At 67.2% G+C, this 57402-nt stretch carries 48 protein-coding genes (2 of these 48 running past the window's edge); 34 read left to right on the top strand and 14 right to left on the bottom strand.

The features are described 5' to 3' along the window. Nucleotides 1–1422: the 3' portion of an ATP-dependent Clp protease ATP-binding subunit ClpA gene (gene clpA / locus ACQG3P_RS01455; RefSeq protein WP_093536703.1), read on the top strand. Its footprint begins 861 nt before the window's first position; only the last 1422 of its 2283 coding nucleotides appear in the window; the start codon falls outside the window, past its left edge; its stop codon occupies nucleotides 1420–1422. Nucleotides 1423–1499: 77 nt separating this feature from the next. Here the strand turns inward: clpA and ACQG3P_RS01450 are convergent, their stop codons facing one another. From ACQG3P_RS01450 to ACQG3P_RS01435, 4 genes are all read right to left on the bottom strand, one after another. Next, a complete protein-coding gene (locus ACQG3P_RS01450) occupies nucleotides 1500–1874 on the bottom strand; it encodes a hypothetical protein (RefSeq protein WP_068851791.1) in 375 nt (124 codons plus the stop codon). Nucleotides 1875–2091: 217 nt separating this feature from the next. Next, nucleotides 2092–2310 (bottom strand): translation initiation factor IF-1, encoded by a 219-nt coding sequence (gene infA / locus ACQG3P_RS01445; RefSeq protein ID WP_005409596.1) that lies wholly within the window; start codon nucleotides 2308–2310, stop codon nucleotides 2092–2094. Between the two features lie 99 nt (nucleotides 2311–2409). Continuing rightward, the gene (gene aat, locus ACQG3P_RS01440; protein WP_426803998.1) at nucleotides 2410–3144 is read right to left on the bottom strand and encodes a leucyl/phenylalanyl-tRNA--protein transferase; all 735 of its coding nucleotides are present in this window, start codon (nucleotides 3142–3144) and stop codon (nucleotides 2410–2412) included. Next, a complete protein-coding gene (locus tag ACQG3P_RS01435) occupies nucleotides 3141–4271 on the bottom strand; it encodes a GNAT family N-acetyltransferase (RefSeq protein WP_426803997.1) in 1131 nt (376 codons plus the stop codon). The genes aat and ACQG3P_RS01435 overlap by 4 nt, the downstream gene beginning before the upstream one ends. Nucleotides 4272–4468: 197 nt before the next feature. Here ACQG3P_RS01435 and ACQG3P_RS01430 point away from each other — a divergent pair, with 197 nt between their 5' ends. Then, nucleotides 4469–6010 (top strand): N-acetylmuramoyl-L-alanine amidase, encoded by a 1542-nt coding sequence (locus tag ACQG3P_RS01430; protein ID WP_426803996.1) that lies wholly within the window; start codon nucleotides 4469–4471, stop codon nucleotides 6008–6010. Nucleotides 6011–6076: 66 nt separating this feature from the next. Here ACQG3P_RS01430 and ACQG3P_RS01425 read toward each other — a convergent pair whose 3' ends face one another. Together ACQG3P_RS01425 and trxB are read right to left on the bottom strand one after the other, a co-directional pair. Next, complete coding sequence (locus ACQG3P_RS01425; protein WP_245357263.1) at nucleotides 6077–6235, bottom strand: DNA-binding protein; 159 nt, start codon at nucleotides 6233–6235, stop codon at nucleotides 6077–6079. A gap of 161 nt (nucleotides 6236–6396) precedes the next feature. After that, the gene (trxB, locus tag ACQG3P_RS01420; RefSeq protein ID WP_068851800.1) at nucleotides 6397–7368 is read right to left on the bottom strand and encodes a thioredoxin-disulfide reductase; all 972 of its coding nucleotides are present in this window, start codon (nucleotides 7366–7368) and stop codon (nucleotides 6397–6399) included. A 197-nt stretch (nucleotides 7369–7565) separates the two neighbouring features. Between trxB and ACQG3P_RS01415 the strand changes: the two genes are divergently transcribed. The 6 genes from ACQG3P_RS01415 to ACQG3P_RS01390 all read left to right on the top strand — a co-directional run bounded on the left by ACQG3P_RS01415 (nucleotide 7566) and on the right by ACQG3P_RS01390 (nucleotide 14781). After that, entirely contained in the window at nucleotides 7566–9932 is a 2367-nt protein-coding gene (locus tag ACQG3P_RS01415) for a DNA translocase FtsK (RefSeq protein WP_068851802.1), read from the top strand. 13 nt (nucleotides 9933–9945) lie between these two features. Then, nucleotides 9946–11910 carry a DUF3857 domain-containing protein gene (locus ACQG3P_RS01410; RefSeq protein ID WP_426803995.1) on the top strand — a complete coding sequence of 655 codons (1965 nt, stop codon included), beginning with the start codon at nucleotides 9946–9948 and terminating at the stop codon, nucleotides 11908–11910. A gap of 64 nt (nucleotides 11911–11974) precedes the next feature. After that, the gene (lolA, locus tag ACQG3P_RS01405; protein WP_093536691.1) at nucleotides 11975–12613 is read left to right on the top strand and encodes an outer membrane lipoprotein chaperone LolA; all 639 of its coding nucleotides are present in this window, start codon (nucleotides 11975–11977) and stop codon (nucleotides 12611–12613) included. 111 nt (nucleotides 12614–12724) lie between these two features. Next, nucleotides 12725–14026, top strand: coding sequence for a replication-associated recombination protein A (locus tag ACQG3P_RS01400; RefSeq protein WP_426803994.1), 1302 nt, complete (start codon nucleotides 12725–12727; stop codon nucleotides 14024–14026). Beyond that, nucleotides 14026–14430 carry a fluoride efflux transporter CrcB gene (crcB, locus tag ACQG3P_RS01395; RefSeq protein ID WP_426803993.1) on the top strand — a complete coding sequence of 135 codons (405 nt, stop codon included), beginning with the start codon at nucleotides 14026–14028 and terminating at the stop codon, nucleotides 14428–14430. Before ACQG3P_RS01400 ends, crcB begins: the two co-directional genes overlap by 1 nt. Nucleotides 14431–14508: 78 nt before the next feature. Further along, nucleotides 14509–14781: a hypothetical protein gene (locus tag ACQG3P_RS01390; protein WP_068851817.1), complete on the top strand. Its 273-nt coding sequence runs from the start codon at nucleotides 14509–14511 to the stop codon at nucleotides 14779–14781. On the opposite strand, the gene ACQG3P_RS01385 is transcribed toward ACQG3P_RS01390, so the two are convergent. The 4 genes from ACQG3P_RS01385 to ACQG3P_RS01370 form a co-directional block, all read right to left on the bottom strand. Further along, on the bottom strand, nucleotides 14726–17080 hold the full coding sequence (locus tag ACQG3P_RS01385; RefSeq protein ID WP_426803992.1) for an ATP-binding protein: 2355 nt from the start codon (nucleotides 17078–17080) through the stop codon (nucleotides 14726–14728). The genes ACQG3P_RS01390 and ACQG3P_RS01385 overlap by 56 nt on opposite strands. Beyond that, nucleotides 17077–17727: a response regulator transcription factor gene (locus tag ACQG3P_RS01380; protein WP_320458645.1), complete on the bottom strand. Its 651-nt coding sequence runs from the start codon at nucleotides 17725–17727 to the stop codon at nucleotides 17077–17079. The genes ACQG3P_RS01385 and ACQG3P_RS01380 overlap by 4 nt, the downstream gene beginning before the upstream one ends. A 130-nt stretch (nucleotides 17728–17857) precedes the next feature. Beyond that, entirely contained in the window at nucleotides 17858–18739 is an 882-nt protein-coding gene (locus ACQG3P_RS01375) for a LysR substrate-binding domain-containing protein (protein ID WP_426803991.1), read from the bottom strand. Between the two features lie 50 nt (nucleotides 18740–18789). Further along, nucleotides 18790–19767, bottom strand: coding sequence for a helix-turn-helix transcriptional regulator (locus tag ACQG3P_RS01370; RefSeq protein ID WP_426803990.1), 978 nt, complete (start codon nucleotides 19765–19767; stop codon nucleotides 18790–18792). Nucleotides 19768–19889: 122 nt separating this feature from the next. On the opposite strand from ACQG3P_RS01370, the gene ACQG3P_RS01365 reads away from it, so the two are divergent. The 12 genes from ACQG3P_RS01365 to ACQG3P_RS01310 all read left to right on the top strand — a co-directional run bounded on the left by ACQG3P_RS01365 (nucleotide 19890) and on the right by ACQG3P_RS01310 (nucleotide 33483). Then, a complete protein-coding gene (locus ACQG3P_RS01365) occupies nucleotides 19890–20495 on the top strand; it encodes a glutathione S-transferase family protein (protein WP_320458648.1) in 606 nt (201 codons plus the stop codon). A gap of 100 nt (nucleotides 20496–20595) precedes the next feature. Then, on the top strand, nucleotides 20596–22044 hold the full coding sequence (locus tag ACQG3P_RS01360) for an amidohydrolase family protein (protein WP_426803989.1): 1449 nt from the start codon (nucleotides 20596–20598) through the stop codon (nucleotides 22042–22044). Nucleotides 22045–22380: 336 nt separating this feature from the next. After that, the gene (locus tag ACQG3P_RS01355; protein WP_426803988.1) at nucleotides 22381–23142 is read left to right on the top strand and encodes a CS1 fimbrial subunit B flags: Precursor; all 762 of its coding nucleotides are present in this window, start codon (nucleotides 22381–22383) and stop codon (nucleotides 23140–23142) included. Nucleotides 23143–23211: 69 nt separating this feature from the next. After that, on the top strand, nucleotides 23212–23712 hold the full coding sequence (locus ACQG3P_RS01350; protein ID WP_426803987.1) for a CS1 type fimbrial major subunit: 501 nt from the start codon (nucleotides 23212–23214) through the stop codon (nucleotides 23710–23712). Nucleotides 23713–23800: 88 nt separating this feature from the next. Further along, a complete protein-coding gene (locus ACQG3P_RS01345; RefSeq protein ID WP_426803986.1) occupies nucleotides 23801–26347 on the top strand; it encodes a TcfC E-set like domain-containing protein in 2547 nt (848 codons plus the stop codon). Next, nucleotides 26347–27582 (top strand): hypothetical protein, encoded by a 1236-nt coding sequence (locus tag ACQG3P_RS01340; protein WP_426803985.1) that lies wholly within the window; start codon nucleotides 26347–26349, stop codon nucleotides 27580–27582. The genes ACQG3P_RS01345 and ACQG3P_RS01340 overlap by 1 nt, the downstream gene beginning before the upstream one ends. 172 nt (nucleotides 27583–27754) lie before the next feature. Beyond that, nucleotides 27755–27922, top strand: a complete 168-nt coding sequence (locus ACQG3P_RS01335) for a hypothetical protein (RefSeq protein ID WP_176472691.1) — start codon at nucleotides 27755–27757, stop codon at nucleotides 27920–27922. A gap of 207 nt (nucleotides 27923–28129) precedes the next feature. Further along, nucleotides 28130–29074: an alpha/beta hydrolase gene (locus ACQG3P_RS01330; RefSeq protein ID WP_426804030.1), complete on the top strand. Its 945-nt coding sequence runs from the start codon at nucleotides 28130–28132 to the stop codon at nucleotides 29072–29074. Between the two features lie 91 nt (nucleotides 29075–29165). Then, a complete protein-coding gene (locus tag ACQG3P_RS01325) occupies nucleotides 29166–30548 on the top strand; it encodes a YncE family protein (RefSeq protein WP_426803984.1) in 1383 nt (460 codons plus the stop codon). A 52-nt stretch (nucleotides 30549–30600) separates the two neighbouring features. Next, nucleotides 30601–31656: a heme/hemin ABC transporter substrate-binding protein gene (locus tag ACQG3P_RS01320; protein ID WP_426803983.1), complete on the top strand. Its 1056-nt coding sequence runs from the start codon at nucleotides 30601–30603 to the stop codon at nucleotides 31654–31656. A 13-nt stretch (nucleotides 31657–31669) separates the two neighbouring features. Beyond that, entirely contained in the window at nucleotides 31670–32710 is a 1041-nt protein-coding gene (locus ACQG3P_RS01315; protein ID WP_426803982.1) for a FecCD family ABC transporter permease, read from the top strand. Next, entirely contained in the window at nucleotides 32707–33483 is a 777-nt protein-coding gene (locus tag ACQG3P_RS01310; protein ID WP_426803981.1) for a heme ABC transporter ATP-binding protein, read from the top strand. The genes ACQG3P_RS01315 and ACQG3P_RS01310 overlap by 4 nt, the downstream gene beginning before the upstream one ends. 23 nt (nucleotides 33484–33506) lie before the next feature. On the opposite strand, the gene ACQG3P_RS01305 is transcribed toward ACQG3P_RS01310, so the two are convergent. Continuing rightward, nucleotides 33507–35705 (bottom strand): TonB-dependent siderophore receptor, encoded by a 2199-nt coding sequence (locus tag ACQG3P_RS01305; RefSeq protein ID WP_426803980.1) that lies wholly within the window; start codon nucleotides 35703–35705, stop codon nucleotides 33507–33509. Between the two features lie 517 nt (nucleotides 35706–36222). Between ACQG3P_RS01305 and fusA the strand changes: the two genes are divergently transcribed. The 8 genes from fusA (at nucleotide 36223) to ACQG3P_RS01265 (ending at nucleotide 46249) form a co-directional block, all read left to right on the top strand. Further along, nucleotides 36223–38259 carry an elongation factor G gene (gene fusA, locus ACQG3P_RS01300; RefSeq protein ID WP_426803979.1) on the top strand — a complete coding sequence of 679 codons (2037 nt, stop codon included), beginning with the start codon at nucleotides 36223–36225 and terminating at the stop codon, nucleotides 38257–38259. Between the two features lie 186 nt (nucleotides 38260–38445). Further along, complete coding sequence (locus tag ACQG3P_RS01295; RefSeq protein WP_426803978.1) at nucleotides 38446–39366, top strand: M14 family metallopeptidase; 921 nt, start codon at nucleotides 38446–38448, stop codon at nucleotides 39364–39366. 64 nt (nucleotides 39367–39430) lie between these two features. Continuing rightward, nucleotides 39431–40171: a molybdate ABC transporter substrate-binding protein gene (gene modA / locus ACQG3P_RS01290; protein WP_426803977.1), complete on the top strand. Its 741-nt coding sequence runs from the start codon at nucleotides 39431–39433 to the stop codon at nucleotides 40169–40171. Nucleotides 40172–40174: 3 nt separating this feature from the next. Further along, nucleotides 40175–40858: a molybdate ABC transporter permease subunit gene (modB, locus tag ACQG3P_RS01285; RefSeq protein WP_068851857.1), complete on the top strand. Its 684-nt coding sequence runs from the start codon at nucleotides 40175–40177 to the stop codon at nucleotides 40856–40858. Beyond that, nucleotides 40848–41516, top strand: coding sequence for an ATP-binding cassette domain-containing protein (locus ACQG3P_RS01280; protein WP_426803976.1), 669 nt, complete (start codon nucleotides 40848–40850; stop codon nucleotides 41514–41516). Before modB ends, ACQG3P_RS01280 begins: the two co-directional genes overlap by 11 nt. A 114-nt stretch (nucleotides 41517–41630) precedes the next feature. Next, nucleotides 41631–43055: a basic amino acid/polyamine antiporter gene (locus tag ACQG3P_RS01275; protein ID WP_426803975.1), complete on the top strand. Its 1425-nt coding sequence runs from the start codon at nucleotides 41631–41633 to the stop codon at nucleotides 43053–43055. Between the two features lie 48 nt (nucleotides 43056–43103). After that, nucleotides 43104–44531 (top strand): basic amino acid/polyamine antiporter, encoded by a 1428-nt coding sequence (locus tag ACQG3P_RS01270; RefSeq protein ID WP_426803974.1) that lies wholly within the window; start codon nucleotides 43104–43106, stop codon nucleotides 44529–44531. Further along, nucleotides 44528–46249 carry an alpha/beta hydrolase gene (locus ACQG3P_RS01265; protein WP_426803973.1) on the top strand — a complete coding sequence of 574 codons (1722 nt, stop codon included), beginning with the start codon at nucleotides 44528–44530 and terminating at the stop codon, nucleotides 46247–46249. Before ACQG3P_RS01270 ends, ACQG3P_RS01265 begins: the two co-directional genes overlap by 4 nt. A gap of 7 nt (nucleotides 46250–46256) precedes the next feature. On the opposite strand, the gene ACQG3P_RS01260 is transcribed toward ACQG3P_RS01265, so the two are convergent. Genes ACQG3P_RS01260 through ACQG3P_RS01250 form a run of 3 tightly spaced genes read right to left on the bottom strand, consistent with a single transcriptional unit; the run spans nucleotide 46257 to nucleotide 47793 of the window. Further along, on the bottom strand, nucleotides 46257–46808 hold the full coding sequence (locus ACQG3P_RS01260) for a TIGR00645 family protein (protein ID WP_210132500.1): 552 nt from the start codon (nucleotides 46806–46808) through the stop codon (nucleotides 46257–46259). Nucleotides 46809–46820: 12 nt separating this feature from the next. Next, nucleotides 46821–47315 carry a DUF6491 family protein gene (locus ACQG3P_RS01255; protein ID WP_426803972.1) on the bottom strand — a complete coding sequence of 165 codons (495 nt, stop codon included), beginning with the start codon at nucleotides 47313–47315 and terminating at the stop codon, nucleotides 46821–46823. Between the two features lie 16 nt (nucleotides 47316–47331). Beyond that, nucleotides 47332–47793, bottom strand: a complete 462-nt coding sequence (locus ACQG3P_RS01250) for a glycine zipper 2TM domain-containing protein (RefSeq protein WP_426803971.1) — start codon at nucleotides 47791–47793, stop codon at nucleotides 47332–47334. 312 nt (nucleotides 47794–48105) lie between these two features. Between ACQG3P_RS01250 and arcA the strand changes: the two genes are divergently transcribed. The 6 genes from arcA to ACQG3P_RS01220 form a co-directional block, all read left to right on the top strand. Then, nucleotides 48106–49356 (top strand): arginine deiminase, encoded by a 1251-nt coding sequence (gene arcA / locus ACQG3P_RS01245; protein ID WP_426803970.1) that lies wholly within the window; start codon nucleotides 48106–48108, stop codon nucleotides 49354–49356. Between the two features lie 73 nt (nucleotides 49357–49429). After that, nucleotides 49430–50581, top strand: a complete 1152-nt coding sequence (locus tag ACQG3P_RS01240; protein WP_426803969.1) for an efflux RND transporter periplasmic adaptor subunit — start codon at nucleotides 49430–49432, stop codon at nucleotides 50579–50581. After that, the gene (locus tag ACQG3P_RS01235) at nucleotides 50578–53727 is read left to right on the top strand and encodes a multidrug efflux RND transporter permease subunit (RefSeq protein WP_426803968.1); all 3150 of its coding nucleotides are present in this window, start codon (nucleotides 50578–50580) and stop codon (nucleotides 53725–53727) included. Before ACQG3P_RS01240 ends, ACQG3P_RS01235 begins: the two co-directional genes overlap by 4 nt. Next, complete coding sequence (locus ACQG3P_RS01230) at nucleotides 53720–55138, top strand: efflux transporter outer membrane subunit (RefSeq protein WP_426803967.1); 1419 nt, start codon at nucleotides 53720–53722, stop codon at nucleotides 55136–55138. The genes ACQG3P_RS01235 and ACQG3P_RS01230 overlap by 8 nt, the downstream gene beginning before the upstream one ends. Before the next feature lie 40 nt (nucleotides 55139–55178). Continuing rightward, nucleotides 55179–56645, top strand: a complete 1467-nt coding sequence (locus tag ACQG3P_RS01225) for a DcaP family trimeric outer membrane transporter (protein WP_426803966.1) — start codon at nucleotides 55179–55181, stop codon at nucleotides 56643–56645. Between the two features lie 8 nt (nucleotides 56646–56653). Next, a protein-coding gene (locus tag ACQG3P_RS01220; protein ID WP_426803965.1) for a MipA/OmpV family protein crosses the window boundary here: on the top strand, nucleotides 56654–57402 show its 5' portion. Its footprint extends 634 nt past the window's final position; the window shows 749 of its 1383 coding nt (coding positions 1–749); it begins with the start codon at nucleotides 56654–56656; its stop codon lies beyond the right edge, outside the window.

Below are 57402 nucleotides of genomic sequence, written 5' to 3'. Positions count from 1 at the left end.
GACGAGATCCACACCATCATCGGTGCCGGGTCGGCGTCGGGCGGCACCATGGACGCCTCCAACCTGATCAAGCCGGCGCTGGCCTCCGGCGAGCTGCGCTGCATCGGCTCGACCACCTTCCAGGAATACCGCGGCATCTTCGAGAAGGACCGGGCGCTGGCCCGTCGCTTCCAGAAGATCGACATCGTCGAGCCGACCGTCGGCGAGACCTACGAGATCCTGCAGGGCCTCAAGCCCAAGTACGAGGCGCACCACGGCGTGACCTATGCCGATGATGCGCTGCAGGCGGCGGTGGACCTGTCGGTGAAGCACATCGGCGACCGTCTGCTGCCGGACAAGGCCATCGACGTGATCGATGAAGCCGGTGCCCGCCAGCGCCTGCTGCCGGAGGGCGAGCGCAAGGAACTGATCGACATCGAGGAAATCGAAACGATCGTGGCCAAAATGGCGCGCATTCCGGCCAAGCAGGTCAGCGCCACCGACAAGGACGTGCTGCAGCACCTGGAGCGCAACCTGAAGATGGTGATCTTCGGCCAGGACCCGGCCATCGAGACCCTGTCCTCGGCGATCAAGCTGGCCCGTTCGGGCCTGGCCAATCCGGAAAAGCCGATCGGCAACTTCCTGTTCGCCGGCCCCACCGGCGTGGGCAAGACCGAGGTGACCAAGCAGCTGGCGCTGCAGCTGGGCATCGAGCTGGTGCGCTTTGACATGAGCGAGTACATGGAGCCGCATTCGATCAGCCGCCTGATCGGTGCGCCCCCGGGCTACGTCGGCTTCGACCAGGGTGGTCTGCTCACCGAAAAGATCGTCAAGACCCCGCACTGCGTGCTGTTGCTGGACGAGGTGGAAAAGGCCCACCCGGACATCTTCAACATCCTGCTGCAGGTCATGGACCGTGGCGTGCTCACCGACACCAATGGGCGCGAAGCCAACTTCAAGAACGTGGTGCTGGTGATGACCACCAACGCCGGCGCGGCGCAGGCCTCGCGGCGGTCGATCGGCTTCACCCGGCAGGACCACGCCACCGATGCGATGGAGATCATCCGCAAGAGCTTCACGCCGGAATTCCGCAACCGCCTCGATGCGGTGGTGCAGTTCCAGCCGCTGGGCTTCGAGCACATCCTGCGCGTGGTGGACAAGTTCCTGATCGAGCTGGAAATGCTGCTGCAGGAAAAGCACGTCAGCCTGTCGGCCACCCCGACCGCGCGCGACTGGCTGGCCCGCCACGGCTTCGACCCGCTGATGGGGGCCCGCCCGATGGCGCGGGTGATCCAGGACAAGGTCAAGCGTCCGCTGGCCGACGAGCTGCTGTTCGGCAAGCTGGTCAATGGCGGCCGGGTCAGCATCGACGTGCGCGACGACGAGCTGTTCGTCGAAGCGCAGGCCGAGCCGGAGCGGCTGCTGCCGGCAACGGTCGAATGACCGGCAGGCCACGACCGTTGGCCGTGGCTCCTTGAACGCAAAAACGCCCCGGTTGGGGCGTTTTTGTTGGGTCCCGCTCAGCGCTTGGCGCGGGATGCGAACGCCTCTGCGCTGATCGGCTCAAGCCGGGCGACATCGCAGCTGCCGGTGTCGGTGCGCAGCTTGCTGGCGCGTGCCCCGCACAGCTGGCCCTCGTTGCTGGGGGTGGCAAACTCGAGCTTTCGCGAGAAGCTGGCCTGGCTGCAGCTGTTCTGGAAATGGACGATGTAGTGATCGGTGCCGTTGCGCAGCAGGATGCTGCGATCGGCGCCCTTGCGGACCAGCTGCTGGTCGCTGGACAGGGTGATGCAATCGGAGGCCGCCGGGGTGGCGGCAGCTGGCGCAGTCTGCGCCGATGCCGTAGCGGCTGCGCTGGAAACAACCAACAGGCAAAGCGCGATCAGGGTCTTCATGGCGGGGGCCAGTGGGTCACGATCCGGAGTGGACCGTAGACCACAGTGCCTGCGTTCGGTCGGTGGCGAATCTGCATCAAGGCAGGCTGACTGATGTCAGGGTGCCGTGGGGCAGGGTGACTGCCGGCACGGTGGGCGCAGCTGAATGGCGCCCACGCAAAAAGGCCAGCGCAGGGCCGGCCTTTGATCGCGTCTTCCGGAGAAGCCGCCCTGCCGCTTACTTCATGCGGTAGGTGATGCGACCCTTGGTCAGGTCGTAGGGCGTCATTTCAACCTTGACACGGTCGCCCGTCAGGATGCGGATGTAGTTCTTGCGCATGCGGCCGGAGATGTGGGCGATGATTTCATGCCCGTTTTCCAGTCGAACGCGGAAAGTGGTGTTCGGCAGCGTCTCGCTGACGGTGCCTTCGAACTCGATGGAGTCGTCTTTCGACATGTAGTCCTGTGCAGTTCTATAAACGGCCGAGCTGGCCTTAAGAGCGGGCATTTTACGCGCATCTCCCCCGGGATGCAAAGATTGCGTTAACCGTCCGCCTCAGGCCAATGATGCGGCGGAAACGTCGCCAAACCGCTCCGTCCACCCCCCGGGCGGCTCTGCGGCCTGCACCTGCTCCCGCACCACCCCCAGGAACCGCTCCCGTGGCCAATGCTCGGCGCCCATCCGCAGCAGGTGGTCGTTTTCCACCTGTGCATCGATCAATGGCCACCCCCACGACGACAGCCGGTGGGCCAACCCGGCCAGCGCCACCTTGGAGCCGCCGCTGGCCGCGCTGAACATGCTTTCGCCGAAGAACATCCGGCCGATGGCCACCCCGTAGATCCCGCCCACCAGGCGGTCGCCGTCCAGCACCTCGATCGAATGGGCGAAGCCGAGGGCATGCAGCGCCACATAGGCCTCGATCATGTCCCGGGTAATCCAGGTCCCGTCCTGCCCCGGGCGCGGGCTGGCCGCGCAGGCCTCGATCACCTCGCGGAAGCGTGTATCGGCACGCAGCAGCCAGCTGCTGGCGCGCAGGCTGCGGCGGAAGCGCGAGGACAGGTGGACGCCCTCGGTGCGGAACACCATGCGCGGGTCCGGCGACCACCACAGCAGCGGCTGGCCCTGCGAGAACCACGGGAAGATGCCACCGGCGTAGGCATTGAGCAGGCGCACCGGCGAGAGGTCGCCGCCGAGTGCCAGCAAGCCATCGGGATCGCGCAGCGCGGTTTCGGCCGGCGGGAAGGGGGCGTCCGGCCGGTCGTCCAGTCGCCAGGGCAGGTGCCGGGTCATGGGGAGTCGATGGCTTTGAAGGGGGTGTGCTCCGCCAGCAGCTGCGCATAGCGCTGCACTTCCTCGCGCTCCTGCGCGCACCAGCCTGCAAGGGCGGCGGCGAACGCGGGCTCGGCCAGCCAGTGCCGGCTGCGCACCGGGTGTGGCAGGAAGCCACGCGCCAGCTTGTGCTCACCCTGCGCGCCGGGCTCGAAACGGGTGAGCCCTTCGCGCAGGCAGTACTCGATACCCTGGTAGTAGCAGGTTTCAAAGTGCAGGCCGGGCAGGGTGGCGCCGCCCCAGTAGCGCCCGTACAGGGTGTCGCCACCGCGCAGGCACAGCGCGCCGGCGATCGGCTGGCCCTCCAGCATGGCCAGGAAGATCACCAGCTGGCGCGGCATTGCCGTCGCCAGGTGCTGCAGGAAGGGCAGGGTCAGTGCCGGCGAATTGCCGTACTCACTGAAGGTCTGCAGGTAGAAGTCGTGCATGGCCTGCAGGTCGGCGTCGGTGGCTTCATCGCCGTGCACGATCCGGTAGCTCACCCCGGTGCGGGCCAGCTTGGCGCGCTCCTGGCGAATGTTCTTGCGGTGCTTGTGGTCCATCGTCGCCAGGAAGCTGCTGAAGTCGGTCCAGTTGCCCGGGTTGTGCCACTGGAACTGGATGTCCTCGCGCAGCAGCCAGTCCGCGCCGAACGCGGCGTCGTCTTCGGCCAGGTGGAAGTTCACGTGCGCCGACGACCAGCCCATGCGGGCGACCTCGGCGCGCAGGGTCTCCACCAGCGCGCGAGCGGTCTCCGCATCCTTCGCCAGCAGGCGCGGCCCGCTCACCGGCGAGTAAGGCACCGCGCCCAGCCACTTCGGGAAATACGCCAGCCCGTGGCGGGCATAGGCGTTGGCCCAGGCGTGATCGAACACGAACTCGCCATGCGAGTTGTCCTTCAGGTAACCCGGTACCGCCCCGATCAGCTGGCCGCTCTCCCACAGGGTGAAGTGGCGTGGCCGCCAGCCCCATTCCGCACGCAGGCAGCCGTGTTCCTCCAGCCCCTGCAGGAACGCATGACTGACGAACGGGTTGCGGCCGTCGTGCAGCGCATCCCAGTTGGCGGCGGGCAGGTCGGTGAGGCGATGAAGGAAGCGTATATCGGGCATGGCTGAAGGATAGGGCAGGCCGATGGAAAACGGGGTGTTTTAGGTGGCGTTGATCGGCTTGCGGTAACCGATAAGAAAGTCGTTCAGTAAACGCCGGGAAGCGTGCGTTGGCGCGCGTTCGTGCGGCCATGAAGGGAGGAGATTTCAAGTCGCGCCGAACTGTTGGCGCGAATCTCAGTCGACTCAGGAGCTTCGTCGTGATCAAGTGCAGTGGCCTCAACCGTCTCTTCTCCGCTTCAATGCTTGCCGTCGGCGCGTGTTGCGGCTTCGCCCCGACCCCGCTTCATGCAGTTGAGGTCTTGGCGCCAGAAAGCAATATGGAGCTGGATATGCTCCTCACGCGTGCAGCCAGCGATCTGGTGGGGCGTATAGAGCTGCTTGAGGGGCAGGCGAGAAGCAGGCATGTCAGTGCGTCGGTGGATCTTTCGCAAAAGGTCATCACCGTGAACCTGGATCGCGGTTTCATCCCGCAGGACTACGGCCCTGCATTTGAAGATCAACGCAGCATCATCAACAACGCGCTGTTGTCAGTCACCGAGCGATTCCTGCATGTTTCGCAGGTCAAATACCTTTACGGTGGATTCGACGTCTACCACTATTTTCCAGAGGTCAAGGAGGAGGATGATGCGGCTCGAAAGGCCGGGGAGCGCATCCGCCGTGAAAAGCAGGGACGAGAGCGATCGGGGCAGGTCGCGGGGTCTGGCGTGGCATTCGTGGCGGCAGGGCATGGATACTGCTTCGACCATAAGGACCGAGCATGGAAGACGCAACGAGACCCCCATAACGGCGTGATGGAGGGCATGCTGACGCCCACCTATGCCGCTGAGCTGAAAAGCGTCATCGAACTTCGCTCTCAGATGCCTGTGATCCGGCCTCGCGTCCAAGATGGGACGGGGACTCACCCGGAGAGTGGGCAGGAGTGGTGGCGGATGGCTGCGCGCTATTCGGTCGCGGCGCAGTACCCGGGCAATCCTGAGATATGGAATACCCATGAAGGGAGTGCTGCAAGTGATCGCGAGTACAAAGAGGACATCAACACTCGACCACTGCTTGCCAATCATCTGGGTGCAGAATTCGCCATCCACCTGCACAGCAATGCAGATGATCACGGTACGGCAAGGGGTGCCCGTGTCATCGTCCAGCCCGGGCGTCCCTCAGATGCAGCGCTGGGAGCGAGCGTTCTATGTGCAATGAAAGAACTGATTCAAAGTACTCCCGGCTACGAGTCGTTCGTCGTAGCGCCTGCGCCTCATTCCGAGGATAAGGGCGAAAACCGTCTGACCACCATGCCCTCCATCATCGTCGAGACGGCGTTCCATACGCATCCGGAAGGTGCGGCGGCACTATTGGACCCGGTGTTCCGTGCGGCTTCGATGAAGGGGGTTGAGAAGGGCCACCGTCTGTTCCGTGATGGCAAGGACTGTACGCCGCTGGCCCTGTCAAAGATTGATCGCGTTACTGTTCCTGCGAATGGGGCGGCAGAGACCAGCGTTCGTTTCGACGGCCATCCACAGTTCCCAGTAACCCTCACCTTCACGCCTGTCTACTGCACCCAGCCGGGCGCCTGCAGGGCGGAAGTGAAGACGATTACGGAGGCGTCTGCCTCACCCATCAAGGTGCAGATGTCCTGCGAAGGGAGCGGCTACGGCATGGTCAACTGGAGCACGGTCATGCGCGATGCCGACGGCGTCACTTCCGGCCCCGTCGAGCACTGGATGACATGCGAGAGCAGCAGTTGATTTGGCAGTTCCATTGACATGCAGAAGGTCGGCGCGGTGCGCCGGCTTTCGCAGAACAAGCGTGACTTAGTCTTGGGCGCGGGCAATGTCCGCGAGCGCCTTGGTGATGAACGCAGGGTCGCCGTCACTCTCAAGGATGCAGGCATCCAGATAGGCCGCCATTTCTTCGGGGGTGCGAAGATGATCTGCTACGTCGAACGCTTGTGTATTGATCTTCTCTGTCACAGCTGCCTGGCTCCGAGGCGCTTCTCGATGCGTCGATGCTTCACCTGTCCAGCGTAGCCGTAAGGTCGTGTGGCGAGCATTGCAAACAGTTGCGTATGACCAGAAACGAAGAAGGCCGGCGCTGGGCGCCGGCCTTCCTGGGGTGTTTCAGGTGCCGCCGATCAGCTCAGCTCGCCCTTCGCGTCCAGGTAGCGCTCCGCGTCCAGCGCGGCCATGCAGCCGAAGCCGGCCGAGGTGATGGCCTGGCGGTAGTGCTGGTCGGCCACGTCGCCGGCGGCGAACACGCCTTCCACCGAGGTCTGGGTGGCGTTGCCGCCCAGGCCGGAGCGGATGTCCAGGTAACCGTTGTTCATGGTCAGCTGGCCCTCGAACAGGCTGGTGTTGGGGTGGTGGCCGATGGCCACGAAGAAGCCGTGGGCGTCGATGTCGCGGGTGCTGCCGTCCAGGGTGGACTTCACCCGCACGCCGGTGACGCCGGCTTCGTTGCCCAGCACTTCGTCCACCTGGTGGTGCCACACGGTCTCGATCTTGCCCGAAGCGACCTTGGCGAACAGCTTGTCCTGCATGATCTTTTCCGCCTTGAGGGTGTCGCGGCGGTGGACCAGGTAGACCTTGCGGGCGATGTTGGACAGGTACAGCGCCTCTTCCACGGCGGTGTTGCCGCCGCCGACCACGACCACGTCCTGGTCACGGTAGAAGAAGCCGTCGCAGGTGGCGCAGGCCGACACGCCGCGGCCCTTGAAGGCCTCTTCGGTGGGAATGCCCAGGTACTTGGCGGTGGCGCCAGTGGCGATGATCAGGGCGTCGCAGGTGTACTCGGCGCTGTCGCCGATCAGCTTGAACGGACGCTGGGTCACATCGGCGGTGTGGATGTGGTCGAAGATCACTTCGGTCTCGAAGCGCTCGGCGTGGGCCTGCATGCGCGCCATCAGGTCCGGGCCCATCAGGCCATGGGCGTCGCCCGGCCAGTTGTCCACTTCGGTGGTGGTCATGAGCTGGCCGCCCTGCTGCAGGCCGGTGATCACCACCGGGTTCAGGTTGGCGCGGGCGGCGTAGACCGCTGCCGTCCAGCCGGCCGGGCCGGAACCGAGGATGACGAGCTTCTGGTGGCGGGAAGGCTTGGAATTGCTCATGTAGACTCGCAAAGAGATGATGGGGCGGGGCGCTGGGGAAAGATTGCCCGGCGTCCAAGACAGGTCATAGAGTGGCGGCAGGGGTCGCCCGATTCAAGGCGAGCGGTGGAACGGCGCAACCCAGCCGGTGGTGGTTGGCGTGCCGTCAGTCGTTTATTATCAAGCACTAACAGTGCATTCCCAAGGTCTGGTCTAAGGTGGCGAAACAGGTCCCGGAACGATCCAAGTCTCCCGACGGCAAAGCGGCGTCGCGCCGTGCTGCGGCTGCGGCGCCGGTCGAAAATCCCCGTCGGCAGCGCCTGTGGCGCGACCTCGGCCTGATCGCGATCGCCCCGGCGTTGCTGTATCTGGTCGCCAGCCTGTTCACCTATTCGGCGAGCGATCCAGGCTGGTCGCATACCGGCAGCGTGGTGGCGCCCATCCACAACATGGGCGGCCGGGTCGGCGCCTGGGTGGCCGATGTGCTGCTGCAGCTGTTCGGTTACATGGCGTTCCTGCTGCCGATCGTGCTGGGCGCGCTGGCGTGGTTCGCCATGTTCGGGCTCAAGCGTGAGAGCAAGGGCGAGCACGACCTGGACCCGGCGCTGCGGCTGGTCGGCCTGGTCGGCTTCCTGATTGCCGGCACCGGCTTCCTGCACCTGCGGCTGTTCAGTGGCGATGTGGGCCATGCCGGCGGCATCCTCGGCCGGCTGGTGGGCAATTCGCTCAGTGCCGGGTTCGGCGCGCTCGGCGCGAACCTGTTCGTGCTGGTGCTGCTGCTGGCTTCGATCACCCTGGCCACCGGCATTTCGTGGTTCGTGGTGATGGAGAAGATCGGCCGCGCGGTGCTTGCGCTGCCGCCGCTGCTCAGCAAGAAGAAGGAGCAGGCCACCGAGTGGCAGCAGACCCGCGCCATGCGCGAGGAGCGCCAGGAAGTGCGCAAGGTGGACGCCGAGGTGCGCGCCAAGCGCGAACCGGTCAAGATCGAGCCGCGTCCGGAACCGGTGCTGGAAAAGAGCGACCGCGCCAAGCGCGAAACCCAGATTCCGATGTTCCGCGGCGTCAATGGCGATGGCTCGGACCTGCCGCCGCTGGCGCTGCTGGATGATCCCAAGCCGCAGCCCAAGGGCTACGACGAGGAGACGCTGGAAACGCTGTCGCGCCAGATCGAGTTCAAGCTCAAGGACTTCCGCATCGACGCGCAGGTGGTCGGCGCATATCCCGGCCCGGTGATCACCCGCTTCGAGATCGAGCCGGCACCGGGCATCAAGGTCAGCCAGATCAGCTCGCTGGACAAGGACATCGCCCGCGGCCTGTCGGTCAAGTCGGTGCGCGTGGTGGATGTGATTCCGGGCAAGTCGGTGGTGGGTCTTGAGATCCCCAACGTCACCCGCGAAATGATCTACCTGTCCGAACTACTGCGCTCCAAGGAGTACGACAAGTCGGCCAGCCCGCTCACCCTGGCGCTCGGCAAGGACATCGCCGGCCGCCCGACCGTGGCCGACCTGGCGCGCATGCCCCACCTGCTGGTGGCCGGTACCACCGGCTCGGGCAAGTCGGTGGCGGTCAACGCCATGGTGCTGAGCCTGCTGTACAAGGCCTCGCCCAAAGACCTGCGGATGCTGATGATCGACCCCAAGATGCTCGAACTGAGCGTCTACCAGGGCATTCCGCACCTTCTGGCGCCGGTGGTCACCGACATGAAGGAAGCCGCCAACGGCCTGCGCTGGTGCGTGGCCGAAATGGAACGGCGCTACAAGCTGATGAGCGCGGTGGGCGTGCGCAACCTGGCCGGCTTCAACAAGAAGGTCAAGGACGCCGAAGACGCCGGCCAGCCGTTGATGGACCCGCTGTTCAAGCCGAACCCGGAGCTGGGCGAAGCCCCGCGCCCGCTGGAGACGCTGCCGTTCATTGTCATCTTCATCGACGAATTCGCCGACATGATGATGATCGTCGGCAAGAAGGTCGAAGAGCTGATCGCGCGCCTGGCACAGAAGGCGCGTGCGGCCGGCATCCACCTGATCCTGGCCACCCAGCGTCCGTCGGTGGATGTGATCACCGGCCTGATCAAGGCCAACATCCCGACCCGCATCGGCTTCCAGGTCAGCTCCAAGATCGATTCGCGCACCATCCTGGACCAGTCCGGCGCCGAAACGCTGCTGGGCCACGGCGACATGCTGTACCTGCCGCCCGGCACCGCATTGCCTGACCGTGTGCACGGCGCGTTCGTTTCCGACGAGGAAGTGCACCGCGTGGTCGAACACCTCAAGGCCAGCGGCCCGGCCGACTACATCAGCGGCGTGCTGGACGAAGTGCAGATGATGGGCGATGGCGTGGTGGTGGGTGCCGGTGGCCTGCCCGAGTCCAGCGGGGCGGCAGGGGATGAATCGGATCCGCTGTACGACGAAGCTGTGCGGATCGTGACCGAAACCCGCCGCGCCTCGATTTCCGGTGTGCAGCGCCGGCTGAAGATCGGCTACAACCGCGCCGCGCGTCTGATCGAAGCCATGGAGATGGCCGGCGTGGTCAGCCCACCCGAACACAACGGCGACCGCAGCGTGCTTGCGCCGCCCCCGCCGAAGTAACGCCGGAACCGCAATGATCCGCATGACATGGATGACCGCGTGCACGCTGGCGTTGGCGCCCCTGCTGGTGTCGGCCCAGGCGGTCGCCCCGGCCCCGGTTCCGGCGCCTGCGATGGCACCGGCACCGGCCCCGCCGGCCGCCCCCAGCGATACCCAGGCCAGCAACAACTTCAGCTTCGTCAGCTACCGCGCCGATTACGTGGTGCGCGCTGACGCCGGCAACGTGCAGACCGAGTCCTACGACATCCTGCTCAAGACCAAGGCAGCGGTGGAGCAGTTCAGCCAGGTGCGGCTGAGCTACAGCGAGAAGATGGAAACGCTGGAGGTGCTGTCGGCCTACACCCTGACCGCCGACGGCCAGCGCCGTGACGTGCCGGCCGACCGCATCTACACCCAGGAGAGCTACTCCAGCGCCGCGGCGGCCATGTACGCCGACCGCAAGGTGCGGGTGGTGGTGTTCCCCAACCTGGCGCCGGGTACCCGGGTGGTCTACCAGACCCGCCGCACCCAGACCCAGCCGTACTTCCCGGGCTACTTCAGCCTGTGGGAAACCTTCAGCGGGTTCTCGCAGTACGACGATGCGCAGGTCACCCTGAGCGCGCCGGCCTCCCTGCCGATGTACGTGCAGCAGCGGGGCGTGCAGGGCAGCCAGAAACCCGTCATCCGGAATGGGCAGGCGACCTGGGCCTGGCGCTACCGCCGCCCGGACCCGATGCCGGTGCAGATCTGGACCGCAGCGCCGTGGGAGTTCAGCCCGACCATCATGGCCAGCACCTACCGCGACTGGGCGCAGGTGGCGCAGGCCTACCAGCTCAAGGGCGGCGAGGCGGCACGGGTGACCCCGGGGATCCAGGCGCTGGCCGACGAGGTCACCCGCGGCATCGTCGACCGCCGTGAACAGGCTGCCGCGCTGTACCGCTGGGTGTCGCAGAACATCCGCTACGTGGCGGTGTACCTGGGCAACGGCGGGCTGGAGCCGAACCCGGCGCAGAGCATCCTCGACAACCACTACGGCGACTGCAAGGACCACGTGGTGATCCTGGAAGCGTTGCTGGCCGCGCGCGGCATCGACAGCACCGCGGTCCTGATTGGTGCTGGCGGCGGCCCGACCCTGCCGGACATTCCCCTGCTGGGGCGGTTCAACCACGCCATCACCTACATCCCCGAGTTCGACCTGTACCTGGATTCCACCAGCGCGTATGCGCGCTTTGGCCAGCTGCCCGACGGCGACCTCGGTGCGCCGGTGCTGCACACGCGCCAGGCCAGGGTGGCGCGCACCCCGGCCAACGATGCCGCGCGCAACGGCAGCGGTTTCGAGGTCACCTTCCGCTTCGACCCGGACGGCAACCTGCAGGGCCAGACCGTGCAGCAGCCGCGCGAAGTGGGCGAGATCGGCATGCGCGGCGCGTTCGCCCGGCTCAACGCGCAGAACCGGGCGCGGGTGGAGGAATCGATCATGGCCTCATCCGGCTTCGACGGCAGCGGCACGCTGACCCTGCTGGGCGACCCGCAGGACCTGACCCGGCCGTTCAACTACCGCTACGATTTCCACGCCCGTGATTACGTCGATTTCGGCGTGGTCGGTGGCATGGTGCTGCCGGACCCGCCCGGTGGCGAGTCGTTCCGTGACATCTACACCACCACGTCGGCCCCGGACAACGCCACCCCGTTCTACTGCAACGACACCCTGCGCCAGGAAACCTACCGGCTGGAGTTCCCTGCCGGGGTGCCGATCGTGGCGATGCCGCGCAACCAGCAGTTCCGTAATGCGGCCGGGGAGTACGCGCTTGAGTGGAGCCGCGAAGGGCAGGCCATCGTCGCCCGCCACCGCCTGCACCAGAACGCGGTGCGCGGCGCGGATGCGCTGTGCCAGCCGGGCGACTATGCTGCGTTCCGCGAGCTGTACCAGCAGGTGCGGCGCGGCTTCCGAGGGCAGGTGGTCTACGGCGACCTGCGCACGGTGCAATCCGTCCCCTGACCCCCCATTCAGGATGACCTCGGCACACTGCCGGCCATCCTTACAACATTCATTGGATACCCGTATGCAGAGCACTTTCCGCCGCTGTCTTGTCGCCGCCACGCTGGTCTGCGCCAGTGTCGGGTCGGTGTCTGCCTGGGCCGGCGCCCGCGATGAGCTGACCACGTTCACCAAGGGCCTGAAGGGCCTGGACGGCAAGTTCGAGCAGAAGGTGTTCGACAGCAAGGGCAAGGTGAAGGAAACCACCAGTGGCAGCGTGGCGTTGTCGGTGCCGAACCAGTTCCGCTGGGAGTACAAGGTGCCGCACGAGCAGCTGATCATTGCCGACGGCAGGAATGTGTGGGTGTACGAGCCGGACCTGCAGCAGGCGACCAAGCGGGTGCAGGGCGCCGAGGAACAGAACAGCCCGCTGATCGCGCTGATCACCCCGGCGCTGCTGGAAAAGCAGTACGACGTCAGCGAAGAGGCCGCGCCGCGCGATGGCCTGCAGTGGCTGTCGCTGACCCCGAAGCGTGAAACCGAAACGTCGTTCCAGTACGCCGCGCTGGGCTTCAACGCGCAGGGCCTGGCCCGCATGGAAGTGACCGATGCGGTGAACCAGCGCACGGTGATCTCGTTCAAGGACTGGAAGCGGAACCCGGCGTTCCCGAAAACCACCTTCACGTTCACGCCGCCGAAGGGCACCGACGTCATCGGCAACTGAGCGTAGCCGGGCAGGGCCCGGCGCTGCGTCATTCGGTCATACAATAGCGGCGTGGCCAGAAACCGAACGACATTCAATGAACCCGATCTGCTGACGGTGGATCGGGACAGCATGCGCCCGCTTGCCGAGCGCATGCGCCCGCAGACCCTCGATGAGATGGTGGGGCAGAAACGCCTGCTCGCCCCGGGTAGCGCGCTGCGCCGGGCGGTCGAGTCCGGGCATGTGCACTCGATGATCCTGTGGGGGCCGCCAGGCTGCGGCAAGACCACGTTGTCCCTGCTGCTGGCGCACTACGCCGACGCCGAATTCCGTGCCATCTCCGCCGTGCTTTCGGGCCTTCCCGAGGTCCGGGTGGTACTGGCCGAGGCGGCCCAGCGCTTCGCCGAAGGCCGCCGCACGGTGCTGTTCGTGGACGAAGTGCACCGCTTCAACAAGGCCCAGCAGGATGCGTTCCTGCCGCATATCGAGCGCGGCACCATCGTGTTCGTCGGTGCCACCACGGAAAACCCTTCGTTCGAGCTCAATTCGGCATTGCTGTCGCGCTGCCGCGTGCACGTGCTGGAAGCGGTGTCGCCGGCCGACATCGTCGAGGCGCTGGAGCGGGCGCTGCAGGACAAGGAACGCGGGCTCGGCGCCGAGGCGCTGCAGGTCACGCCCGAAGCGCTGCTGGAGATCGCGACCGCCGCCGACGGCGATGTGCGGCGCGGTCTGACCCTGCTGGAGATCGCCGCCGAACTGGCGGGCGGTGAAGGCGCGCGGATCAGTCCGGAGATGCTGGTGCAGGTGCTGGCCGACCGCACCCGCCGCTTCGACAAGGGGGGCGAGCAGTTCTACGACCAGATCTCGGCCCTGCACAAGTCGGTGCGCAGCTCCAATCCGGATGCGGCGCTGTACTGGCTGACGCGCATGCTCGATGGCGGCTGCGATCCCTCCTACCTGGCCCGGCGCCTGACCCGCATGGCGATCGAGGACATCGGCCTGGCCGACCCACGCGCGCAGTCGATGGCATTGGAAGCCTGGGACATCTACGAACGGCTGGGCAGCCCGGAGGGCGAGCTGGCCTTCGCCCAGCTGGTGCTGTACCTGGCCAGCACCGCCAAATCCAACGCCGGCTACGCCGCCTTCAACCTGGCCAGGCAGGAAGTGCGCGAGACCGGCACCCAGGAGGTGCCGCTGCACCTGCGCAACGCGCCGACCAAACTGATGAAGGAGCTGGGTTACGGCAAGACCTACCAGTACGACCATGACGCCGAAGGTGGCATCGCGCTGGACCAGACCGGCTTCCCGGATGCGATGGGCGAGCGGGTGTATTACCAACCGGTGGCGCGCGGCCTGGAAATCAAGCTGAAGGAAAAGCTCGACCGGCTGCGTGCCGAGCGCGAGCAGGCGCGGGCGCGCAAGGGCAGCGACTGATGGGGGGCTTCAGTACCTGGTGGCAGCAGCTGGGGCTGGTGATGGCTGGCGGTGCGCTGGGCGCGGCGCTGCGTTTCATCATCGGCGATGCCATGCTGCGCCAGTTCGGCAACGGCTTCCCCTGGGGCACGCTGACGGTGAATCTGGTGGGCGCCTTCGCGGTCGGCTACGTAGCGGTCTGGCTGCAGACCCGGGGCAGCGCGGCATTGTATTGGCGCGCTTTCGCCATCGTCGGCATCATCGGCGGGCTGACCACGTTCTCGTCGATGATGCTGGAGGCAGTGCTGCTGGTCCGCAACGGACGCGGCTGGGTGATGCCGACGTATCTGGGGATCAGTCTGGTGGCGGGATTTGCCTTGGTGTGGTTGGGTGCGCGTTTGGCGGAGTCCACGCTCGCGCGGTGATCGATTCCGCGTATTTCTGCTGGATTTCCGTTACATCTCACGATATTGTTCGCGCCCCGTTTGCGTTCCCCGTCCGTCATGCGTGATGAAGAAGATCCCGGCACCCTGGAGCTGATGCTGCCGCGCAAGCGCGGCCGTCCGCCCACGTTCGGCTACGCCATGACCGATGCGCAGCGTGCGGCCCGCTACCGGGCCCGCCGTGCCGGGCAGGCCGACCACGCCGATGTGCGCACCTGCAGCGACATGGTGCTGCTGGACAAGATCCGTGCGGCGATCAGCGCAAAGGATGCCGAGCTCACCGGGTTCCTGGTGCACGTGCTGTGGCAGCGCTATCCCCTGCAGCTGAAATGATCGTTCCGCCTGCCAGGCCGGAGAGGGCCGGGCGCAGGTAACCCAGCAGCCGCCCGGCATCCAGCCAGTCGCCGGGTTCGTCCAGGTCCAGTTCGTGCAGGTCGCCGGCAATCGCGGCCAGATCCGGTTGTCCCAGCATCTGCAGCACGCCGGCCAGCCGATGCGCGTGGTGCCGCAGCGCGGTGGCGGCCCGGTCGCGCAGGGCGTCATGCAGCGCCATCTGCTCTTCCTGCAGCGATTGCAGGATCTCGATCCAGACAGGGTCGGTTGGGCCGCTGCTCGCGCTTGCCAGCCGCTCTGCGTTCCCCTGCGTCTCCACCTGCAATGCCCGGAGCAGCTGGCCGATATCCAGCGGCTTGCACAGCACCGCGTCCATGCCGCAGGCGAGGCAGCGTTCCACGTGCGCGGCCGAATCATTGGCAGACACTGCAACCAGTACGGCCGGCGTACGCCCGTGGCGGCGCTCCAGTTGTCGCAGTTGGACGGCCAGCTCGTAACCGCTCATGTCGTCGAGTACGCAATCGAGCAGCACGATGCCGCAGGGTTCGGCGGCCTGGCAGTGCAGTGCGCTGGCGCCGTCGGCGCAGCTGCTCACCGAGGCGCCCAGCGTCTCCAACTGCCGACACACCACCGTGCGATTCAATGCGTGGTCTTCAACCAACAACAGGGTGCGCCCGGCCAGCGGCTGCTCCCCCGCGCAGGGGCCGGTGGCTTCGATCACCACCGGCAAGCGCACCTCGAAGCAGCTGCCCTCGCCGGGGGCGCTGCGCAGCTGCACCGTGCCTCCCATGCCCCGCACCAGATCCTGGCAGATGGAGAGGCCGAGCCCGGCACCGCCCATCTGCCGCGAATGACTGTCGTGCGCCTGCGCGAAAGGCTTGAACACGGTGTCGTGCAGCGCGGCCGGGATGCCGATGCCGGTATCGCGGACCGCAAGCCCAAGGTGTGCGCTGTCCTGGTCCAGGTGCAGCGACAGGGTCACGTCCACGTGCCCCAGGTCGGTGAACTTCACCGCGTTGCCCAGCAGGTTGCTGAGCACCTGCCGCAGCGCGTCACCGTCCAGCCACATCCGGGGCAGCGGGTCGGTGTCCTGCAGCAGGGTGATGGCCAGGCCCTTGGCCTCGGCCGCAGGGCGGGCCACCGCCAGGCAGTCACGCGCCAGCTGGCGCACGTCCTGCCAGCCGGGGGTGGGGTGGTACTCGCCGGTGGCCAGGCGTGAATAGTCCAGCGCGTGGCCGAGCAGATGACGCAGGCCAGCCCCCGCATTGCGTGCGGCGTTCACCAGTTGCCGCTGGCCCTGGTCCAGGCCCGACTGGTGCAGCAGATCCACCGAGGTGACCAGTGCCTGCGCGGCGTTGCGCACTTCGTGGCTCATCACGGCGATGAAGCGCGCCTGCTGGCGCTCGCTGCGCCGCGCCGACTGCTGCGCCACGCGCATCCACACCCCGGCGGTGAGCAGGGCCATCAGGATCAGCGCGCCGGCCAGCAGTTCCCAGCGGAAGTGCTGCGACATCACCTGCAGCGACGGTCCGCTCAGGTACGTGGCTTTGGTCCAGCGCTGCATCAGCATCGCGTGTTCCTGCGGGCTGATCGAGCGCATCGCCTGATGGATCTGGTCGAGCAGGGCGCGATCGCGGTGGCGCACCACCAGGTGCAGGCTGCCTGGCAAGGTGGATGGCCCGCCATGCAGGAGCAGGCTGTTGCCGAAGTCGCGGCGCACCACGGGGCGCATTGCCACATCCAGGTCCAATGCCGCGTCCACCACGCCGGCTTCCACGGCGGACAGCGCTTCACGCAGGCTGGGCAGGTCCACCACCTGCAGGTGGGGGTGGTAGGCGCCCAGCCATTCGGCCAGGCGGGTGCCGCGAACCACCGCCACCCGGCGCAGGTGTGCGAACTCCGGCGGGTGCGCCTGGGCGTGGCGGCTGGCCATCAGGGTCTGGCCGCGGTAATACGCCGGTGATGCGGCCAACGCCGTGCACGGCGCGTTGTCCAGCGGCCCCAGCAGCAGCATCAGATCGGCGCGCCCGTCGCAGATCGCCTGCAGCGCGGCGGTGGCCGATTCCACCGGCTGCTCGCGGAATTCCAGTCCGGCCTGTTCGGCGACCAGCTGCGCATAGCCGGTGATCAGGTTGGTGTCGCGCGCCGCGCGGTTGTGGTTGGCGAGCAGGCCATGCTGGGAGGGGTCGGCAGCCACCCGGACCAGCCGCGGTTCGGCACTGCTGCCCGCGGTGACAGGCAGCAGCAGGCCGACCAGCACCCCGGTCAAGGCGCCGGCCCAGGTCCAGTTGCCGCTCACCACACCGCCAGCTGGTGGCGAAGGGTGAACAGGTCGCGGTCGGTGCGCAGGCCGAGCTTGCGGAACGCCGCGTGCTTCTGGGTGCTGATGGTCTTGATGCTGCGGTTGCGCTGCAGGGCAATGTCGGTCACGGTCATGCCGCTCAGGCACAGCTGCAGCACTTCGCGCTCGCTCTGCGACAACCGGTGTTCGGCGTGTTCGTCGCGGTAGTTGACCGGTACATGGGTGTGCCCGGCCGCCACGCGGGTGACCGCGCGCGCCAGCGCCTCCAGTGTCTCGCCCTTGGAGACCACGCCCGCGGCGCCGGCGGCCATGGTGTTGGAGATCATCACGTGATGTACGTTGGCCGAGAACATCAACACCCGCACGCGCGGGAACCGGCGTCGCAGCATGCGCAGCAGCTCCATGCCCTGCAGGTCGCCTTCGCCCAGCGTGTAGTCCACCACCGCCACGTCCACCGGGTGGTGTTGCAAGGTGCTGATCAGGGAGCTGGTGTGGGCGTGGTTGCCGACCACATGGAAGCGAGGGTCGGTGGACAGGTGTACATAACTGCCATGCCGGACCACATCGTGGTCATCCAGCAGGGCGATGTTGAGTACGGACGGCAGCAGCGGTCCATATGCGGGGCCTGGATGGCGTCGAGACAAAGGAGGCACGCAATCGTGGGATTTGCGCCATTCTTACCGCTTCAACGCGCAGCGGAGATAGTCTGATGTCAGATTAGGACTATTCCTATGCTCGGTACGAGAGGTGCGTCACTCTCTGCGCGCATCCGCGTCACCGTTTTTCGCGATCGAGCAGTCGCGCGAACTGCGACGCCAGATCCACAACCAGCGGATCGGCATTGTCACGGTGCAGCATCGCAATTTCGATGCCGTCCATGGGCGGCAGGCCTTGTCGCGCCGTGAGCGCGCGGTGTTCGCGGGTCATGGCACGCGCTGGCAGCAGGCTGATGCCCATGCCGTCGGCCACCGCGCCCTGGATGCCACTGAGGCTGGAGCTGGTGAAGCCGATCCGCCAGCGCCGGCCCATGCTTTCCACGGCAGCGATCAACTCATCGCGATACAGCCCGCGCGGCGGAAACGTCACCAGCGGAATCGGGTCCATGCCGATGCAGGGGCTGCGTGCACTGTCCACCCAGCGCATCGGCTCATGCCAGCAGGCCACGCCCTGGCGGCTGTTGCGGCGCTGTTTGACCAGCACCAGGTCCAGCTCGCCGTGGTCGTAGGCGTTGGCGAGGTCGCGGCTGAGGCCGCTGGTGACTTCCAGCTTCACCTGCCGGTGGCGGCGGGTGAAGCGGCCCAGCAGGGCAGTGGTGCGGGGGCTGACAAAGTCTTCGGGCACGCCCAGCCGGACGGTCACCGCCACCGTGGCGCCGGCCAGTGCTTCGCCCATCTGGTCGTTCAGGGCCAGCATCTGGCGCGCGATGCCGAGCAGCGTCTGCCCGGCATCGGTGGGGTGCACATCGCGGTTGCCGCGCACCAGCAGCGGGTGCCCGGCCAACTGCTCCAGCCGCCGGATCTTCTGGCTGATGGTGGACTGGGTGGAATGCAGGCGCGTGGCGGCGGTGGTGAAGCTGCCGCAGTCGGCCACCATCACCATCGCCCGCAGCAGGTCCAGTTCGAACAGGGTGCGATTCGATTGTGCACTGGGCGGCATGGCGGTATCCAGAAAGCGAATGGTGCCTGTTCTAGCATGCACGCGGGTGCCTAGCCAGCGGCGGGCCCGCTGCGTGCAAGGCTGCGCGCCACGCGATCGCCAGCGGCCTGCATCATCGCGTGCAGCGCAGGCGGGCCCAGCACCTCGAATTCGAGCTCCAGCGCGAGCAGCCAGTACACCACCGCGCCCTGCGGGTGCGCGCCACACCGCAGCAGGCAGCGCTGTGCATCCACCGCTTCGAGCATGCCCGCCGAGGCCGGTATGCGTTCGCGCACGATGTCGATGGGCGCGTGCAGGATCACCCGCGCTTCGTCTCCGTAGGGCCCCAGCGACAGCGACTGGCTCACGAACGCGCGCAGGTCGCCATTGGCGGGCGAGGGGCGCGGGCGGAAGTGCGCGCCCACCTCTGCCGCACTGGTCATGCGGTCGATGCGGAAGGTGCGCCAATCCACGCGCAGCGTGTCCCAGGCCACCAGGTACCAGCGCCGTTCGGCATGCACCACGCCCTGCGGCTCCACCAGCCGCTGGCTGGGCTGTCCCTGGCGGTCGGCATAGTCGAAGCGAAGCTGCAGCTGGTCGCGGCAGGCGCCGGCCAGGGTGGCCAGCAGCCCGGCATCGACCATGGGCCCGGCCTGGTCGATCGGCAGGATCGCGGTACGTAATGCATCCAGCCGGCGGCGCAGCCGGGCGGGCATCACCTGTTCCAGTTTGACCAGTGCGGTGATGGCGGTCTGCTCGATGCCGCTGATGGTGCCGGTCACTGCAGTGCGCAGGGCCAGCGCAGCGGCCAACGCTTCTTCATCGTCGAGCAGCAGCGGCGGCAATGCGCGCCCGGCGCGGAACGCGTAGCCGCCGGCCACGCCACTGCTGGCCTGGATCGGGTAGCCCAGCTCGCGCAGGCGGTCGATGTCGCGGCGCAGCGTGCGCGGATGCACGCCGATATCCGCGGCCAGTGTGTTGCCCGGCCAATGCGGCCGGGATTGCAGCAGCGAGAGCAGGCGCAGCAGTCGAGCGGAGGTGGTCAGCATGGGCGGCAGCATCGCGCCTGTCGAGGACAGGATCTGTCCGCAATGGTGGCTAGCCTGTGGCCACGGTGCAAGGCCCCCTGGCGGCGCACCTTTCCACACCGACAACCCACAAGGAGTTCCACATGTCCGTCGTCTTCTATTGGCATCCCATGTCCAGTGCCACCCCCGTCGCCTGCGCGCTTGCCGAACTGGGGGTTGCCCATGACCGGGTGCGGATCGACATCCGGAATGGCGAGCAGCGCACCCCGGAGTACCTGGCGATCAATCCCAACGGCAAGGTGCCGTGCCTGGTGGTGGATGGCACGCCGATCTTCGAGGGCCTGGCCATCCATCTGTGGCTGGGTGACCGCTTCGGCGTGGCGCGCGGGCTGTGGCCGGCGGCCGACACCCCGGAGCGGCTGCAGGCGTTGTCGTGGTGCGCGTGGGCCTATGTGACCTACGCGGCGATGATCAACCGGCTGATGCTGGCCACCCGCGAAGGCCCGCTGCGCGACACTGTGCAGGCCGCCGCCGCAGGGCAGGGCGCGGCCGAGCTGCTGGGATTGCTGGAAGATCGCCTGGGATCGCAGCCCTGGATGCTGGGCGGCGATTACTCGCTGGTGGACCTGGTGGTGGCGCAGGTGGTCGGTTATGGCACCTACGTCGGTGCCGGCGTGGACGCGTATCCCGCCGTGGCGGCCTGGTTGGCGCAGGTGCAGGCGCGTCCGGCCATGCAGGGCGAGGTCTGAGCGCATTCGATTCCGTAATGCGCGTCATGACGAAATTTAACTGGTGAATGGATGCCTTCGCGCCGTATGGTGCGGAGGTACTCCTTTTTGCCACGTTGCCATGAAACCCATTGTGCTGTCTGCCTTCCCGGTGCTGCTTGCACTGGCGCCCTGCGTCCTCGCCGCCGAACAGGCCGACCTGATCATCCGGCATGCCACCGTGGTGGATGTCGAACATGCCACCACCCATGCCGACCAGGCGGTGGTGGTACGCGGCAATGACATCGTCGCCGTGGGTGACGACCGCAGCATTGCCAAGGCCTGGAAGGCGCCGCAGCGCATCGATGGCAACGGCCGCTTCCTGATTCCGGGCCTGTGGGACATGCATGTGCATTTCGGCGGCGGACCGGAGCTGGTCGAAGAGAACAAGGCGCTGCTGCCGCTGTACATCGCCCATGGCATCACCACCATCCGCGATTGTTCCGGCGACCTGCCCACGCAGGTGCTGCAGTGGCGCGGCCAGATTGCCGACGGCAGCCTGGAAGGCCCGCAGCTGTTCAGCTCGGGCGCCAAGATCGAAGGCATCAAGCCGGTCTGGAAGGGAACGCTGGAGGTCGGCAGCCAGGCCGACCTCGATGCCGCGCTGGCCCAGCTCAAGCGCGACCGCGTCGACTTCGTCAAGATCACCGACAGCACCCTGACCCCGCCCCTGTTCCTGGCGGCAGTGCGTGGCGCCCGTGCCAATGGCCTGCGCGCGTCCGGGCACATCCCGATGGCGCTGACCGTGCAGCAGGCGGTGGATGCCGGCATCAGCTCGATCGAGCATCTGGACTACGCCTACAAGGCCGGGGTCAAGGACGAGGCGGCCATTGCCGCCGATTTCGCCGCCAAGCGCATCGATCGCGCCGAGGCCAATCGCCGGCTTGATGCCGGCTTTGATCGTGACACTGCCATGGCCGCCTACCGTGGCTTTGCGGCGAAGGGCGTGTATGTCACGCCCACCCTCAACGGCGGCCGCATCCTCGACTTCCTGGACCAGGATGACCACGCCAACGATCCGTACCTGGCCTACATTGGCCCGAAGCTGCAGGCGACTTACCAGTGGCGGGTGGAACGTGCTGCCAAGGCGGGTCCAGAGCAGATCGCCGAGCGCCACCAGCAGTACCACCAGGTGGCGGCCGTGCTGCCGATGCTGCAGCAGGCGGGCGTGACCGTCATGGCCGGCACCGATGCGGGGTTCCTCAATTCCTTCAACTATCCCGGTATCGGCCTGCATGACGAGCTGGCCCTGTTCGTCAAGGAAGGCCTGACTCCCGCGCAGGCGCTGTCGTCGGCAACCCGTGCGGGTCCGTCGTGGTTCGGTACGCTGGACCGCTACGGCGGCATCGCCGAAGGCAAGGCCGCCGACCTGGTGCTGCTGGATGCCAACCCGCTGCAGGATATCCAGGCCACGCGCGCGATCAACACCGTGGTGCTGCGTGGCCACGTGTATGACCGCAAGGCGCTGGATGCGTTGCTGGCGCAGACACGGGCCAAGGTCGCCAAGTGGCAGCAGGACGCTGCCCAGTAGCGATATGCGCGCAGCAGAGTGAAGAGAAGCAGCAGGCGCCCCGCTCAACAGCGGGGCGTTTTCGTTTGAGCGCCGCTACAACAAATTGCAGTAGCGCATTGAGGAATATTGAATGTGGCGCGGCGTAGCAGAACTTTAAGCTGCCCCCATTCAACGCGGCGATGCATTCGCACGCATCTGTTGGTCATTCCAATCGCGGTTGCAATTTATTTCAGGGTGTCTTGCAACGAGTTGCATAGGGCGACAGGAGGCGGCTGCCTATGCTTCGCCTTCGATTCGAGACGGTTATGACAACCGGCTTTCGTGATCGACCCTTCAATAACAGGAGTCCCTTCGATGAAGCGTCTGACGACCGCGCTGGCGACAGCAATGGCCATGGTGATGACGGCATCGCCTCATCCGGCCCAGGCTGCCGCTCCAAGCATCCATGTGGGGGCGATGTACGAATATGCCGAGCCGGGCAAGGGGGCGCTGCTGAAGCGCGTGCGCAACACCGGCGATGCCACGGCGTTCGTCCGTGTGCAGATCAGCGAAGTGCGCTACGCCGCGGACGGCACCCATCAGGAGATTCCGGTGGATACCTCCGGCACCGCTGCCGCCGCCGGGCTGATTGCCAGCCCGTCGCGGTTGATCGTGCCGGCGCAGGGCCAACAGGCCACGCGCCTGCTGGTGCAGGGGGATCGCAGCACCGAACGCTACTACCGCGTGCGTTTCGTGCCGGTGCTGCCACAGTCCGAAGACGAATTCGCGCTGACCGACGCGCAGCGTGATGACTACCGCAACGAGCTCTCGGCCGGCGTCAACGTATTGACCGGCTATGGCGTGTTCGTGATCGTGCATCCCGACCAGCCCCGCTACGACGTGCAGACCGAAACGCACGACAGCCACGTGCAGCTGCGCAATGCCGGCAATACCACGGTGGTGCTCGACGACATCCGCCAGTGCAGTGCGCAGGACAACGCGGGCAAGTGCTCCCCGTCGCGCAAGGTGCACCTGCTGCCCGGGCGGACCGAACGCTTCGCTCGCAGTGCCGGGCATCTGCACCGCTTCCAGATCGTTGAGGGGGACAGCCGCAAGGACGTCCTGCTCACCCGCTAGGTTCCGCCCGGAACCGCCGTCCCGTCGCCGGACTCCAGGCGACACCTTTCCGTTGGAGATGCAGGAAAAATGAACCTCAAGACCACCGTCCTGGCCGCTGCGGCTGCCCTGATCCTGACCCCGGCTGTCGCCATGGCCGCCACCGAGCAGTTCCCCATCCAGGTGACGGTTGAAGCCACGGTGCCGTCCGCCACCGGCCTGCAGATCTCGCCGGTCGGCGACTGGGCTGGCCAGACCCAGAACATGCGCTGGAACATCGCGACCCAGCGCCTGGATCCGATCCTGCAGCAGGTCGACATGAAGAGCGGCCTGGGCGCCATCAACGCCTACCTGACCACCGAAGCCATGCTGACCAGCGCCGGCAACGCGATCGACCTGACCGTGGCCGTTGCCGGCCAGGACCTGCAGGTCGGTGCCGCCAACGCGGTTGAAGTGGCCACCGCGACCGAAGCCGCCGCGAGCAAGCGCGCTGCGGTTGCCATCACCGCCGCTGCGCCGGCCGGCGAGAGCTACGTGCAGGGCACCTACCAAGGCAACGTTTTCATGATGTTCGAGAGCGGCACCCCGTAATCGCGCAGCTGCGCATGTTTCACCCCGGCAGCTCCGGCTGCCAAAGGAGGGGCGCGCTCGCGCCCCTTCTTCATGCACAGGAATGACCATGTCACCGCGTCTGCTTCCCCTCGCCACCGCCGTCATGCTCCATTGCAGCGTTGCAGCAGTGCAGGCTGCGCCTGCGGCCCTGGAAAGCCTCACCCTGCTTGACCAGGCAGGGGGGCTGCCCGATGACTTCCGTGACCATTTCTTCGACGTACCCCTGGTGGTACGGGTCGAACGCGATGGTCAGTACCTGGGCGATGCCCGTGCGGTGCTGACCCGCGACAATACCTTGTCGCTGTTGGAGTTTACCGACAGCCACGACAGCACCGAACCGGCCGCCGAACGCGAGCGCTGGTTGAAGGCGTTGGCTGCACCGCGTCCGTTGGGCGCCTGCGAACAGGCCTGCAATGACAGCCTGGTGCGGCTTCACTACAGCCTGGAGAGCTCGCTGCTTTCCATCGCCACCGAGAACGGTGGGCGCGCCGCCACGCAGCAGCGCCACCTCGCGCTGCCTGAAGACGGCAGTCGCGGCCTGATCCTGCGCCACCAGCTCAACGCCTATGCAGGGCAGGGCGTGGCGACGGCCGGCCGCTACGCGCTCGACGCACAGGGCAGCCTGGGACACTGGACGCTGGTCGGCAACTACCAGGTCGACCGCAGCAGCGATGAACCCGGGCAGCTGCGCCAGTCGGTACAGAGCCTTTACGCGCAACGCGAATTCCGCGACAACTTCCTGCGCGTGGGTTACTTCCTGCCCAACTTCCAGGGCGTCACCCGCCAGCCGCATGCGCCCGGCTCGTTCAGCCACACCACCGTGGGCATGATGGCCGGCTCATCGGACAGCCTGGCCATTGATTCGCGCGCACCGAGCCTGTATCCGGTGTACGTGACCGCCAACCGCGAGGGCACCGTGGAGGTGTTCCGCGACGGCAGCCTGATCCAGACCCAGCCATTGCAGCCGGGCCTGCAGGAGCTGGATACCCGTCGCCTGCCGGGCGGCATCTACGAGGTCGAACTGCGGGTCATCGAGGAGGGACGCGAAAGCTCGCGTGAAACCACGGTGATCCACAAGCCGGGCAACTGGCGCGACCCGAGCCGCCGCTGGCGCTACAGCACGTTCGCCGGTGTCCAGCACAGCCTGCTGGACACCTTGGAGGACCCCAATGCCGGCGCCTTCGCCGCTGGCGGCATCGTCAATTACCTGGCCCATCCGCGTGCGATCCTCGGCCTGTCTGCCCAGCACCTGGATGGCGGGAATGCCGTCGCTGGATCGCTGGACTGGCAGGTCAACGACCGTGCCAACATCCATACCAACGCCTACAGCGGCGACCACGGCAATGGCGTCGATCTCCAAGGCATGTGGCGCCATGGCAAAGGCACCGTGATCGCCTCGCACAACCGCAGCTGGCAGGAGCGTCGCCGCCCTGGTGACGACGCCTACCCGCCGTTGCCGCCCGGTGCCGAGCTGCCGCAGACCCGCTCGGGCTGGCTGCAGACCAGTGCGCTGAGCATGAACCATCGCCTGGGTGACAGCAGCTACGTTGCCGCGCGCATGTCGCATCACAGGGGCACCAGCAACGGCGTTGGGCTCGACCTGTCCTTCAGCCGTCGCCAGACCCTGTTCGGCAGCGACGCAACCTGGCGCGCTGCGGTGTTCGACCGCCCGGCCAGTGCCAGCAGCGGCACGCGCCGCAACCGTGGTGTCGACTTCACCCTGAACATCGCGCTGGGCCAGGAGGGGCGTCGCTACAGCGGCAGCCTTGGCAGCCGCACCGCCACCGATGGCGGGCGCAGCCTGTACGCCAGCGCGGGGGTACAGCAGACCTATGAAGAGGGTCTGCTGCGCAGTGTTGCCGGCCAGGCCACGCTGGACAGCGATGGGCTGGGCCTGAGCAGCAACGCGCAGTTCGAGCATCCTGCACTGCGCGGCGACGTGCATGCGCAGCGCTCGTCGCTGGGCGGCACCGTCAGTGGCGGCCTGAACCTGGAAAGCACCTTGGCCATGGGCGGCGGCAAGCTTGCCATCGCCGGTGCGGGGCAGGTCGGCAGTGTCGATACCGGCATGATCGTGGACGTGAGCTCCGAGCTGCCCGATGTGGAGCTGCGCGCATACGACAGCCGCGGTGGCTCCTACGCGCTCCACCCTGGCCGCAACTTCCTGCCGGTCACTGCGTATCGCACCGGCGCCCTGCAGGTCGACTTCCATGGGCGCGCCGCGCCGGCTGCGAGCATCCAGCCGGCCACGCTGGACTATCACCTCAACAAGGGAGGCGTGGCCTACGGCAAGGTGGACGTGCTCAGCACCTTCACCGTGATGGGCCATCTCAAGGATACCGCCGGGCAGCCGCTGGCCGGCGCCCACGTCATCAACCATGCCGGGCGCAGCGTGGCGGAGGCCGATGGCTTCTTCGCGCTGGAGATGAGTGCCAGGGTGCCGAGCCTGGAAGTCCGCCACCCCAGGGTGACCGGCTGCACCTTTGCGCTGGACGGCACGACCACCCGCCCGCAGGGCGACACGTGGATGGCCGGCATCCTCACGTGCCCATCGACCTCCCCTGGACATGCGCAGTCGTCGTCGGCTGCACCCGCTGCAGGAGCAATGCCGTGATGTTTGAACGTTCCCCCTCCAACTTGCTGCGTGGCGTGCGTCGCACGGCGGCAGCCATTGCGTTGGCTGCCGCTGCTGCTGGCGCCCATGCCGCCGACATCTACATCACCGCGGAGTTCAAGCCGGACATCAATGACCCCAACAAGCGGGAGTTCGTCAACACGACGCCGTGGTCGGGGGTGTGCAACAGCGTGCACCTGCAGGCATGCATCGACAACGACTGGTGGAGCATCGACACCAAGGTGCGGGGCACCAAGCAGGGCGTGCGCACGAACGATTATGGGCGTGACAGCTTCTACATCGGCATGCCGGGGCCGCGTACCGTAACGGTCACCTCCGACGATGGAACGCATACGTTCGATCTGGGGGTGAAGATCATTGGCGCTGCGCTGCGCCTGGTCGACCAGGATGGCGACGGGCCCACCGAGCCTGCCTCCACGGGCGCCGCCAGGAACTGCAACCGGGCGTTGAGCAACACCAATGCAAACAACCGGAGCGTCATGCGCCTGTGGCTGCGCCAGGACCGGGGCGACGGCGTGCTGGCCTGCGCGCTGCACTGGCTGCATACGAACAACTACGCCATCGCCGAGTTCGACTTCACCTACCAATTGACCACCCCTGCACCGTTGGCCATGCGCAGCGGGGTTTACACCGGAATGACCTCGTTCCGCGTGGGCGGTACGGGCGAGGGTGCCGACTTCGACTTGGGCAACGGCGTTGAGTTGGATGACAATATCGTCAACGTGCACTTCCAGCTGGAGGTCCAGCATGCGTTCCAGCTGGAGGTTCCGGCAGGGAGCGATCGCGCCGTGCTTGCCCCTCGCGGCGGGTGGACGCAGTGGACGGACCATGGGATCGTGCCCAAGGCGCTGGAGCGCGAGCTTCCCTTCAGCATCAGCAGCTCCGGGCAGTTCAGCGTCTCGCTGCAGTGCCAGCACGCGCGCCTGGATGGCCGCTGTGCGATCCGCAACGAAACCGTGGATGCCCCAGACGCGGCCCTCGATATCCAGCTGACCCTGCCAGGTTTCCGCGATGCATCGTCGGGGGCAGAGGCGGTTGGCATTGCGTTGACCACCACGATGACGCCACCTGTGATGACCGCCGAGAGTTTCATCATCCGCCGCCCCTCCAGACTGCATTTTGCCGTCAATGGCGAGGCGGTGGGAACGATGCTGGACCATCCCGGCAGCCGGTATCGCGGTGACGTGACGGTGATCTTCGATGCGGATCCCTGATCCATGCGGAGTGCGACAACAGCGTGACGGCACACAGGTTCAGTTCTGAACTGTTTACGTACATGCGTTTTCCGTTGACGCGCGGCATCGTCAGCGCACGCGGCGGTAACGCGGCGGTCCCTACTGTTGGTTTACCGGCATCGCTTTCGACGCCGTCTACCGGAGAAGCATGATGGGTAACCAACAGAATCCGCAGCAGGGCCAGCAGAATCCGCAGCAGGGCCAGCAGAACCAGCAGAACCAGAAGGACCAGCAGCGCCAGGGCCAGCAGCAACAGCAGGACCAGAACCAGAAGGGCGAGCGCAACCAGCAGGGCGGCCAGCAGGAAGAAGAAGAATAAGCTGCTGCAGCAACGCTATGACCGGAGTCCGGCCTTTGGGCCGGACTTTCCGTTTGTTGGGTCACGACCAACGGTCGTGACCTACCGTCAAAGGGTTTTGACGAAGCAAGTGATACCCATTCGCATTTCGGTTACACTGGGGCGATCGTCTTGCCCTGGGTCTTGCCCTCCGTGTTTTCCCGTCTGATTTCCGATTTCTCTCCGTGGTTGCGCAACGCTGGCGTTGCCGCAGTACTGGGCGTGGTCGCGATGGCGCCGGTTGCCGCCCAGCAACGCAACCCGTTGCAGAAGGTCGGCGAGACCGTACTGGACCAACCGCCGCAGAGCTATCGGTTCGAGCGTTTCGTGATCGAAAGTGGCGAGCCTGCGCGGCGCTGGCGCGTCAACGTCGGCGTGCCTGTGCGCAAGGCAGACGCGCCTGCGCCGGTGCTGTACATGCTGGATGGCAACGCAGCGGCCATGGTGTTCGACCAGGCGATGCTGAGCGACCTGGCCGCACATGCCGCGCCGGTGCTGGTGTTCATCGGTTACGACAACGACCTCCGCATTGATTCACCCGCCCGCACGCTCGACTACACCGCGTGGGTGGATACGGCCGATGATGAGAACGGCACGTCCCAGTCCAGCGGCGGCGGCGCCAAGGCGTTCCTGGAGGTCATCCAAAGGCGGATCAAGCCCGAGGTGGAGCGCCGCGCCCGGGTGGACACGCAGCAGCAATCGCTCTGGGGCCACTCGTTGGGCGGGCTGTTCGTGCTCAGCACGCTGTACACCCAGCCGACCGCATTCCAGCAGTACGTGAGCGCCAGCCCCTCCTTGTGGTGGAGCCAGGGCGCGCCGCAGGGCGCGATGGAGCAGGACTTCATCGCGCACCCCGCGCCGGCGAAGCTGTGGCTGATGCTCGGCGGCGACGAGCGCAGCGGCAACCGCGGCGTGCGTGACATGAGCAACCCGCGCGTGGTGGCGCACCTGCGCCGCATCGCCGGTGCCACCCCTGATGCCGCGCATGCGCTGAGCGGGCGCTTGGCCAAGGTGCCCGGGCTGCAGGTGACGTACCGCGAATTTCCCGGCCTTGGCCACGGCCCGATGCTGCCGGCTTCGCTGAAAGCCACGCTGGCGGCGCTGTACGGCGTGGCCGACAAGAGCGCCGATTGATTTTTCCTTACCCAGGCTGCGCCGATCCGGCCCTGCCAAGGCAACCCTTGTGACACGCGCCGCTGGCGCGCCCCTACAGAAGGAGTCTGCTATGTCCCGATTGATTTCCCTCCCGCGCGTTGCGGCGTTGGCCCTGGCCTTGTCGCTGCCCACCGGCGCGGTGTCCGCACAGCCGGTGTTCGATGCGCCGGCCAACGGCTTCCGTGGCAAGGTCAGCGCCCGCAACGAGAACGTGATTCCCGGCAGCACCGCTGAAGTGACCGGGCGCGCGTTCGTACCCGGCCAGCAGGTGACGCTGCTGCGCGGCGAGACCGTGCTCAACGCCACGCCGGTGGTGGTGGACGAACAGGGCAACTTCAAGGCCAGCGTGCAGATCCCGGCCGACGCCGTGCCCGGCCAGCACCCGGTGGTGGTGCGCGCCAGCCAGCCGGCTGCTGCGACCGTGGTGGCCCTGCGGGTGTCGCCGAACCTGCCGCTGAGCGGCCAGCAGGCATTCCAGCAGAGTTCCGGCAAGCTGGTGCAGGGGCTGTACCAGAGCGCCTACAGCGCGGGCAGCAACGCGCTGTTCGTGACCTCGGCGGTGGGCCGCCCGCCGGTGACCCAGTCGCAGCTGCTAAAGGTGGACCCGAAGACGCTGAAGGTGCTCAAGGCGATCACCCCGGCGCAGGTGCCCGATGCCAAGGGCGGCAGCGTGTTTGCGGTGTATGGCGTGGGCGTGGACGATGCCAACGGCAACGTGTGGGTCAGCAACACCCGCCAGGACACGGTGGCGGTGTACCGCCAGTCGGATCTGTCACTGGTGCACCAGTTCCCGGTGGGCGCGGTGCCGCATGCGCGTGACGTGGTGGTGGATGCCAAGCGTGGCAAGGTGTTCGCGTCGGCGGCTGGCGAAGACCATCTGTCGGTGTTCGATGCCAGGACCTTCAAGGCGCTGGAGCCGATCACGCTGGCATCCGGCGTGGACGACGAGAAGTTCGTGCCGATGAGCCTGGTGCTGGATGAAGCCAGCGGCAAGCTGTTCACGGTGAGCATCGGGACACCGGAAGCGGCAGTGATCGACGTGGCCAGCGGCAAGGTCGAGAAGGTCATCGACCTGGGCAATTCGATCAGCGCCTCCGGCGTAGCCTTCGATGCGAAGCGCAACCGCTTGTACGTGGCCTCGCAGGGCACCGACAACCTGCTCATCGTCGACGTGGCCAGTGGCAAGGTCCTGCACGATGTGCCGGTGGGCGCGGGCGCGCTGAACGTGGCGTTCGAACCGGTGTCCGGCCTGGCCTACGTCACCAATCGTGGTGCCGGCACGGTGACCGTGGTGGATGGCGACGGCAAGGTGGTCGGCAACCTGGACGGCGGCACGTTCCCGAACCACGTCCGCGAAGACGGCAAGGGCAACGTGTTCGCGGTCAACAAGTCGCGCGGTGCGGAAGACCCGAAGGGCGACCGCATCACCCGCATCACCCCGACCCGCCGCTGATGCATTCCGCGCGCGGGGCTGCGGTCCTGCGCGCACCTGACGGAGTAATGACATGTCCAGTTCCCTGACCGCGCGCCGGCATCTGCTGGTGCTGGCCTTGGCAGCCGCACTGACTGCCTGCGGTGGCAATCCCGCGGAAACGGCAGCGCCTGCGGCGGCCGCGCCGAAGGCGGCCGACGCCGCAAACGCATCATCGCCTGCCGCGCTGCCGCAGGGCTGGCTGCACCTGGCCGGCGCCAATGTGCCCTCCAGCACCAACCTGATCCCGGTGCTTCCGGTGACGGTGACCTCCGATGACGGCGAACAGGTCACGGTGAAAGATGCCTCGCGCATCGTGGCCGGCGGCGACGATGTCATCGCGGTGATCGAAGCGCTGGGCCTGGGCGGCCAGGTGTATGCCGCGCCGCTGCGTTCGGCCACCGAAGCAGGGCGCAAGGTGCCCAAGCAGTTCCTGTTCAACCGCACCACCGGCGTGGAAGGCGTGCTGAGCCTGGAAGGGACGCTGTTCCTGGGCAACAGCCTGCGCCGGCATACCGAGCTGGCGAAGAAGCTGCGCGGTGCCGGTGAGGCGGCCGTGGTGATCGATGACCTGCAGCCGGCGCCGGACAAGGTGCGCAAGGTGGCGGCCGCGCTGGGCGTGGCCGAGGCCGGCAACGCGCTGGCAGCGCAGGTACAGGCGCAACTGGAGGAAGCCGCCGCGATCGCGGCGAGCAGCAAGGTGCACCCGCGGGTGATCCATCTTTCCGCGACCGGGGCTGGCGGCGCGCCGACCGTGGCGGGCGCCGACAGTGCCTCGGGCAAGCTGATCGGGTTGGCCGGTGGCGTGAACATCGGCACCGAAGCGGGGGTGGCCAACTATTCCGCGCTGAGCAATGAAGGCGTGGTGGCCGCAGCGCCGGAGGTCATCCTGGTGACCGAAAACGATCTGCAGCTGTTCGGGGGCGAGGCGGGCCTGTGGAAGGCCTACCCGACGTTGAAACAGACCCCGGCCGGCGCGGCCAACCGGGTGTGGGTGATGCCGGACGTGCAGTTGAAGGCGGCCAGCGTGGGCTCCGGCAGCGGTGCGGTGGCCTTGGCCAAGGCGCTGGCGGCACTGCCGTCGCCGTGAGCCGGGCGCTGTGATGGAACGCGCTACGCGTAGACGTGCAGGCGGATGGGTGCTGGCGATGATGGCGCTGGCCCTGCTCGGTGCGATCCTGGCTTCGTTCGCGGTCGGGCCGTTGCGCCTGCCACCGCTGGAGGTGGTGCAGGCGGTGGCGGTCAAGCTGGGCATGCTCGACCCCGCGCAGGTCAGCCAGCGCGACATGGCGGTGGTCTGGAACCTGCGCATTCCGCGTGCGCTGCTGGGCGCGCTGGTGGGGGCATCACTGGCGATGGCCGGGGCCAGCCTGCAGGGGCTGTTCGGCAATCCACTGGCCGATCCGGGCATCGTGGGGGTGACCCAGGGCGCGGCGCTGGGCGCGGTGGCGGCCATCGTGCTGGGCGCCGGCAGCCTGGGCGGCTGGACGCTGCCGCTGGCGGCCTTTGCCGGGGGTGCGGCGGCGATCAGCCTCACCTATGCGCTGGCGCGGCCCGGGCGTAACACGGGCACGGCGACCTTGCTGCTGGTAGGCATTGCGATGGCGGCGTTCTGTTCGGCGGCGATCGGGTTCCTGACCTACATCGCCAGCGAAAGCGAGCTGCAGTCGCTGGTGTTCTGGCAGATGGGCTCGCTGGCGCAGGCCGACTGGGCTGACCTGGCGGCGGCGCTGCCGGTGTTCGTGCTGGGGACGTTCGCGCTGCTGCGGCTGTCCACGCCGCTGGACATGCTGGCGCTGGGGGAGCGCCAGGCGCAGCACCTGGGTCTGGACGTGAAGCGCACGCGGCTGAAGCTGATTGCGTTCAGCGCGCTGCTGGTGGGTGCGGCCGTGGCATTCGCCGGTTCCATCGGCTTCGTGGGGCTGGTGGTGCCGCACGTGGTGCGCATGCTGGTGGGCCCCGGGCACCGCTGGTTGCTGCCGGTGTCGGCGGTGACCGGTGCGGTGTTGATCGTGGTCGCCGATACCACCGCACGTACGCTGGACCCGCCCGCGGAGATTCCGCTGGGCTTGTTCTCGGCAGCATTGGGTGCACCGTTCTTCCTGTGGCTGGTGCTGCACCAGCGCCGGAGTGGCACGGTATGAGCGCGCCGTTCCTGCAACTGGATGGCGTGGGCGTTCGTTTCGGTGAGCGGTCCATCCTGCACGACATCCACCTGGGGTTCGTGCCGGGCACGGTGACCGCGCTGGTCGGGCCGAACGGGGCGGGCAAGTCGACGCTGCTGGCGGTGGCCAGTGGCGACGTCGAGGCCGATGCCGGGCAGGTGATCCTGCACGACAAGCCGATCGCGCACTGGAAGGCGATGGCGCTGGCGCGCGAGCGGGCGGTGATGCCGCAGGACCATGCAGTGCGCTTTGCGTTCACGGTGGACGAGGTGGTGGCGATGGGGCGGTTGCCGCACCCGGCCGATGCGTTGCGCGATGCGGCGCGGGTGGAACAGTCGCTGGGCCAGGCCGAGATGGTGGGGTTGCGGCGGCGCGAGGTGCAGACGTTGTCCGGCGGTGAGGCGGCGCGGGCCACGTTCGCGCGGGTGCTCACCCAGGACACGCCGCTGCTGCTGCTCGATGAGCCGACCGCGGCGCTGGACCTCCGGCACCAGGAGCGGACGCTGCGTGCGGTGCGGCAGCTGGCCGACAGCGGCGCATGCGTGATCATCGTGCTGCACGACCTGAACCTGGCGGCGGGGTATGCCGACCGGATCGTGCTGCTGGAGCAGGGCAGGGTGGCGGCTGATGGAACGCCGGACCAGGTGCTGACGCGCGAGCACATCGAGCGGGTATACCAGCAGCCGGTGCTGGTGCTGCGGCACCCGCAACGCGATGTGCCGCTGGTGGTCGTCGCCGATCCTTCCGTGTAGCGCTACGCCCTGCGCGGCTGGGATTACCAGCCAAACGTCGCCGTAGCCATCACGGTACGCCCGCTGCCGTAATAGCAGGACGACACGCCGGTGCAGGTAGACACATACCGCTTGTCCGCCAGGTTGCTGGCGTTGAGCGCGAGCTGCACGTGCGTGTTGCCATGCTGGCCCAGGTCATAGCGCAGCGCAGCGTCGAACAGGGTGTAGGACGGAATGCGGTACAGGTTGGCGCTGTCGCCGTAGCTCACGCCGTTGTAGCGCGCGCCAGCCGCCAGGCTCACGCCACGCAGCGCACCGGCCTGGAAGGTGTAGTCGGCCCAGAATGAAGCGCTGTAGTCGGGCACCATGGCCAGCTGCTTGCCCTTGTAGGCCGCTGACGTCAGCATTTCCGAGTCCATCCGCGAGGCCGCACCGATCAGGCTCAGCCCCTCGATCGGCGTGATGCGGCCTTCCAGTTCGATGCCGCGCACGCGGCCTTCGTCGCCCTGGATCGAGCAGACCGCCGTGCCCGTAGCGCCGCAGTTGCGGTGGCTGGCCACGGGGTCATCGACAATCATGTCCTGCTGGCGCAGGTCGTACACGGCCAGGGTGACCAGCCCATCGACGCTGGCCGGCTGGTACTTCAGACCGGCTTCCCATTGCGAGCCGGTCACCGGGTCGAACGCGGTCTGGGTGAAGCTGTCCAATGGCGACTTGTTGGAGGGCTGGAACGATTCGGCATAGCTGACATACGGGGTCAGACCGCTGTCGAACACATACAGCACGCCGGCACGACCGGTGAACGCTTCGTTCTTGATCACGTTGTGCGCACCCGGTTGCGAGATGCCGGTGGCGATGTTGCGCGTGGCGCTCAGCGTGTCGTCCTTGGTCCAGTCATACCGGCCGCCCAGGGTCAGGCGCCAGTGGCCGGCGGCCAGCTGGTCCTGCAGGTACACGCCGCTCTGCCGGTTGATGCCGGCGGTGGGTGTTTCGGTGGTGACGGTGGGCTGGTAGGGGTAGTAAACGGGATCGAAGATGTCGATCGCGCGCGGGTTGGTCATCGCGCTGCGCACGCCTTCCCAGTCTGCCCGTTGCCAATCCCAGCCGAGCAGTACGGTGTGGTCCACCGCGCCCGTGCTGAAGCGGGCCTGCAGGCGGGTATCGAAGGTGTCGCCGTCGGAATCGCCGGTGCCCTGTACGCCGCGCCGGTTCTGGGTGCGGCCATCGGCATTCAGCGCGCCGAAGGTGACCACGCCGCGGTACAGCGAATCCACATGGGTGCGGCGTGCGTTCTGGGTCAGGGTAAGGTGGTCGTTGAACTGGTGTTCGAACATCCAGCCCGCCGTCCACAGCGTGCGGTCGAAGGTATTCCAGTCCGGCTGGCCGATGAAGGTGCTGTTCTTCATGTGGCCATGGGGCGTGGCGTTGAGGGTGCCGGCCATTGGCAGGAACTGGTAGGTGGAGCCGCCGTCGTCCTTCTGGTACATGCCGAGCAGGGTGAGGCGGGTGCGTTCGGCGATCTGCCAGGTGTAGCTGGGCGCGAGGAACCAGTGCTCCTGCGCCGTGTGCTTGATCTGGGTGTCGCCATCCCGGTACAGGCCGACCAGACGCAGCAGGTGCGTGTTGTCATCGCTGCCGGTGCCGATGTCGAAGGCCGCGTTGTACTGGCCGTTGGCATCTACGCCCAGGCGCAGCAGCTGCTGCGGGTCCGGGGTGGGGGTCTTGCTGACCTGGTTGACCATGCCGCCGGGTGCGACCTGGCCGTACATCACCGCGGACGGGCCCTTGAGCACTTCCACGCGTTCCAGGTTCCAGCTGTCGAACATGCTGCGGTTCCACTGGCTGCCCTGCGGCGCGCGCATGCCGTCCAGGGTTACGTTGTTGGCCCAGCTGCCGGCATCGAACCCACGGATGCGGAAGTCGTCCACGCGGTTGTCGATGCCGCTGCTTTCCAGGCTAACGCCCGCTACATAGCGCATGGCGTCGTTGAGCGACTGCACGCCACGCGCATCGAGTTCGGCGCGTTCGATCACGGCGACGGACTGTGGCGTTTCCGCAATGCTGGTGGTGGTCTTCGTGGCGCCACTGGTGCTGTTGGCCGCGCGGTAGGCGTTGACCTGGACGGCATCCAGATCGGTGGCGTTCTGCGCAAAGGCGACAGGAGCGGCGGCGCTGGCGATGCAGCAGGCGAGGGCAAGCAGGTTGGGGCGCAACCGGCGGAACGAAGCGGGGGAGGGGGTCATGTACTGCCAGCGTCAGGGTCGTCGCAGAGCGACGTTGACCCGCCATTCTAAAGATTCCGACACGCAATGCAATTGCGACCTATTCGCATGTAAAAACCGGGGCGGAGGGAGTTAGTTCGCGCCAACGTAATAATCCACTCGAGATAGCCGTCAGTGTTCTATCCGTGGAAGTAAAAACCGCTTGCAACCCGTACGCAGAGGTCTAGAATTCGCCGCAGATCCTCTCAACCACCGCCATGAACTCGATGCCGCTCCTGACGTTTTTTACTCGCACCCGCGCTTTCGCGGGACGGGCGCGTCTGCCTCGCGGCTCCTCTGGCGGCTGATCGGATTCGATCACCGCAGGACCCCAGACAGAGCGCCCATTGGGCGCTTTTTTCGTTTCAGTGTTTTGTAACACCACGCATCAAGGAGAACGTGCCATGCACCAGATCGCCGAGCCCCAAACCTGGCCGCACGCCCGTTAGCCAACGGCGGCGTGCGGCTCCCTGATGTTGGCAGCAGCGAGACCCCTTTTATGAACACCCAGACCCAGAACCTCCGGCGCAACCTCGGCATCATTGCCCACATCGACGCCGGCAAGACCACGCTCACCGAACGCCTGCTGTGGAAAACCGGCGAGATCCATCGCGTCGGTGAAGTCCACGATGGCGCCGCCACCACCGACTTCTCGGCGATCGAGCGCGAGCGCGGCATCACCATCGGCGCGGCCGCCGTACAGGCGCATTGGGCGCCGCGCGGCGAACCGACCCACCACCTGACCCTGATCGACACGCCCGGGCATATCGACTTCGCCATTGAAGTCGAACGTTCGCTGCGCGTGCTCGACGGTGCGGTGGCGGTGTTCTCCGCCGTGGATGGCGTGCAACCGCAATCGGAAACCGTGTGGCACCAAGCCCGTCGCCATGGCGTGCCGCTGATCGCGTTCGTCAACAAGATGGACCGCATCGGCGCTTCGTTCGAGCGCGTGCTGGCGCAGCTGCAGGACAAGCTGCAGGCGCGGCCGTGGGCGCTCGGCTGGCCGTTGGGCGCCGAGAACGCCTTCCACGGCTGGGTTGACCTGGTCGACCGCAGCACCGTGCAGTGGGACGACGCCGGCACGCCGACCCGCACCGCGTGGACCACCGCTGAGCACAGCAAGTGGGAGCCACGGCGTGCGGAACTGGTGGAAGCGGTGGCCGACCACGACGAACTGCTGGGCGAAGCCTGGCTGGACGGAAGTGCGGTGGAACCCGCCGCGCTGCGCGCTGCGCTGCGCCGGGCTACGCTGGCCGGTGCCGGCGTGCCGGTACTGGCGGGTGCGGCGTTCAAGAGCAAGGGCATTGAAACCCTGCTCGATGCCATCGTGGACTACCTGCCCGCGCCGGAAGACCGGCCGGCCGTGGTGGCCACGGAGGAAGCGGGCGAGGTCAGCCTGCCGCCGGATCCGAATGGGCCGCTGGCGGCGCTGCTGTTCAAGATCACGCACCAGCACCATGGCGCATTGAGCTTCGTGCGGGTGTACTCGGGCACGCTGAAGGTGGGCGATGCGTTGGCCAGTTCGCAGCATGCGCAGGGACGCCGGGTCAGCCGGCTGGTGCGGGTGCAGGCCGACCAGACCCACGACATCAAGCAGGCGGTGGCCGGTGACATCGTGGCGGTGCTGGGCTGGAAGGATGCGGTGAGCGGTGAAACGCTCAGTGCACCCTCGCGCCCGCTGTTGCTGGACACCATCCAGGCGCAGCACGCGGTGCTGGCGTGGCGGTTGACTGCGGAAAAGTCGGCCGACCTGATCCGCATCGCGCAGGGCCTGTCCAGCCTGGCCCAGGAAGACCCGTCGTTCCGCGTCGAAACCGAAGCGGACAGCGGCGAAACCCTGGTCTGGGGCATGGGCGAGCTGCACCTGGAAGTGATGGTGGAACGGCTGCGCACCGAGTGGAACGTCAACGTCCGCACCGGCGCGCCACGCGTGGCCTACCAGGAAACGCTGAAGCAGGCGGTGCGTGGCATCGAAGGCAGGGTGGTCAAGCAGACCGGCGGCCAGGGCCAGTACGCCCGGGTAGTGCTGGATGTCAGCCCACGCGAGGACGGCGAGGTGCATTTCGTCGACCGCACCGTAGGCGGCGTGATCCCGCGCGGCTTCGTAGCGGCGGTGGAGAAGGGCGTGCGGAGCGCGCTGTCGGAAGGTCCGCGTGGCCATCCGGTGGTGGGCATCGAGGTGGCGCTGGTCGATGGGCAGACCCATGCCAAGGATTCGTCCGACATGGCGTTCCATCGGGCTGGTGCCGAAGCGGTGAAGGCCGCGCTGCTGCAGGCCGGAACACGCCTGCTGGAGCCGGTGATGGAAGTGGCCATCCACGTGCCGTCGGTGAATGTCGGTGATGTGGTGGGCGACCTCAACCGCCGCAGTGGTCGCATCGCCTCCATCGAGGACCAGGGTGGACGTGCGGAAGTGGTGGGCTACGCGCCGCTGGCGCAGTTGTCCGGCTACACCACCTCGCTGCGCTCGCTGACCCAGGGCCGCGCATCCAGCGACATGCGCTTCAACGGCTACGAAGAAGTACAAGCCGCCTGAATGTCAAAAGGAAAGGGGCCGGCAATGCCGGCCCCAACCCAAGCGACCAAGGATCGTAGTGACACGCCATGCGTGTCAAAGCCATGACCCTGCGCACGTAAACGAGCCATGCGTGTCAAAGCCATGACCCTGCGCACGTAAAACAGCCATGCGCGATAATAGGCGCAACCGTTTCAGGAGCGCCCCATGACCACCCCCCATTTCTACCCCGTCGGTATCCCCGGCCAACCCTGGGGCGATGCCGAGCGCGCAGCATGGCGCGCGCGCCAGGTCGTGCAGCGCCACTACGTCGACGACGTGGTCGCCGCGTTGAATGCGCTGCCCGATGCACTGGAAATCGTCCAGTACGGCCAGCTTGAAGCCATCACCCACACCTACCCGCTGCTGCTGGCCAAGACCCGCAACTGGGACCCGGCGCTACCCACCGCACTGGTCACCGGCGGTGTGCACGGTTATGAAACCAGCGGCGTGCACGGCGCGCTGCAGTTCCTGCGCGACCACGCGCAGGACTACGCCGACCGCATCAACCTGATCGTCGCCCCCTGCGTGTGCCCCTGGGGCTACGAACGCATCCAGCGCTGGAACCGCGATGCGATCGACCCCAACCGCAGCTTCCGTGACGGTGGCCGCATCGTTGAAACGGCCTCGCTGATGCACTGGGTCGCTGCCCGCAACGACGACCTGCTGGTGCACCTGGACCTGCACGAAACCACCGACAGCGACGCGCATGAGTTCGACCCGGCGCTGGCCTCGCGCGATGGCAAGCCGTGGCACCCGGAAACCATTCCCGACGGCTTCTATGTGATCGGCAACAGCGAAAATCCGGAACCGGCCTTCCAGCGTGCCCTGATCGCCGCCGTGGCCCCCATTACCCACATCGCCCCCGCCGACGCGCAGGGCAACCTGGTCGGGCTGCCGCTGCAGTCGCCGGGCGTGGTGTGGGGCGAATCGCGCTCGATCGGTGCCTGCGCCGGGTTCACCAGTGCCCGCTTCGCCACCACCACCGAGGTGTACCCGGACAGCCCGCGGACCACGCCGGCGGAGTGCAACGCCGCACAGGTGGCTGCCGTGCGCGCCGGGTTGGACTTCGCCATGCAGGCAGGGTAACGGTCTTCGCGCGGCGGGCATCCCGCCGTGGCTATCATCGGGGCAACCCTCCGGGACCTGACCGATGAAACGATTGCTTTTCCTGTTGCTGATGGTGGCCGCGTTGCCGGCCACCGCCGCCGAACTCACCGTATCGGCCGCGTCCAGCCTGACTGAAAGCTTCCGTGACATCGCCAGCGCGTACGAGGCGGCGCATCCAGGAAGGAAGGTCGATCTGAACTTCGCCGCGTCGGGCGTGCTGCTGCAGCAGATCTCGCGCGGCGCGCCGGTGGATGTACTGGCCACTGCCGATACCGAAACGATGGTGCAGGCGGCGAGGGCCGGACTTCTGGAAACCGATTCCCGCCAGATCTTCGCCACCAACCAGCTGGTGGTGGTGGTGCCGCCGGGCCGCAGGGATGCCCCCGCATCCTTGGCCGCGCTGGCAGAGAAGGGCGTGCAGCGGGTGGCGATCGGTAATCCGGACAGCGTGCCGGTGGGCCGCTATGCACGCGCCGCGCTTCGGGACGCCGGGTTGTGGGAGGCGATCGCAGGCAAGACCATCACGACCCAGAACGTGCGCCAGTCCCTGGATTACGTGGCACGCGGCGAGGTGGATGCCGGCTTTGTCTACGCCAGCGATTACCAGGCCATGCCCGGCCGGGTGGTGCGTGCCTTCGACGTGCCGCTGAAGACCCCGATCAACTACCCGGTGGCGGTGATCAAGGACAGCGCCCGCGCGGCGGAAGCGCGCCGGTTCGTGGCCTTCGTGGTCTCGCCGCAGGGCCAGGCGATCCTGCGCCGCCACGGTTTCGGCGCGCCCTGATCGATGGCGCTGGACTGGTCCGCGCTCTGGTTGTCGCTGAAGGTTGCTGGCTGGGCCACGGCGATCAACCTGGTACTGGGCGTGGCGCTGGGCGCGCTGCTGGCGCGGCGCCGTTTCCCCGGGCGTGAGCTGTTGGACACGCTGCTGACCCTGCCGATGGTGCTGCCCCCAACTGTGCTGGGGTATTACCTGCTGGTGGTGATCGGGCGCAACGGGCCACTGGGCGCATGGTTGCAGTCCAGCTTCGGCATCAACCTGGTGTTTACCTGGCAGGCGGCGGTCATCGCCGCTGCCGTTGCCTCGCTGCCGCTGGTGTTCAAGCCGGCACGCGCGGCGTTCGAGGACGTGGACGGGCAGCTGGAGCAGGCTGCGCGCACGCTCGGTGTCTCCGAGTTCGCACTGTTCCTGCGGGTCAGCCTGCCGCTGGCCTGGCGTGGCATCCTGGCCGGGCTGCTGCTGGCATTCGCGCGGTCGATGGGTGAGTTCGGTGCCACCTTGATGGTGGCCGGCAGCATTCCCGGACGCACCCAGACCCTGTCCATCGCGATCTACGAAGCCGTGCAGGCCGGGCATGACGACACCGCCAACGGTCTGGTTATCCTCACCTCGGTGGTGTGCATCCTCATCCTGCTGGCGGCGGCGCGGCTGGTCGGCGGGCGCCGCCGGGAGATGCGCGATGTGGCTTGAGCTGGATATCCGCCGCACGATGGAAGCCCCCGGCCAGCGGTTCACGCTGGACGTGCAGCTGCAGTGCAGCCAGCGGCAGGTGGTGCTGTTCGGCCCCTCCGGCGCGGGCAAGAGCCTGACCCTGAAGGCCATCGCCGGCCTGCTGCGACCGCACGATGGCCATGTTCGGCTGGGCGGTGCGACGCTGTTCGACGCCGCGCAGGGCATTCACCTGCCACCCCAGCAGCGCCGGTTGGGTTACGTGTTCCAGGACTACGCCCTGTTCCCGCACCTGACCGTGCGCCAGAACATCGCGTTCGGCCTGCGTCGCGGCTGGTTCAATCCCCGGCGCCGGGAGGCCGACCCCGAGGTGGAACGCTGGATGGCGGCACTGCGCATCGAGCACCTGGCACAGATGATGCCGGCCCAGCTGTCGGGCGGGCAGCGCCAGCGCACGGCGTTGGCACGGGCGCTGGTGACACGCCCGCAGGCGCTGCTGCTGGACGAGCCGTTTGCCTCACTGGACCACGCGTTGCGCGATCACCTGCGGCAGGAACTGCAGGGCGTACTGGAGGCCACCGACATTCCGCTGCTGCTGATCAGCCATGATCCGGTGGACGTGGCGATGTTCGGCCAGCAGGTGGTGGAGCTGGTCGACGGACAGGCAAAAAACCGCTGAATACTGCTGAAAACACGCTTCGATGACGGTTTCCGGATAGTCGCAAAGCACTCACGTCGAATTGACGATTTGCTCTCCATCCTGAATGCTCCAGCCTGCCAGTGGACGCCCGCCATGTCCTCGAACGTCGTGAAGATGACGCGCACGCAACTTACCGCCATGGTGGTCGGCGGCATGATCGGCGCAGGTATTTTCTCCCTCCCGCGAACCTTCGCCGGGGCCACCGGCCCACTGGGTGCGGTGGTGGCGTGGCTGATCGCCGGCCTGGGCATGTACATGCTGGCCCGGGTGTTCCAGATGCTCGCCGAGCGAAAGCCGGAACTGGACGCAGGCGTGTTCGCGTATGCCAAGGAAGGGTTTGGTGACTATCCCGGCTTCCTGTCCGCGTTCGGATACTGGATCGGCAGCTGTATCGGCAACGTCTCCTACTGGGTGCTGATCAAATCCACGCTGGGCGCGTTCTTCCCGGTATTCGGCGACGGCAACACCGTTGTCGCCATCCTGGTCGCGTCGGCCGGTATCTGGCTGTTCCATTTCATGATCCTGCGCGGTGTGCAGCAGGCCGCGGCGATCAACAAGATTGTCACCATCGCCAAGATCATCCCTATCGTGGTGTTTCTGGTGATCATGGCGTTTGCCATGAAGATGGATCTGTTCCGCTTCAATTTCTACGGTGGCGACCTCACCGGCAGCATCTTCGAACAGGTGCGCGCCACCATGCTGGTGACCGTGTTCGTGTTCCTGGGCATCGAGGGTGCCAGTGTGTACTCGCGCTATGCGAAGGACCGCAAGGACGTGGGCGCGGCGACCATTACCGGGTTCCTGGTGGTCACCACGCTGATGGTGCTGGTCACCCTGCTGCCCTTCGCGGTGCTGCCACGTGCCGACATCGCCGCGATGCGGCAACCGTCCATGGCAGCGCTGCTGGAAGCGGTGGTGGGCCAGTGGGGCGCGGTGTTCGTCAGCATCGGCTTGCTGGTATCGGTCCTGGGGGCCTACCTGACCTGGTCGCTGATCTGTGCCGAGGTACTGTCTGCCGCTGCGCGGACCAAGGACATGCCGGCGATCTTCGCGCGGGAGAATGCCAATGGCGTGCCCTCGGCCGCATTGTGGGCCACCAACATCATCATCCAGTTGATCGTGATCAGCACCTACTGGTCGCGCGATGCCTTCAGCCTGATGTTGAACCTGACCAGTGCGATTTCGCTGATCCCGTTCCTGCTGGTGGCGGCTTACGGCTTGCAGGTCACCGGCCGCAGAGAGACGTATGACATGCGGCCGCATGAGCGGAACCGCGACCTGGTGCTGGCCATCCTGGCCACGGTCTACACCGCCTTCATGCTGTATGCCGGCGGCATGAAGTACATCGTGCTCTCCGCGGTGCTGTATGCACCCGGCAGCCTGCTCTATTTCTGGGCACGCAGGGAGCAGGGCTCGAAGATATTCACCAAGGTCTCGGACTATGTGATCCTCGGCCTGGCCGTGGTCGGTGCGGTGGTAGGCGTTTACTGGATCGCCACCGGCTACATTCAGATCTGATCCACCGCCGGTCGCGGGTAGCCGAACTGGACAAGGGGCCGTGCCGCGATGAGTGCTGCTGCAGAGAGTCGCAAGCTGTCGCTGCTGGAGCTGACCGCGCTGGTGGTCGGCTCGATGATCGGTTCGGGCATCTTCGCATTGCCCGCCGCCTTCGCCGCCAACACCGGGGTGAACGGCGCGCTGCTGGCCTGGGCGATCGCCGGCACCGGCATGCTGATGCTGGCCTTCGTGTTCCAGTCGCTGTCGCGGCTGAAGCCGGAGCTGGATACCGGGATCTATGCGTATGCAAAAGCAGGGTTTGGCAACTACGCCGGCCTGCTTTCGGCGGTGGGCTACTGGCTGGGCTGCTGCCTGGCCGACGTGGCCTGCCTGATCCTGATCAAGGCCACCCTGGGCCAGTTCTTCCCGGTGTTCGGCGACGGCACCACGGTGGTGGCGATCCTCTCCGCCTCGCTGCTGCTGTGGGGCTTCCACTTCCTGATCCTGCGCGGCATCAAGGAAGCGGCGCTGATCAACACCATTGCCACGGTGGCCAAGCTGGTGCCGCTGGCAGTGTTCATCGTGTTCCTGGTGCTGGGCTTCCGTGCCGACGTGTTCGCGCTGAACCTGTGGGGTGGCGAGCCGCCGGGCGCCGGCACGCTGTGGGAGCAGACCCGGGGCACGCTGCTGCTGACCGTGTTCGTGTTCGTGGGCATCGAAGGCGCCAGCGTGTACTCACGCCATGCGCGCCGACGCGAGGATGTGGGCATTGCCACCGTGGCCGGTTTCCTGGGCGTGCTCTGCCTGCTGGTGATGGTCACCATCCTGTCCTATGGCATCCTGCTGCGCCCCGACCTGGCCGCACTGCGTACCCCATCCATGGCGGGGGTGATGGAAGCCATCGCCGGGCGCTGGGGCGCGTTGTTCATCAGCATCGGGTTGTTGATCTCGGTGCTGGGCAACTATCTGTCCTGGTCGCTGCTGGCCGCCGAAGTGCTGCACTCAGCCGCGCTCAACGATGCGATGCCGCGTGCGCTTGCCCGCGAGAACCGTGCAGGGGTGCCGGACGCCGCGCTGTGGCTCACCAACGGCGTGATCCAGACCTTCCTGCTGGTCAGCTGGTTCGCCGACTACGCCTTTACCCTGGCGCTGAAGATGACCAGCGCGATGACATTGGTGCCGTACCTGCTGGTCGCCGCGTACCAGCTGAAGCTGTCGCTGGGCGGCGAGGGCGGCGTGGATGCGCCTGCGCATGCACGGATGCGCTGGATTGCCGGCATTGCCACGGTCTACGCCGCGTCGATGCTGCTGGCCGGCGGCAGTCGCTACCTGCTGCTGTCCAGCCTGTTGTACGTGCCCGGGTCGCTGCTGTTCTGGGCCTGGCAGCGCCACCGCGGCATCGCTTTCCGGCCGCTGGAAATGGGGGTGCTGTTGCTGCTGTGCGCGATGGCGGTGGCGGCGATCGTCGGCCTGGCCAGCGGCTGGCTGCGCCTGTGACCGGACCACCGGCCAGCCCGTCCCGCAGCGTGCTGGCGCGCCTGACCGCGCCGTATCGCGGCCCGCTGTGCCGTACCGGGCAGGTGCTGGGCGCGCTGTTGTTCATTGCCTCGCTCACCCCCAGCCTGGTGCCCCGCGGTTACGTGGCGCAGGGCCTGTTGTCGGGTGTCTGCTTCGGCTTGGGCTATCTCATCGGCGTGGCGCTGGCGGCCCTGTGGCGGCGCCTGATGCTGCCCGAGCTGGTCCGTGGACGGTTGCAGCAGGTCCTGCGCTGGCTGCCGTGGGTGAGCCTGCTGGCCTGTACGCTCACCGTGTGGTGGGTGCGCCCCTGGCAGGATTCGGTGCGCGCGGTGATGGGCCTGCCGCCGTTGGACGAAAGTTTCTCGCTGCGGCTGCTGGTGATCGCGCTGGCCGTGTTCGGTGTGCTGCTGGTGCTGGGCCGCGCGTTCGCCTGGGTGGCGCGCCGGGTGGGGGCGTTGTCGCGGAGGGTGATGCCGGCGCCGGTGGCGCGCCTGCTGGGCATCGTGGTGGCGGCGGTGCTGTTCTTCAACATTGCCAATGGCCTGCTGTTGCGCGGTGCGTTGCATGCGGCCGATGCTTCGTTCCGCAAGGCCGATGCGTTGATTCCGCCCGATGCCATCGCGCCGACACGCCCGGGTGCGACGGGTGGGCCGGGCTCGCTGGTGGCCTGGGAACAGATGGGCCGGGCAGGGCGTGACTACGTGACTGCCGGCCCGGATGCGGCGGACATTGCCGCGTTCACCGGAACACCCGCGCTGCAGCCGATCCGGGTCTATGCCGGGTTGCCGGCGGCCGCCGACGCCCGCGCCCGCGCGCGGCTGGCGCTGCGCGAACTGCGGCGCCAGGGCGGTTTCGAGCGCGCCAACCTGGTGGTGATCACCCCCACCGGCACCGGCTGGGTCGACCCGGCGGCGGCAGACAGCCTGGAATACCTGCTGCATGGAAACGTAGCCAGCGTGGCGGTGCAGTACTCCTATCTTTCCAGCCCGCTGTCACTGCTGGTCGAGCCGGAGTACGGCGAGGAGACGTCGCGCCTGCTGTTCGCCGAGATATACGCGTACTGGCGTACCTTGCCGGTGGAAACCCGGCCGCGGCTGTTCGTGCACGGATTGAGCCTGGGCGCGATGAATTCCGAGCGCTCGGTGAACCTGTTCGACATGATCGACACACCGATCGACGGCGCGTTGTGGAGCGGCCCGCCCTTCGCCACCCGCACCTGGCGGCAGACCACCAACCAGCGCAACCCTGGTTCGCCCGAATGGCTGCCGGTGTTCCGTGACAGCCGCGCGGTGCGCTTCATGAACCAGGGCGGCAGCCCGGTCCCGGCGGACGCGCCTTGGGCGCGGATGCGGGTGGTGTACCTGCAGTACGCCAGCGACCCGATTACCTTCTTCACCCCGTATGACGCGTGGCGGCAACCGGACTGGATGGCCGAACCACGCGCACCGGATGTGTCACCGGCGGTGCGCTGGTACCCACTGGTGAGCATGCTGCAGCTGGCGCTGGACATGCTGCTGGCCGACCGTACGCCGATGGGCTACGGGCACGTCTTCGCGCCCTCGCACTATATTGCCGGGTGGCAGGCGGTATTGGGCACGCAGGGCTGGAGCGCGGGCGACATCCGTCGGCTGCAGTTCCTGCTGGACCCGCGCCGTCGCCAGCAGATCGAACAGCGGCGCAGTGCTGCCGGCGGCTGAGCAGCGCTCAGGGCTCGCGGGGTGGGTGCGGCATGCGGGTCTGTTGGGACAGGCGTTCGATGATTGCGAGGATGAGCGCCGACAGCAGCAGCATGCCGTGGATGACCGACATCCAGCGCAGCACCTCCGGCTCGACCACCAGGCCTTCCTCCAGCTTCATGAAGATCCGCAGCAGGGCGATGGCCGAGATCGCGATGATCGACCCCATCAGCTTGGTCTTCATTGCGCCGAAGTCGACCGTGCCCATCCATGCCGGCCGGCGCTCCTGGCCGGAATCGATCCGGGTCACGAAATTCTCGTAGCCTGCCAGGGTGACGATCAGCAGCAGGTTGGCCACCAGCGACATGTCGATCAGCGACAGCGCCAGCAACACCGCGTCAGCTGGACCAATACTGGCGATGTTCAGCACGTAATTGGCCAGCTGGCGCAGGAACACGAACAGCAGCAGCAACAGCGCCACCACCAGCCCGAAATAGAACGGCGCCATGATCCATCGCGCATCGAACAGACTGCGCGATACGTTGCGGCGGAACAGGCCGCGCAGGCGCTCCATCGGCATGGCACTCCGTCCTCAGTCTTCGAACCGATCGGACACGTCCGGACCGGTGTCTTCCACCAGGTCGGCCGGGCGGTCACCGTAGATCGTGTTGCGCATCTCGCGGCGCGCATCGCGGATCGCGGTGCCATCCAGCGGGCGGATCCGGATGATGCGGCAGGACTGCGGCATCGCCACGCTCGCGGTCCGCGGAATCACGCTGTCCCAGCGGGCGTTGACGGTGCCGAACGAATTGGTGATCTGCACCGTGTGGGCGATGGACAGCGCGGTACAGCGGCCGCGCAGCTCCAGCAGGTGACCCCGGCTGGAGCTGGTCCATACCGCCAGCGCCCGGTCACCCAGCGGCGTCCACTGCGTCTGGCGGACGAAGCGGGCCAGCTGGAACGACGCCACCGGTGGCCCGGCATGCTGCACGTAGAGGTTGAAGCGCTCCTGGGTGGTCATCGTGGGTGTGGTGGCACACCCGCTGAGGGCGGCCACGGCGAGCAGGGTCATCAGCAGGTGGCGCATGACGGTTCCTTTCGTGTCAGCGGGTGACGCGGGTCGTGGCGCCGTCGCTGGAGACCCGCACGCGGTCGCCCACGCGGTAGTCGTTGGGATTGCCATCCTGGACCACGGCGACGGTTCGGCCGTTCTCCAGCTGCACGGTGATCTCCACGCCGTTGCGTGCACTGCGGGCAAGCGCATTGCCTGCGGCGCCGCCTGCTGCCGCACCTGCAATGGCGCCGATGGTGTTGGCACGGCTGCCACCACCGATGGAGCTGCCCGCCACGCCGCCGATGCCGGCGCCGACGATGGTGGCCACGCCACGTGAGTCATTCTGGATCTGCACCGCCCGGATGGACTGGACCGTGCCCATCTGCACGTCTTGGGCACGCCCGACCTCGGAGCGGTTGAAGGTGCTGGGCGTGGTGTGGGTGGCGCAGGCGGTCATGAACAGGGCCGATGCCAACAGCGCCGACGCGGCGCCTGCCTGGAAAAGTTTCATCGTGTGTCTCCATCAAATGAATGCGCGGGACTGCGAAGTGGCCAGCCGTCCTGGCATTGGAATGTGCTCCATGGAGCAGCGATTAACTACGCGACCGGTAACGGCGATGTGAAAGAAATCGCCGCGCCAAACACAGCAACACATCCCGCATTTACAGGGCTTTCTGCGCACTATCCAGATTCCGACGCTCACGTGCGCTTTACCTTTTCGGGACTAGTTCTGCACGCAACGAGAGCACATCCCGTGGCCGCCGCGATGACAGGCGGAGGCTTCGCTTTCCCTGTTTGTTTTCGCTAAATGGAGAGGCCTGCAATGTCCAGTGCAACTGTCTATGGCGTTCATTCCGAAGTTGGCGTCCTCAAGAAGGTGATGGTCTGTGCCCCCGGCATGGCGCACAGCCGGCTGACGCCCCGCAACAAGGACGACCTGCTGTTCGATGACGTGATCTGGGTAGACAACGCCAAGCGCGATCATTTCGATTTCATGTCCAAGATGCGTGCCCGTGGCGTGGACGTGGTGGAGATGCACGATCTGCTGACCGAGACGCTGGAGCTGGACGAGGCCCGCAACTGGATCCTGGACCACCAGATCAACGCCAACGAAGTGGGCGTGGAATTCATGACTGAAGTGCGCGCCTACCTGCAATCGCTGTCGGCGCGGCAGCTGGCCGAAACCCTGATCGGCGGCCTGAGCGTGTTCGACCTGCCGGACGACTTCGCCGGCCCCACGCTGCAGGCCGCGCGCGCCCAGCCGGACATCGTCGGTTACCTGCTGCCGCCGCTGCCCAACACGCTGTACACCCGCGACACCACCTGCTGGATCTACCAGGGCGTGACCCTCAATCCGCTGTACTGGCCGGCGCGGCATGAAGAAACCATCCTGACCACCGCGATCTACAAGTTCCATCCGGATTTCACCAAGGCCAAGTTCCCGATCTGGTTCGGTGACCCCACCGTGGACCACGGCAATGCCACGCTGGAAGGCGGCGATGTGCTGATTCCGGGCAACGGCATCGTGCTGATCGGCATGAGCGAGCGCACCTCGCGCACCGCCATCACCCAGCTGGCCCAGTCGCTGTTCAAGAACGGCGCGGCCAAGCGGGTGATCGTGGCGGTGATGCCCAAGCTGCGCTCGGCCATGCACCTCGATACGGTGTTCACCTTCGCCGACCGCGACGTGGTGACCGTGTTCCCGGGCATCGTCGACCAGATCCACACCGTCTCGCTGCATCCCAGCGACAAGGCGCCGGGCTTCGAGATCGTGTTCGAGAAGAAGCACTTCAACGACGTGGTGGCCGAAGCGCTGGGCTTCAAGCAGCTGCGCATCGTCGAATCCGGCGGCGACCGCTATGCGGCCGAGCGCTCGCAGTGGGACAGCGGCAACAACCTGGTGGCGATGGCGCCGGGCGTGGTGGTGGCCTACGACCGCAGTACCCAGACCAACACCGACCTGCGCAAGCAGGGCATCGAAGTGATCAGCATCGTCGGGGCCGAGCTGGGGCGTGGCCGCGGTGGCGGCCATTGCATGACCTGTCCGTTGATCCGCGACGCGGTGGCCTTCTAGCCGCTGCGCCGACATTTCCCGTCACGGCCGCCGGCCAGGTGCCGGCGCCGTGCGAACCGCGGAGGCCGGAAGGATGCAATCCCCTGGGTGGATGGCGCGTGCGTGGCTGTTGGCGCTGGTGGCCGGGTGCGGGCGCGGTGGCGGGCCCGACGGCGCGCAGCGTCCGCCCACGCTGGTGGCCGTGGAAGTGGTCAAGGCGCAGGTCGTGCCCAACCTGGTGGAACTGCCGGGCCGGGTGGAGGCCAGCCGTTCGGCGGAAGTGCGGGCGCGTGCCGATGGCATCGTCGAGCGCCAGCTGTATGTCGATGGCACCGAAGTCGAGGCCAACGCGCCGCTGTTCCAGATCGATCCGCGCGACCTGCAGGCACGCCTGCAGCAGGCGCGTGCGTCACTGGCCTCGGCCCGCGCCGCCAAGGCGCAGACGTCTTCGCTGCGTGCGCGGCTGTCAACCCTGGTACAGCGCAAGGCAGTGAGCGTGCAGGAATACGAATCGGCACAGGCCTCGTTCCGCCAGGCCGATGCCGCGTTGATGGAAGCGCAGGCGGCGGTGGACCGCGCCACGCTGCAGCTGGACCATGCCACGGTACGCGCGCCGATCAAAGGGCGCACCGGTCGGGCCCAGGTCAGCGAAGGCGCGCTGGTAAGTGCGGCCGCAGCTACGCTGCTGACCCGGATCGACCAGGTCGACCCGGCATTCGTGATCTTCAATCCGTCCAACATCGCCATGAACGAGCTCGAGCGCGGCGTGGCCGACGGCCGCATCGACGTGGGCGACGACCACCGGGTGCAGGTGACCATCCTGCTCGACGGCAATGTCCGGCTGCCCGAAGCAGGCGTCGTCGACTTCAGCGAAACCGCGATCGATCCGGCCACCGGAAGCCGCACGCTGCGCGCACGCTTCGCCAACCCCGATGGCCGGCTGCTGCCGGGCCAGTTCGTGCGCGGCATCCTGGCCATCGGCAGCATCCGTAACGGCACCAGCCTGCCCGAGCGCGCCATCCAGGTGGGCGAGGACGAAGCCACTGTGATGCTGGTCAATGACGAGAACGTCGCCGTGCGTCGCGCGGTGACGCTGGCCGGGCAGGCGGGCGGACGCTGGGTGGTGCAGTCGGGCCTCACCCCCGGCGACAAGGTGATTGTCGACGGCTGGCACAAGATCCAGCCCGGCCAGCCCGTGGCGATCCAGCCCGAAGCAGATCCCAAGGCGAAGGCCAAAGCCCCATGAGTGGCTATTTCGTCTACCGGCCGGTGCTGGCGTGGGTGATCGCGCTGTTCGCCATCCTGTTCGGTGGCATCGCCCTGGTCAGCCTGCCGGTGGAGCAGTACCCCGACGTGGCGCCACCCTCGCTGAGCATCTCGGCCACCTTCGTCGGTGCCGACGCGCAGACGCTGGACCGTACCGTGACCTCGGTGATCGAGAACGAACTCAGCGGCGTGGACGATTTCCTGTTCATGACCTCCACCAGCCGTGCCAACGGCACCGCGCAGATCCGGGTGACGTTCCGCAGCGGTACCGACCTGGATATCGCCCGGTCGCAGGTGCAGGACCGCCTGGCCCGGGTCGAGCCGCGGCTGCCCGATGAAGTGCGGCAGATGGGCGTGCGGGTCACCCAGGCCAGCAACGGCTTCCTGATGCTGATCTCGCTGCAGTCCGACAAGGGCCGCTATTCGGCGCTGGAGCTGGGCGACTATGCCAACAGCAACATCGCCGACGAACTGCGCCGCGTGCACGGGGTGGGCGATGTCACCCTGTTCGGATCCAGTTACGCGATGCGGATCTGGCTGGACCGCGAGAAGCTGGTCAGTTATGGCATCTCGCCCGGCGAAGTGATGGCTGCGGTGCGTGAGCAGAACGCCCAGACCGCCGGCGGCGGCCTCGGCCTGCAGCCGACCACGCCGTCCACCGAAACCACCGCGCAGATCGTCATGCGCGGGCGCTTCAGCACCCCCGAACAGTTCCGCCAGGTGATCATCCGCGCCACCCCGGGCGCTGCCACCGTTCGGCTGGGCGATGTGGCGCGGGTGGAACTGGGCAACGACAACTACGCCTTCAACCTGCGCTTGAACGGCCAGGAAACCGCCGGCCTTGCGGTATCGCTGGCCACCGGCGCCAATGCGCTGTCCACCGCCACCGCGGTTCGCGAGCGCATGGAGGACCTGGAAGCCAGCTTCCCGGACGGCATGCAGTGGACCACCCCGTTCGACACCACGCCCTTCATCACCGAATCGGTCAACGGCGTGGCGGTGACCATGCTGCAGTCGCTGGTGCTGGTCTCCATCGTGGTGCTGCTGTTCCTGCAGAGCTGGCGCGCGGTGTTCCTGCCCACCATCGTGGTGCCGGTCTCGCTGCTGGGGGCGTGCCTTGGCCTGCTGGCGTTCGGGGTTTCGATCAACCTGCTGTCGCTGTTTGCGATGGTGGTGGCGATCGGCATCCTCAACGACGACGCCATCGTGATCGTCGAGAGTGTCGAGCGGATCATGCGCGAGGAGGATCTGCCACCCCGCGAAGCCACGGCCAAGGCCATGGGGCAGCTGTCCGGCGCGATCATCGCCACTACGCTGGTGCTGCTGGCGGTGTTCATCCCGATGGGCTTCTTCCCCGGTTCGGCCGGCGGCATCTACCGGCAGTTCGCGGTCACGCTCAGCGTATCGCTGGTGGTCTCCACGATTCTGTCCCTGACCCTGGCTCCGGCCATCTGCGGTGCGATGCTGCGCCCGGCCAAGGAACAGGTGGGGAAGGGCGGACCCGGCCGGCGCTTGTTCAGCGCCATCAACACCGGGCTGGACAAGAGCAGCCGCAGCTACGCCGGCTGGGTGGGCAGCATGCTGGTGCGCCCGTGGCTGTGGATCGGGGTGTTCGTGGTGGTCACGCTGGTCACCGGCCTGCTGTATGCGCGCCTGCCGGGCGGCTTCCTGCCCACCGAAGACCAGGGCTACATCTTCGTGGCCTACAACGCCGCGCCCGGCGCGACCATGGAGCGCACCCGCGCAGCGGCCGAGCAGGCCGAGGCGATCCTGCGCCAGCAACCGGAAGTGCGCAACGTGGCCACGGTGATCGGCTTCAGCTTCTTTGGCCAGGGCCAGGCGGTGGGCATGTCCTTCGTCGACCTGCACCCGTGGGCCGAACGCAGCGGCAGCGAGCGCAGCGCCATGTCGCTGGCCGCGCGCATGAGCGCGGCGTTCACCCGCATCCCGCAGGCGCAGGTGTTCGCGCTCAACCCACCGGCGATCCAGTCGCTGGGTAACGCCTCCGGCTTCAGCATGAAGATCGAGGATCGCAGCGGTGTCGGCGGTACCGGCCTGAGCGCGGCGGCCATGGGGATCGCGGCGCGGGCCGCGGCCAACGACCGGCTCAGTGGCGTCCGCCCGGAAGGCATGCCGCGCGCCCCGCAGCTGTTCGTGGACATCGACCGCACCCAGGCGCGTGCGCTGGGCGTGCAGTTGTCGCAGGTCAACCAGGCGCTGGGCATCATGTTCGGCTCGGCCTACGTCAATGATTTCGTGCGCCAGGGCAACGTGCTGCGGGTGTTCATCCAGGGCGATGCCGAACAGCGCATGCGCGCAGAAGATGTGTCCGACCTGCGGGTGATCGGCAGCAACGGCCAGTCGGTGCCGTTCTCCGCCTTCGCGACCACGCGCTGGACAGTCGGCGAACAGCAGGTGGAGCGCTACAACGGGTTCCTGTCGGCCACGGTGTCGGGGCAGGGCGCGCCCGGCGTATCCAGCGGCGCGGCGTTGGTGGAGATGGAGCGCATCGCCGACGAGGTGCTGCCGCCGGGCATGCGCCACGAGTGGACCGGCACCGCGCGTGAGGAGCGCGAAGCGTCGGGGCAGGTGGGCATGCTGCTCGGCCTGGCCTTCATCGTGGCGTTCCTGCTGCTGGCCGCGCTGTACGAAAGCTGGGTGACCCCGGTGATCGTGCTGCTGGTGGTGCCGCTGGGCATCCTCGGCGCGGTGGTGTTCACCGCCGCACGCGGCATGTCGGCCGACGTGTACTTCACCGTGGGCCTGGTCACCATCATCGGCCTGGCCGCCAAGAACGCGATCCTGATCGTGCAGTTCGGGCTGGACGAGGAGGCGCGCGGCGTGCCCGTACGCGACGCCATTCTTCAGGCCGCGCAGCAGCGGTTGCGGCCGATCCTGATGACCAGCCTGACCTTCATCGTGGGCATGGTGCCGCTGGTGATCGCCACCGGCGCCGGCGCGGCCAGCCGCCAGGCGGTGGGCACCGGCGTGCTGGGCAGCATGCTCAGCGCCACCCTGTTCGGGATCTTCTTCACCCCGCTGTTCTACTTCCTGCTGCGCCGGCGTGCACGTCCGCGCACAGCCGATCCCGCCGCGCCCGTACCGAAAGAGGACGCCGATGCGTAGCGGTCTGTTCTGGCGTGCGGGGGCGGTGCTGGCGCTCTGCCAGCTGGCCGGCTGCAACTTCGCGCCGGACTACGTGCGCCCGGAGGCGCCGGTTCCTGCGCGGTTCCCGGCGTCGACGACGGGCGGTGCCGCGGCACCGGCCATTCTCTGGCAGGACTTCTTCCACGACCCGGTACTGCGCGACCTGATCGGCAAGGCGCTGGTGTACAACCGCGACCTCGCCGGCGCGGCTGCGCGGATCGAACAGGCCCGCGCCCAGTTCCGCATCCAGCGCAGCCAGCGCCTGCCCGGGTTGGATGCCAGCGCCTCCGGCCAGCGCCTGCGCACACCGCTAAGCGCCGCCGACGGCGCGCCCCGGGTCACCGTCGACAGCTATGGGCTGCAGGTGGGTATCCCGTCATTCGAGCTGGATTTCTGGGGCCGCGTAGCCAACCTCAACGAAGTGGCGCGCCGCCAGTACCTGGCCACCGAGGAAGCCCGGAACACGGCGGAACTGTCGCTGGTCGCCAACGTCGCGGCCAGCTACTACGCAGTGCGCGCGAGCGACGAAGGCATCGTGCTGGCCGAGCGCTCGCTGGCCAGCCGTAACGAAACCCTGGAACTGGCCCAGCTGCGCATGGACGCCGGGCTCACGTCCTCCATCGATTTCAACCAGTCCTATGCGCTGGTGACCCAGACCGAACTGCAGTTGGCGCAACTACGGCGCACCCAGGGCCAGGCGCTGCAACTGCTGCAGTTCCTGGTCGGCGCGCCGCTGCCGCCGGCACTGCCGCCCGGGCTGCCGTTGGATCCCGACGCGCAGCTCACCCGGCTCGACCCCGGGTTGCCTTCGGCGCTGCTGGTAGCGCGCCCCGACGTGCGCCTGGCCGAACACCAGCTGCGTGCCGCGAACGCCAACATCGGCGTGGCGCGGGCGCTGTACTTCCCCATCATCGCCTTGACCGGCGCGGGCGGCTACGCCTCCAACGAGCTGTCCGGGCTGGTGTCGGACAGCAACCGGGTGTGGTCGTTCGGTGCCGGCGCGGTGTTGCCGCTGCTCGACTGGGGTGCCCGACGTGCGCGCGTGGACGGAGCCAACGCCGTCCGCGACGAGCGGGAGACCGCCTACCAGTCCACCGTGCAGAACGCCTTCCGCGAAGTGGCCAGCGGGCTGGTGGCCGCCGAACAGAACGACCGGCAGATCCAGGCGCAGATCCGCGCGGTGGAGGTGCAGCAGGCGCTGGTGGTTACCGCACACGACCGTTACGACGTCGGCCTGACCCCGTACCTGGAAGTGCTGGATGCCGAGCGCAACCACTTCGCCGCCGAACAGAACCTGCTGCAGCTGCGCGCTGCCGCGCTGCAGGACGCGGTGAACCTGTACGCCGCACTGGGTGGCGGCCAGGGCCAGCGGGAGGTTCCCGTCGACTGATTTTTTTCATGTTCCCGATATCCCAGCGAGGCCGTTTTCCATGCGCATTCCCACCCGAACCCTCTGCCTGGCCGCCGTGCTGCTGCCGGGCGCCGTCGTGGCCCAGACCCGCGACGCTTCCCAGGACGCGGAGATCCAGCGGCTGCGCCAGACCGTGGACATGCTCACCGCACGCATCCAGGCACTCGAATCCGGGCAGGCCACTGCGTCGCAGGCGGCGCCCGCCACGGCCACGCCCACCGCGCCAGCCCCTGGCTCGGCGGCTGCGCCGGGCGCGGTATCGGTGCCCGCCGCACCGCTGGTCGCGGCGTCGCCCGCGGCGTTGAACGTGCCGCCGTCGCCGCTGCCGGCGCGCGACACCTTCGACGAGGACGAACAGGCGTCGGCCCGCGTGGACAACGAAGTGCCCCCGGGCGATGAACTGGAGGGCTTCTTCCTCATCCCCGGCACCGGCACGTGGCTGCGGCTGGGTGGCTACGCGAAGCTGGATGCGATGTTCGACAGCGGCGATGCCGGCGACAGCGACCAGTTCATCACCTCCGACATTCCGGTGGATGGCGGCCGCGACAGCACCCGCTTCAACATGCACGCCCGCCAGACCCGGCTCACCCTCGAGGGCCGCCGCGATACCGGCGCCGGCCAATTGCGCTTCCTGATCCAGAACGACTTCTTCGGCTCCGGCGGCAGCTACGGCTACCGCCTGCGGCATGCGTGGGGGCAGCTCGGCAACACCTACGTGGGCTTTGGCTGGTCGGCCTTCATGGACCTGGACTCGGGCCCGGACACGCTGGATTTCGCCGGCCCTGGCGCGTCGCCGTCGGCGCGCGTGGCCAGCATCCGCCAGTACTTCCCGCTTGGCAACGGCAACCAGTTCATCCTCGCCGCCGAGCATCGCGCCCCGGAACTGCAGGTCTACGGCGCCACCCAACGCTCGCGCACGGCCGCCCCCAACCTGGTGCTGGCCGCCCGCCATGAAGCGGACTGGGGCAGCCTGCAGGCGTCGGGCCTGTTGCGGTACCTGGCCTACGATTCGGCGCAGGACAGCAATGAGGGCAGCGACAGCGCCACCGCCGGCGGGTTGGCCCTCAGTGGCACCTGGGGCTGGGGCGACAACGGCGACTACATGGTGTTCGGTGCGCTGGGCGGGCAGGGCATCTCGGCCTTCATCGGTGATCTTGGCGGGTTGAACCTTGACGGTGTGGTCGACCCCGAGGGTGAACTGCAGGTGCTGCAGCAGTACGGCGGATGGCTGGGCTACACGCACCATTGGTCGCAGCGCTGGCGCACCACCGTGACCTACAGCCGGCTGTACCTGGAACGCGACCAGCTGCTCGACCCGACGGTGTTCCGCCGCAGCGACTACGCCGCCGCCAACATCATCTGGCAGCCGGCGCCGAGCTGGAGCTGGGGCGCCGAACTGCTGTACGGCAAGCTGCAGGAGCAGAGTGGTGCCAGCGGCGATGTGTTCCGCCTGCAGACGGCGCTCAAGTACGACTTCGTGAAATAGGAGACGTCATGGCTACGCGCAGACTACCAAGAGTGCTGCTGGTCAGCGCACTGGCCGCCGCCGTCCCGGTGGCCGCGCAGGACGCCATGCTCGGCACCATCCTGGAAGAGCCCGGCAGCGCCGGGCTGGGCTTCCTCGGCAGGATCGAATCGTCACCGTACAAGGGCGCCGACGATCGGGTCGATATCATGCCGCTGTACCTGTACGAGGGCGAGCGCTTCTTCCTGCGCTCCAACGCGGCCGGCGTGCGCTTCACCCCGCGCGAGGACCAGGGCCTGGAACTGTTCGTCGAACGGCGGCTGGAAGGCTACCCGGAAGACGAAACGCCCGACATCCTCGAGGGTATGGAAACCCGCAACAGCGAGGCCGACATCGGCGCGCGTTATTACTTCAAGCACGACAACCACGCGCTGGATTTTACGGTCCGCCAGGACATCTCCAATAATTCAAACGGCACCGAAGTGCGCGCCGGGTACGGGTATACGCTGCGCGGCGACCGCTGGGCGCTGCAGCCGGTGCTTACTCTGGGCTGGCGCAGTGCCAAGCTCAACGACTATTACTTCGGCGTGGAGCCCTATGAAGTGACTCCGGAGCGCACCGAGTATTCGGCCGGCAGCGGGTTGGACATCACCGCCGGTCTGTACGGCCGCTACCGCATCCTGCAGAACTGGAGCCTGGTCGGCGGCGTGTTCGCCAAGCGCTATTCCAGCACCATCCGCAACAGCCCGCTGGTGGACAGCGACATGCAGTGGGGCGC

It is taken from the genome of Stenotrophomonas sp. SrG, assembly GCF_050031795.1.
Lineage (GTDB): Bacteria > Pseudomonadota > Gammaproteobacteria > Xanthomonadales > Xanthomonadaceae > Stenotrophomonas > Stenotrophomonas rhizophila_A.
This window is presented reverse-complemented; position numbering and strand designations above follow the sequence as displayed.

What these genes read in the sequence shown, in the direction of transcription:
- ACQG3P_RS01450 (WP_068851791.1), bottom strand. Translation starts at nt 1,874, where the DNA reads ATGAAGACCCTGATCGCGCTTTGCCTGTTGGTTGTTTCCAGCGCAGCC.
- infA (WP_005409596.1), bottom strand. Translation starts at nt 2,310, where the DNA reads ATGTCGAAAGACGACTCCATCGAGTTCGAAGGCACCGTCAGCGAGACG.
- aat (WP_426803998.1), bottom strand. Translation starts at nt 3,144, where the DNA reads ATGACCCGGCACCTGCCCTGGCGACTGGACGACCGGCCGGACGCCCCC.
- ACQG3P_RS01435 (WP_426803997.1), bottom strand. Translation starts at nt 4,271, where the DNA reads ATGCCCGATATACGCTTCCTTCATCGCCTCACCGACCTGCCCGCCGCC.
- trxB (WP_068851800.1), bottom strand. Translation starts at nt 7,368, where the DNA reads ATGAGCAATTCCAAGCCTTCCCGCCACCAGAAGCTCGTCATCCTCGGT.
- ACQG3P_RS01410 (WP_426803995.1), top strand. Translation starts at nt 9,946, where the DNA reads ATGATCCGCATGACATGGATGACCGCGTGCACGCTGGCGTTGGCGCCC.
- lolA (WP_093536691.1), top strand. Translation starts at nt 11,975, where the DNA reads ATGCAGAGCACTTTCCGCCGCTGTCTTGTCGCCGCCACGCTGGTCTGC.
- ACQG3P_RS01400 (WP_426803994.1), top strand. Translation starts at nt 12,725, where the DNA reads ATGCGCCCGCTTGCCGAGCGCATGCGCCCGCAGACCCTCGATGAGATG.
- crcB (WP_426803993.1), top strand. Translation starts at nt 14,026, where the DNA reads ATGGGGGGCTTCAGTACCTGGTGGCAGCAGCTGGGGCTGGTGATGGCT.
- ACQG3P_RS01390 (WP_068851817.1), top strand. Translation starts at nt 14,509, where the DNA reads ATGCGTGATGAAGAAGATCCCGGCACCCTGGAGCTGATGCTGCCGCGC.
- ACQG3P_RS01375 (WP_426803991.1), bottom strand. Translation starts at nt 18,739, where the DNA reads ATGCCGCCCAGTGCACAATCGAATCGCACCCTGTTCGAACTGGACCTG.
- ACQG3P_RS01370 (WP_426803990.1), bottom strand. Translation starts at nt 19,767, where the DNA reads ATGCTGACCACCTCCGCTCGACTGCTGCGCCTGCTCTCGCTGCTGCAA.
- ACQG3P_RS01365 (WP_320458648.1), top strand. Translation starts at nt 19,890, where the DNA reads ATGTCCGTCGTCTTCTATTGGCATCCCATGTCCAGTGCCACCCCCGTC.
- ACQG3P_RS01360 (WP_426803989.1), top strand. Translation starts at nt 20,596, where the DNA reads ATGAAACCCATTGTGCTGTCTGCCTTCCCGGTGCTGCTTGCACTGGCG.
- ACQG3P_RS01355 (WP_426803988.1), top strand. Translation starts at nt 22,381, where the DNA reads ATGAAGCGTCTGACGACCGCGCTGGCGACAGCAATGGCCATGGTGATG.
- ACQG3P_RS01350 (WP_426803987.1), top strand. Translation starts at nt 23,212, where the DNA reads ATGAACCTCAAGACCACCGTCCTGGCCGCTGCGGCTGCCCTGATCCTG.
- ACQG3P_RS01345 (WP_426803986.1), top strand. Translation starts at nt 23,801, where the DNA reads ATGTCACCGCGTCTGCTTCCCCTCGCCACCGCCGTCATGCTCCATTGC.
- ACQG3P_RS01340 (WP_426803985.1), top strand. Translation starts at nt 26,347, where the DNA reads ATGTTTGAACGTTCCCCCTCCAACTTGCTGCGTGGCGTGCGTCGCACG.
- ACQG3P_RS01335 (WP_176472691.1), top strand. Translation starts at nt 27,755, where the DNA reads ATGGGTAACCAACAGAATCCGCAGCAGGGCCAGCAGAATCCGCAGCAG.
- ACQG3P_RS01325 (WP_426803984.1), top strand. Translation starts at nt 29,166, where the DNA reads ATGTCCCGATTGATTTCCCTCCCGCGCGTTGCGGCGTTGGCCCTGGCC.
- ACQG3P_RS01320 (WP_426803983.1), top strand. Translation starts at nt 30,601, where the DNA reads ATGTCCAGTTCCCTGACCGCGCGCCGGCATCTGCTGGTGCTGGCCTTG.
- ACQG3P_RS01315 (WP_426803982.1), top strand. Translation starts at nt 31,670, where the DNA reads ATGGAACGCGCTACGCGTAGACGTGCAGGCGGATGGGTGCTGGCGATG.
- ACQG3P_RS01310 (WP_426803981.1), top strand. Translation starts at nt 32,707, where the DNA reads ATGAGCGCGCCGTTCCTGCAACTGGATGGCGTGGGCGTTCGTTTCGGT.
- ACQG3P_RS01305 (WP_426803980.1), bottom strand. Translation starts at nt 35,705, where the DNA reads ATGACCCCCTCCCCCGCTTCGTTCCGCCGGTTGCGCCCCAACCTGCTT.
- fusA (WP_426803979.1), top strand. Translation starts at nt 36,223, where the DNA reads ATGAACACCCAGACCCAGAACCTCCGGCGCAACCTCGGCATCATTGCC.
- ACQG3P_RS01295 (WP_426803978.1), top strand. Translation starts at nt 38,446, where the DNA reads ATGACCACCCCCCATTTCTACCCCGTCGGTATCCCCGGCCAACCCTGG.
- modA (WP_426803977.1), top strand. Translation starts at nt 39,431, where the DNA reads ATGAAACGATTGCTTTTCCTGTTGCTGATGGTGGCCGCGTTGCCGGCC.
- modB (WP_068851857.1), top strand. Translation starts at nt 40,175, where the DNA reads ATGGCGCTGGACTGGTCCGCGCTCTGGTTGTCGCTGAAGGTTGCTGGC.
- ACQG3P_RS01280 (WP_426803976.1), top strand. Translation starts at nt 40,848, where the DNA reads ATGTGGCTTGAGCTGGATATCCGCCGCACGATGGAAGCCCCCGGCCAG.
- ACQG3P_RS01275 (WP_426803975.1), top strand. Translation starts at nt 41,631, where the DNA reads ATGTCCTCGAACGTCGTGAAGATGACGCGCACGCAACTTACCGCCATG.
- ACQG3P_RS01270 (WP_426803974.1), top strand. Translation starts at nt 43,104, where the DNA reads ATGAGTGCTGCTGCAGAGAGTCGCAAGCTGTCGCTGCTGGAGCTGACC.
- ACQG3P_RS01260 (WP_210132500.1), bottom strand. Translation starts at nt 46,808, where the DNA reads ATGCCGATGGAGCGCCTGCGCGGCCTGTTCCGCCGCAACGTATCGCGC.
- ACQG3P_RS01255 (WP_426803972.1), bottom strand. Translation starts at nt 47,315, where the DNA reads ATGCGCCACCTGCTGATGACCCTGCTCGCCGTGGCCGCCCTCAGCGGG.
- ACQG3P_RS01250 (WP_426803971.1), bottom strand. Translation starts at nt 47,793, where the DNA reads ATGAAACTTTTCCAGGCAGGCGCCGCGTCGGCGCTGTTGGCATCGGCC.
- arcA (WP_426803970.1), top strand. Translation starts at nt 48,106, where the DNA reads ATGTCCAGTGCAACTGTCTATGGCGTTCATTCCGAAGTTGGCGTCCTC.
- ACQG3P_RS01240 (WP_426803969.1), top strand. Translation starts at nt 49,430, where the DNA reads ATGCAATCCCCTGGGTGGATGGCGCGTGCGTGGCTGTTGGCGCTGGTG.
- ACQG3P_RS01235 (WP_426803968.1), top strand. Translation starts at nt 50,578, where the DNA reads ATGAGTGGCTATTTCGTCTACCGGCCGGTGCTGGCGTGGGTGATCGCG.
- ACQG3P_RS01230 (WP_426803967.1), top strand. Translation starts at nt 53,720, where the DNA reads ATGCGTAGCGGTCTGTTCTGGCGTGCGGGGGCGGTGCTGGCGCTCTGC.
- ACQG3P_RS01225 (WP_426803966.1), top strand. Translation starts at nt 55,179, where the DNA reads ATGCGCATTCCCACCCGAACCCTCTGCCTGGCCGCCGTGCTGCTGCCG.